The sequence below is a fragment of the Vibrio sp. D431a genome, from assembly GCF_030248655.1.
GTDB classification, from domain to species: Bacteria; Pseudomonadota; Gammaproteobacteria; order Enterobacterales; family Vibrionaceae; genus Vibrio; species Vibrio alginolyticus.
On the sequence record NZ_JAHGAP010000023.1, the window covers coordinates 1 to 57,671 of the forward strand.

The window sequence follows — 57,671 nt, forward strand, 5'->3', positions numbered from 1 at the left end:
GGGAAGCTTGATTGTATCTACTCATGTTATTTGTCCTCTTTGACTTCTGGAAAAATCAAAGACGCATTTAACATGAGTAGTTTTACAGGCAAAGCCGAAACGGATGATAACCACCTACTGAAGTAGGTGGTTTAGGGCTGAAAACAAAAAAGCAGGCTATTAAGCCTGCTTTCTAACATCAGAATTTAATGGTGCTCTTCATTCAACAGATCGTCTTTCGCAGCAGCCAAATATTGAATCATTGACCAATATGTCAAGAAAGTTGCCACATACAAGGCCGCAAAGCCTAGCCAAACCATCCATTCATCGTAACGCCATATCAACACCCATAAGGCGAACATTTGCGAAACAGTTTTTACTTTGCCAACCCAAGATACCGCAACACTTGCTCGCTTACCGATTTCAGCCATCCATTCTCGCAATGCTGAGATAATGATTTCTCGCGCAATCATCGTTACCGCAGGAATGGTCACCCAAATTGAATGATAATGTTCCGTGATTAGAATCAATGCCGTTGCCACTAGCACTTTATCAGCGACAGGATCAATAAACGCGCCAAAACGAGAAGTTTGGCCAAGTTTACGAGCCAACATGCCGTCAAGCCAGTCAGTAAAACCCGCTACCCAAAACACCATTGCTGCTGCAAACGGTGCCCATGAATAAGGTAGATAAAAGACAACCACAAAAACAGGGATTAGGAACAGTCTAAGAAGAGACAGAATGTTCGGGATATTCAAACGCATTTTATTATTCTCTTACACATTGCGGCTTAATGTTGCGCGATTTTCCTTATTGTTTCAATGCTTGGAAAACAATTTCTGCTAAAGAGTGACTTATTCCCGGTACTTTGGCGATTTCTTCGACACTTGCACGTTTAAGTTCTTGTAACCCACCCATGTACTTGAGTAACGCCTGACGTCGTTTAGGGCCGATTCCCTCAATCCCTTCGAGTGCACTCGTACGTCTGGTTTTACCTCGCTTAGCACGGTGCCCCGCTATAGCATGGTTATGGCTTTCATCACGAATATGTTGGATAAGGTGCAGCGCAGGAGCATCGCTTGGTAAATGAAACTCCTCCCCATCGACTGTAATCAGCGTTTCTAAACCTGGTTTGCGAGTAACGCCTTTTGCAATACCAATCATGATGGGACGCTTTGGCCAATCCCCCCAATATTGCGAAATGATGTCATGCGCACGATTTAACTGACCTTTGCCGCCATCGATAAAGATGATGTCGGGAATTTTCTCTACGTCCAATTGCTTCGAATAACGGCGCTCCAACGCTTGTCCCATTGCTGCGTAATCATCACCACCGGTAATCCCAGTAATGTTGTAGCGACGATACTCTTGCTTTACGGGGCCTTCGTTGTTGAACACCACACATGACGCAATCGTGCTTTCCCCCATCGTATGGGAGATATCAAAACATTCCATTCGAGCTATAGACTCCAACTTCAATGTTTCGCGAAGCGCATGAAAACGCTGATTAATTGTCATCTTGTGATTGATTTTGGTGGTAATCGCCGTTAGTGCATTCGTGTTCGAAAGCTTGAGATACCTTGCTCGAGAGCCAGTTGGCGACGTATGAAAATGAACCTTACGGCCTGCCACTTCACTTAACGCTTTCTGTATTGGCGCAATATCTTCTGCCAACTCTTGATTCAAAATAATACGAGAAGGAATTGTACGTGCTTCGTTATGGCTCAAATAGTATTGAGTCAGAAAACTATCGAACACTTCCTGCTGGCTTGTATTTTGTGGGATTTTCGGAAAATGGCTACGGCTACCAAGCACTTTGCCTTGGCGTATCATCAGGATATGGATACACGCGATACCATTCTCCTGAGCAAACCCGAGTACATCCATATCATCCATGCTGTCTTCTGAGACGTACTGCTGCTCTTGAACACGCCTAATCGCTTGGATTTGATCGCGAAATTTAGCGGCATCTTCAAAGCGCAATTGCTGACTGGCAACTTCCATTTTCTCAATCAACTGTTTGAGTACTTGCTGATCTTTGCCTTGCAAAAACATGCGCACAAAGCCAACCAACTCTGCATATTCTTCATCAGAAATGATGGTATTAACGCATGGTCCTGCACAACGACCAATTTGGTACATCAAACATGGGCGCGTTCGGTTGGAATAGACAGTGTCTTCACACTGGCGCACAGGAAATATCTTTTGCAGCAAATGCAATGTTTCTCTTACTGCACCAGAATCTGGGTAGGGGCCAAAATATTCACCTTTGCGCTTCTTGGCGCCACGGTGGATAGAAAGCCGTGGGTGCTTATGACCGCTAATAAAGATATAAGGGTAAGACTTATCATCTCGCAGCAACACATTGTATTTCGGCAAATACTGCTTGATGTAGTTATGCTCTAAGATCAGCGCTTCTGTCTCAGTGTGAGTCACCGTGACGTCTATTTTGGCGATATTACTGACAAGCGCGCGAGTTTTCTCACTGTCTACTTTTTTTCGAAAGTAGCTTGAAAGGCGCTTTTTAAGGTCTTTGGCTTTACCTACGTAGATTACAACAGCTTCGGCGTTGTACATTCTGTAAACGCCGGGCTGATGAGTTACTGTCTTGAGAAAGGAAGCCGAATCGAAAGGAGGATTCACGCTAAAGGGTCTCGGTGTCCAGCATTCCGTGGCGAATCGCTAAGTGAGTTAACTCAACGTCACCATTAATGTCCAATTTACTAAAGAGTCGGTAGCGATAGCTGTTGACTGTCTTTGGACTTAAATTAAGTTGCTCAGAAATATCCGTTACCTTTTGGCCTTTGGTGATCATAAGCATGATCTGCAATTCACGTTCGGATAAGTCTTTAAAAGGGTTCTCAGAGGCTGGAGAAAATTGACTCAATGCCATCTGCTGCGCAATCTCTGGCGAGATGTAACGCTGCCCACTATTAACTACACGAATCGCATTCACCATTTCGTCAGGGCCAGCACCTTTGGTTAAATAACCAGACGCACCTGCCTGCATCACCTTGGTTGGAAACGGGTTTTCTGTATGAACGGTAAGTACGATGATTTTCACATCAGGATTCACGCGAAGAATTTTTTTAGTGGCTTCCAAGCCGCCAATTCCTGGCATGTTCATGTCCATTAAAACGACGTCAGCATGATTACTGCGACACCATTTTACTGCATCTTCACCGCTGTCAGCTTCTCCTGCTACGTTCATTCCACGGACGTCTTCAATAATACGTCGTATCCCTGTGCGAACCAGCTCGTGATCATCTACAAGGAAAACATTTATCAAACTTGTATCTCCACACTTTGTATTGGTTCTGCACCCACATAACCATTATTTGTTAAATGTGGATATCAGTATGACTGCCTATATACTAACGTAATCGACAAAAAATTGCTTTCTATGAATATGTGCTGAAACGCAAACTTTAGCAAGAACTTATTCATAAACCACTCTATTATTTTAGAGCGTGATGAGCAGAACCGAAATCTAAGAAAAGACAATTAACAACATTAAGTACAATAAATCAAGTAACTAGGTTTCATATTGCCCAGAGAAACACGCTATAACTTAAAATGACACTGTCCCTCTTGCACCAAAGACTAACTTGTAATCACTAATTCCAGCAAAAATTTGAGACGCTTTCTTTACTGGTTATTTTTACAGTTCTTAGTGTTAAACTAACGTTCTTCAAGTTTTCTAAGGTTTCTCACATTTGAATATCCAACAAGGCTTTCTGCTTACTCGACAGGCACGAGACATCAAAGGTCAAACTCAAATCGAGTTGTGGCTTTCGACAGAAGCAGGTCCTACTCAGTTACTTATTAATGGTGAGAAGCCAGTATTTTTCATCGCTCAGAAACACTCAGAGCAAGCAAAGACACTCGCACGAGAAAAAAACATATTCGTCGACATCCGCCTTTTGGATCTCAAAACGTTTGAACATACGCCTCTTGCTGCCTGCTATACCAATGTAACCAGAGACGCTCTCGCACTCAAAGACACATTCGCTCAAAAAGATATCACTACGTATGAAAGTGATATTCGCCTCGCCGATCGCTACCTAATGGAGCGTTTTATCAAAGGCAGTATCGAGTTTACAGGCAATGTGACTCGCACCAATGGCTACCAACGCGTCCAGAGCGCAAAATGCCGTTCGGGGCAATATGAGCCGAAGTTAAACGTTGTCTCGCTAGATCTAGAATGCTCTGAGAAAGGCATTCTTTACTCAATCGGATTAGACAGCGTCATGGATTCCCGCGTTATCATGATCGGAGAACCAGAACCTTCGGAGACACCGATACAATGGGTTAAGGATGAAAAAGCGCTTCTAGAAGCACTCATCGTTTGGTTTAAACAATTCGACCCCGATGTCATTGTCGGTTGGAACGTCATTGATTTTGACTTTCGTCTACTACACAAACGAGCAGAATGGCACAACATGAAGCTAATGCTTGGTAGAGCAGACCAAGCCAGCTTTTTCAGAAGTTCATCTCAAAGCCAACAAGGGTTTATTTCCATTCCAGGGCGAGTTGTAATGGACGGTATCGATACGTTAAAAACGGCGACTTATCACTTTCGGTCTTGGTCATTAGAGTCTGTATCTCAAGAACTCTTAGGGGAAGGGAAAGAAATCCACAACGTTCATGACCGCATGGATGAGATCAATCGTATGTACCGCTCCGACAAACCATCGCTGGCTAAATATAATTTACAAGACTGCGTGTTAGTGAATAAGATTTTCAATCACACTCACCTGCTCGACTTTGCAATAGAGCGCTCTCGTCTCACTGGTGTCGAACTGGATCGTGTCGGCGGTTCGGTTGCAGCATTCACAAACCTATACATGCCTCAGATACACCGAGCAGGCTACGTTGCTCCGAACCTACACCCTGAAAATTGGATTGCCAGCCCCGGCGGTTACGTGATGGACTCCATCCCTAACCTATATGATTCTGTTTTAGTATTGGATTTTAAGAGTCTATATCCATCGATTATTCGCTCTTTCTTGATTGATCCTATGGGTTTAGTTGAGGGGTTATTGCTCGATATTGGAAAAGAAGAAAATCAGGCTGTACCTGGCTTTCGCGGTGGGCAGTTCCATCGTACGAAACACTTTTTACCAGAAATGATTGAAAAGCTTTGGGCAGCACGTGATGTGGCAAAGAAGAACAATGAAAAAGCTTTTTCTCAGGCAATCAAAATCATCATGAACTCCTTTTATGGCGTACTGGGCTCATCGGGATGTCGTTTCTTTGATACTCGGTTAGCTTCTAGTATTACCATGCGCGGACATGAAATCATGAAGCAAACTAAGGTGCTGATTGAGGAGCAAGGATATCAAGTGATTTACGGCGATACGGATTCCACATTCGTGTCGTTGAATCGACCATACAGTCAAGTAGAAGCTGACGCTGTTGGAAATCAATTAGTTGATTACATCAACTCTTGGTGGCAAGAACACCTGCGTTCTGAGTACAACCTAACATCTATGTTGGAAATCGAGTATGAAACCCATTATCGCAGATTCCTTATGCCAACGATTCGTGGCGCAGAAACTGGCTCGAAAAAGCGCTACGCGGGTTTAATCGGTGAAGGAGAGCAAGAACGGATTGTATTTAAAGGGTTAGAAAGTGCCCGTACTGACTGGACCTCGTTAGCACAGAAATTTCAAAATACACTCTATAGCATGATTTTCCATGGTGAAGATCCAAGCGACTATGTCCGAGAGATGGTTGAGAAAACTAACAACGGTGAATTTGATGAACAGTTGGTGTATCAAAAGCGACTGCGAAGAAAACTGCATGAGTATCAGAAGAACGTCCCGCCACAAGTGCGTGCAGCTCGTTTAGCCGATGAGATAAATGCCAAGCTTGGCCGCCCATTACAGTATCAAAACAAAGGGCGAATTGAATACATTATTACCGTGAACGGCCCTGAACCTTATGAGTACCTCAATAGCCCGATTGATTATCAACATTACATTGATAAACAACTCAAACCCGTTGCGGATGCGATTCTCCCTTTCATTGGGACGGACTTTGACAGGCTTTCAGCGCCACAAATGGGGTTGTTTTAGCCGATACGAAACTCTGTTTTCTGGTACTGTTTGACTAACCAATCACCAAACGCATCAATTAGCCCGATAACAGAACGCTTGGGAATACCCCGGCCAGAAAGTAAAATTTCTAGCCGCTCGATCTCAAGCTGCTTTTCAGGATGATAAGTTAAGAATACCTTGCCACATTGTATAGGGTCATCAAACCAACGTTTATCTCGATACATCACCAAAGAGTATGACGCTCTTAGTAACTTTTTTGCAATCACGCGCTGGGCGGCCACCTGCTCTTCTATCGTCTTCGCTTGTACGATTTTTTTGCGATACACCGTAATCCAATCTTCCACATCCATATTCCAGTGCTTAGCAATTTCCCAACTTGGGACGTAATCACCGAAGCATTCTGCTAGATCATCACCGTAAACACAGACACAGCAATGCTTAAGCATAAAGCCCCAAGTAAAAATACTATCTAAATTAGCCACTTCGCTCACTAAGGCTGTACGGACCGATACACCATTAACTTGAGAGTAACTCTGCTGCGCACGCCACTTAATTGTGTTGAGCAAAGTCGCGCGATTGTGCTCAAAGGATGATTGAGTAACGACAACCAGGTCTAAGTTCGACCTTCCTGCGATCGCTGTTTTACGAGCAACACTACCGTATACATAAACGCTGTGTAAGTTTTGCCCCAGTCCACCTTTGAGACAAGCGGTGACTTCCCTAATTAAAGGCGCAAACTCTGGTTGAAATGGTTGTTTAGGATCGATAACAGGCAGAGACATGACTTAAAACGTGTTCTCAGATGGTTCAAGAAGTTGGACTATATGTTCTCTTAGCCGACTCACTGAATCAAGTCCATTCAGGTGTTTAGTCATGGGAGTAACAACAAATTTCTGCAATGAATTTTAATGCTAGGCGGCTAACTTAGCGCTATAATCACCGAGTTTTGCTTAATAAGTATGAATAGGAATATACAATGCCAAAGGCAAGTGAAATCAAAAAAGGCTTCGCAATCGAGTCTAATGGTAAAACTCTTCTAGTTAAAGACATCGAAGTAACGACTCCTGGCGGTCGTGGCGGCGCTAAAATCTACAAAATGCGTTGTACAGATCTAAACACGGGCGCACGTGTAGATGAGCGTTACAAGTCTGATGACGTTGTTGAAACGGTAGAAATGAACAAACGTGCAGTTGTGTACTCATACGCTGACGGCGATGAGCACATCTTCATGGATAACGAAGACTACTCACAATACACATTCAAGCACAATGAAGTTGAAGACGACATGCTGTTCATCAACGAAGATACACAAGGTATCCACATTATCCTTGTTAACGGTGCTGCAGTGGGTATTGAACTACCATCTTCTGTTGAGCTAGTGATTGAAGAAACTGACCCTTCAATCAAAGGTGCTTCTGCATCTGCTCGTACTAAACCAGCACGCTTCGCTTCAGGTCTTGTCATCCAGGTTCCTGAGTACATTGCAACTGGTGACCGAGTTATCATTAACACAGCTGAACGTAAATACATGAGCCGAGCATAAGCATGTCTGATTTGATTTCTTACGACGACGTCATCGACGCAGCGTACGACATTTTCCTTGAGATGGCTCCAGATAACCTAGAGCCTGCTGACGTGATTCTGTTTACTGCGCAATTTGAAGATCGTGGTGCCGCAGAACTTGTTGAAACCGGTGATGACTGGGTTGAACATGTTGGCTTCGAGATCGACAAAGAAGTATATGCAGAGGTTCGTATCGGCCTAGTAAATGAGGAAAATGACGTTCTTGATGACGTATTTGCTCGTATGCTAATCAGCCGAGACCCTGAACATAAGTTCTGCCATATGCTTTGGAAACGCGATTAACGTTTCTTCATCATGAACAAAGATACCAGCCTAGTGCTGGTATTTTTTTATCTGTTGTTTTCGTCTAGCTGAGATATTTGTTTATACAAAGCACCCTGCTCTATATAGGCTTTAGATCCTTTTGTTATGTAACAGATAAGAAAAAGGCTTGCCGAATTGGCAAGCCTTTCTGATGTTTTGCTATCGATTAACGATGCTTGTTGCGTGCGCCTTGGTCACCAGCAGTCTTCTTCGGCTTACGACGAGAAGGGTTGTTGCTGCGACCTTTTGGCGTGTTAACACGCTCTTCATGGCGCTTAACTGCGCGACGAATTTTTTGGCTGCGTGCACGCTCACGTTTGCGTGACGTGTTGTCTTTGTTCAGATCAAGCATGGTTTCTTTCTCTGGACGAAGCTCTACAAGCTCCCGCAAGTAGTTTACTTCTTTCAGGTCAAGCTCCATCCAACCGCCACGAGGCAGTTTCTTGTCTAAGAAGATGTCGCCGTAACGAACACGTTTCAGACGACTAACGGTACACTCTTGCGATTCCCATAGTCGACGAACTTCGCGGTTACGACCTTCGTTGATAACAACGTAAAACGTGTGGTTCATGCCTTCACCACCCGCGTAAACAACATCTTCAAAGCGAGCTAAACCGTCTTCCAGTTCAACACCTTTTACTAGATTACGAACTTTCTGTTCAGTTACTTCACCGAACACACGTACTAGGTATTCACGTTCAACTTGGCGGCTTGGGTGCATTAAGCGGTTCGCCAGTTCACCATCCGTTGTGAAAAGTAGAAGACCAGAAGTGTTCGCATCCAGACGACCAACTGAAATCCAACGAGAGCCACGAATTTTTGGCAGACGATCAAAAACAGTACGACGACCTTCTGGATCGTGACGAGTACACAGTTCACCCTCAGGTTTGTAGTACGCAAGTACACGACAAATCACTTCTTCTTGAATCTTTGCAGAGACAATGTGACCATCGATACGAACTACGCTGCTCTCGTCTTCAAGTCTTTCACCAAGCTTAGCGACTACACCGTTCACGCTAACGCGACCAGATTTAATTAACGATTCAATCTCACGACGAGAACCGTGACCAGCACGTGCTAATACTTTTTGTAACTTTTCGCTCATTTATCTACCTATGTGTCGTCTTCACAGACGTCTAGACCAGGATTGGTCTGTATTTTGCTATTTACCCATTTCAGTGGGATTTTTCGGTCGGACATTATACGTAACTTTCTTAGTTAATGTAAGCTAAATCGGCGCCATTCTCCACACCAAAATTCACTTCAAAAATGACCGAAATATTTGTCCTATTCTGCAACTTTTTTACTACTTAAAGCAGGCATTGCTCAACGAGAATCCCACTAATATCGGTCTTCCTGAACCACTTTAACCACGCGGTACCTGATAAAATTGTCAGGGTTACAACAATAACCACTTGGGGTGTGTTTACTGTTCGTATTGCTAGAAAGCAACGAAGAATAAGCCGTCCCTGTTTGCTGCTAAGTAATACCAATCACCGCAGACAATGAGCGCTCATAGCAAAGCAAGGTCGTGGGTAACAAGACAAAAATTGTCTTTAAGTCATTAGTTCACATCAAAAATAACACTAATGCTATCGTGTACTCTGACTCACTCGGTTCGCTCTGCACTCTCGGCGATTGGCATAAATCAGACAAAAAGGAATAGAACAATGTCTATGCTAAATCTCGACCTAAATTGGATTTTTGGGACATCTCAAGATGACGATATGACAGGCACAAAAGGCTCTGAAACAACCGATATTTTCTTCGGCTTCTGTGGTGATGATAAGTTTGTAGGATACGGAGGTAATGATATTGTCTTCGGTGGCTGGGGAGATGATACCTTGCTTGGTGGCCGAGGTAACGACTTTGTTTCTGGCGGTTTTGGAAACGATTTCCTATCCGGCGGATTAGGAAACGACAAACTCTTTGGTGGCTGTGGCGACGACACAATTTTTGATTATTCAGGCAACAACTACTTGAGTGGTGGCTGGGGTAACGACACGCTCGTTGTTGGTGATGGTGAATCAGTACTGAGCGGTGGCTGTGGAGACGACACCTTCGTGCTTACAAACCGCCTGGCTATTGGTGTACCTGATCAGCCAGTGTCTTCCAACGATATTGATGTTAAAGCCGACATTGTCGATTTTAATATTTTCCATGACAAACTTGTCTTTGATATGGGCCGAGACACTGATAACGATGGCATTCGAGATACGTTCTTGGATTCAGCGGATGATCTGACTTTATCTTACAATGAATGTGGCTGGGCAGTATTCTCAAGTGATGAATACAATGTTGAAGTGACACTAAACGGTGTGAGCTCTGCATACATCAACTATGCAGAACAAAATGGTATCGACATTTTCGATTTCGCTTAACCTCAATCAGTTAAGTTCAATGAGATATTCGATATGACAACTAAAATAGGAGGCGCGATGCCTCCTATTTTGTTTGACGGTGGTGTGCGTCTACTATTCGAATGGTGCAGGGTCACCAGATCCCAAACGAACCACAACAGGTTCACCTTCGCTAAAGTCAATTACAGTCGTAGGTTGTTCACCTAAGTAACCGCCATTAAGAATCACATCAACCGCATGTTCTAGTTTATCGCGAATATCCTCTGGATCAGATTCTGTTACGTCACTGCCAGGTAGAATCAACGATGTAGACATCATCGGCTCACCTAATGCTTCCAACAAGTCCAAGGCAATTTGATTGTCTGGAACACGGATACCGATGGTCTTACGTTTTGCATTCATCAAACGACGCGGTACTTCTTTAGTACCTTTGAAGATGAAGGTGTAAGGACCTGGTGTGTTATTTTTCAGCAGTCGGAATGCAGAGTTATCCACTCGCGCATAGAGAGAAAGCTCCGACAAATCACGACACAGTAAAGTAAAGTTATGCTTATCATCCAGACGACGAATCTGACAGATTCGTTCCAGTGCCTGTTTGTTCTCCAACTGACAGCCAAGTGCGTACCCTGAATCAGTAGGGTAAACCACAACGCCGCCGTTACGAATGATTGCTACTGCTTGATTAATCAAGCGAGCCTGTGGGTTTTCTGGGTGAACGTAAAAAAACTGGCTCATTGTAATTCCTCATTATCGAGCCTCTCGGCTCTATATTTTTATGGGTTCTCGACTTCGTATTACTGAGTATTATTCAACGAAGGATCTATTCCCCAATCTTTCCAAACTGGTTCGACGCCAGCAGGCAACCATAGGTTCCTTCCTAGCTCCATCCACGGTGATGGGTAGTGAAAATCACTGCCTTGAGAGGCTAATAGTTTGTATTGTATAGCATAATCAGCCAAGTTGCGCCTTTCTTGTTGCGCTTGCTGTGGCTGTGCAACTTCCATCGCATCACCACCCGCTTCGACAAACGCTGCTAGAAGACGCTTAATCCACTTCGCTGTCAACTTATATCTACCAGGATGCGCTAATACCGCCATTCCACCAGCCGCATGGATAGCATCAACCGCATCCTTCATCGAACACCAATTCGGTGGTACATAACCTGGGTTATTACGCGTTAGGTATTTTTTAAACACCATTTGCATGGTTTTTGCGTAACCATTATCTACCAACCATTTCGCGAAATGCGCTCTTGTCACTGGAGCATCACCGGCGATTTGCCTTACCTCTTCAAGCACACCTACTCGAGTTGCTTTTTGTAGTCGCTCTGCAATTAACTCAGATCGTGTTATGCGATGCTGCTTCTGCTGTTCTATGAGGGCAGATAATTGTTCATTTTCCGGATCGATATTCAGGCCGACAATATGAATGTCTTTGTTTTGCCAGACGGTCGATATCTCAATGCCATTGATGATTTTTATCGGCAAATTATTATCTTGAACGTATTGCTTAGCTAACGCCAAACCGTCAACCGTATCGTGATCAGTGATCGCCAAAACCTCGATATCAAAACTCAGCGCCCTTTCCACTAAATCTTTAGGCTCTAACCGACCGTCCGATGCAGTGGTGTGACTATGTAAATCAATTCTCATATTTTTATCGTTTTAATGCCGTTTTGGGGTTGACTTTTTACTCTCGCACTAGTTAACTAGTACACAAATACAAAGTACGTAATTTAAGGTTCACCATGTTACAAGAATTTAACCAAAACCAAAAAGCGAAAGTTGCGGTTTGTCTTAATAAGGCAAACTCATCAGATCTTGCTTGGTGGCGCACTTGGACTAGTTCTTGGTGGGCAAACGTATACTTCTAGTTTATAGAACCAAACGTTGTAAAGCCCGCTACTTAAGCGGGCTTTTTTGTTTTGTTGCTCATTTCACATTCAACTGCCTAAACATTAATCGAATATAGCCAACTCTAGATTGGGAGAACGTTTGCTTTATGCGACTATGTACGGCAGGAAGATTTAAACAGCTACAAGGAGGTCTTGTGAACAAGGCCATTGAAATTAAGAAACTTGGACAGCTTGAAGTGCTAACGGCTTCCGTCCCTTATACTCAAGACCCGACTCGCTTGTTCCACACACTATGTGAGAACAAAACTGACAGCCTATTGCTGGAATCTGCTGAGATCGATTCAAAGCAAAATTTAAAATCCCTGCTGATCGTAGATTCAGCGGTTCGCATTGTTTGCTTCGGCCATACCGTTAGCATGCACGCCTTGACCAATAACGGTAAAAACCTACTGTCTCACCTAAACCAGAACATCCGTGGTGACGTTGAGAGCAAGTTCGATGGCGAAACGCTAACTTTGCGGTTTAACCAGCCATGCGACACGTTAGATGAAGACTCTCGCCTACGTGAAGCCTCTTCTTTCGATGCGCTGCGTTTGGTTCAGCATAGTTTTGATATTTCACAGCAAGACAAACACGCAATTTTCCTTGGTGGTCTGTTTGCCTACGACTTAGTCGCAAACTTTGAGCCGCTTGGTAATGCCGAAGCAACAAATCAGTGTCCAGATTACGTTTTCTACGTCGCGGAAACACTACTTGTTGTCGACCATCAAACGGAATCTTGCCAGCTTCAAGCGACGTTGTTTGTTGATGGTTCAGAGAAAACAGCGTTAGAGACTCGTATTGCAGAAATTAGCGCCCAATGTGCAGCGCCAAAACTGTTGCCGAGTGCAGAGCAAATAACAGATGTAACGGTAGAACCTAGCGTGTCTGATGCAGACTTCTGCCAAACCGTTCGCGACTTAAAAGAGTTCGTAGTGAAAGGCGATGTATTCCAAGTTGTACCGTCTCGTAGATTCACTCTACCTTGTCCTTCTCCACTGGCTGCTTATAAAGAACTGAAACAAAGTAACCCAAGCCCTTACATGTTCTACATGCAAGATGAGCTGTTCACTCTGTTTGGCGCATCACCAGAAAGCGCGCTTAAGTATGAAACCGATACCAACCAAATTGAAATCTACCCAATCGCAGGCACTCGTCGCCGCGGTAAGCGCCCTAACGGCGAGATTGATTTCGACCTAGACAGCCGCATCGAACTTGAACTGCGCACCGACATGAAAGAAAACGCAGAACACATGATGTTGGTTGACTTGGCACGTAACGACGTCGCTCGTATTGCTCAAGCTGGTACTCGCCACGTAGCAGACCTTCTAAAAGTCGACCGCTACAGCCACGTAATGCACTTGGTATCTCGTGTGGTTGGTCAACTGCGTGAAGACCTAGACGCGCTGCACGCATACCAAGCATGTATGAACATGGGCACGCTCACTGGTGCACCAAAGATTCGTGCAATGCAGTTGATTCGTGATGTGGAAGGCGCACGACGCGGTAGCTACGGCGGTGCTGTGGGTTACCTTACCGGTGAAGGCACACTCGACACATGTATCGTGATCCGCTCAGCTTACGTTGAGAACGGTATTGCTCAAGTTCAAGCTGGTGCAGGCGTGGTGTTCGACTCTGATCCACAAGCGGAAGCAGACGAAACGCGCGGCAAAGCACAAGCGGTAATCTCTGCTATCCAAGCAGCGCATAAGTCACAATAAGGAATAGGGTTCAGAGATGGCTAATATCATTTTTATCGACAACTTTGACTCGTTCACCTACAACCTTGTGGATCAATTCCGCTCGCTAGGTCACTCAGTCAAGATTTACCGAAACAACATCCCAGCAGAAACCATTGAACAAGCGGTAAATGAGCTTGAAAACCCAGTGGTTCTGCTATCACCAGGTCCTGGTGCACCTTCAGAGGCAGGCTCAATGCCAGAGCTTATCCAACGTATGAAAGGCAAAGTGCCGATGATCGGCATTTGTCTTGGTCACCAAGCGATTGTTGAAGCGTACGGCGGTACTGTTGCTGGCGCAGGCGAAATCATTCACGGTAAGGTCTCTATGATGGAGCACCAAAACCATGCGATTTACCAAAACCTACCATCACCACTTGCAATTGCACGTTACCACTCGCTGGTTGCGACCAAGGTTCCTGAGAGCCTAACCATCACAGCAGAAGTGGATGACTTGGTAATGTCTGTTGTACATGAAGAAGATAAAGTTTGCGGGTTCCAATTCCACCCGGAATCTATTATGACGACCTACGGAGCAACACTGTTGGCCAATGCCATTGAATGGGCACTTGAAGAACAAACTTCAGCGAACCCACTCACTGCTTAAAAAGCACTTGGCACATAAGAAATTTATGAGAGGAAATATGGAAGCAATCATCAACCCTATTATTACCAAACTGTACGAGCAAGAATCGCTTACTCAGGAAGAGAGCCAACAGCTATTCGACATCATTATCCGTGGTGAACTAGATCCAATTTTGATGGCGTCAGCGCTGACTGCACTAAAAATCAAAGGCGAAACGCCAGACGAAATTGCAGGCGCGGCAAAAGCACTGCTGGCAAACGCAAACCCATTCCCTCGTCCAGATTATGATTTCGCGGATATCGTAGGTACTGGCGGCGACGGTCACAACACCATCAACATTTCAACCACTGCGGCGTTTGTTGCTGCAGCATGTGGTCTAAAAGTAGCGAAACACGGTAACCGCAGCGTTTCAAGCAAATCGGGTTCTTCTGACCTTCTTGATTCATTTGGTATCAACCTAGCTATGAGCGCAGAAGATACGCGCAAAGCGGTAGACGATATCGGTGTTGCTTTCCTATTTGCACCTCAATACCACGGTGGTGTGCGCCATGCGATGCCAGTGCGTCAAACCATGAAAACACGCACCATCTTTAACATTCTTGGCCCACTGATTAACCCTGCTCGTCCTAACATCGAATTGATGGGCGTTTACAGTGAAGAACTGGTTCGTCCTATCGCAGAAACCATGCTACAAATGGGTATGAAGCGCGCCGCTGTAGTTCACGGCAGTGGCTTGGACGAAGTCGCGATTCATGGCGAAACAACGGTTGCAGAAATCAAAGACGGCAAGATCACTGAGTACACGCTAACACCAGCAGACTTCGGTCTAGAAGCGCACCCACTAGAAGCAATCAAAGGTGGCGATCCTGAAGAAAACAAAGCGATCATTACCAATATCCTGACGGGTAAAGGTACAGACGCACAATTGGGTGCAGTGGCAGTGAACGTTGCTCTGCTAATGCGTCTATTCGGCCACGAAGATTTAAAAGCCAACACGCAACAAGCGATTGAGGCAATGAATTCAGGCAAGGCGTACCAATTGGTACAACAACTTGCCGCACACGCTTAAGGAATTGAAGAACATGACTGACTTCAACACTCAGCAAGCTGACAACCTGTCTGAACACGTTTCTAAGAAAGAAGCAGAAATGGCAGAAGTACTGGCGAAAATTGTCCGCGACAAATATCAGTGGGTAGCAGACCGTAAGGTGTCTCAACCGCTAAGCACATTTCAGTCTGATTTGCTTCCATCGGACCGCAGCTTCTACGATGCTCTGAGTGGCGAAAAGACGACCTTCATCACCGAATGTAAGAAGGCATCTCCTTCTAAAGGTTTGATTCGTGATCACTTCGACTTGGATTACATTGCATCGGTTTACAACAACCATGCTGATGCGATTTCAGTCCTAACAGACGAGAAGTACTTCCAAGGTAACTTTGACTTTCTTCCTCAAGTGCGTGGTCAAGTCAAACAACCGGTTCTGTGCAAAGACTTCATGGTAGATACCTACCAAGTTTACCTAGCGCGTCATTACAGTGCTGATGCCGTGCTACTGATGCTTTCTGTCCTTAATGACGAAGAGTACAAAGCGCTAGAGGAAGCAGCGCACAGCCTGAACATGGGTATCTTGACCGAAGTCAGCAACGAAGAAGAGCTTCATCGTGCAGTTAAGCTAGGCGCACGCGTTATCGGCATTAATAACCGTAACCTTCGCGACCTAAGTACTGATTTGAATCGTACTAAAGAACTGGCACCGACAATTCGCGAACTGGCTCCTAACGCAACAGTAATCTCAGAATCTGGCATTTATACACATCAACAAGTTCGTGATTTAGCGGAATACGCAGACGGCTTCTTGATTGGTAGTTCACTGATGGCGGAAGACAACCTTGAACTTGCAGTACGTAAAGTGACGTTAGGCGAAAACAAAGTGTGTGGCTTAACGCATCCAGATGACGCAGCAAAAGCATATCAAGCTGGCGCGGTATTTGGTGGCCTGATTTTTGTCGAGAAGTCGAAGCGTGCGGTTGACCTTGAAGGTGCTCGCTTAACCATGAGCGGTGCTCCACTGAACTATGTAGGCGTTTTCCAAAATCACGATATCGATTTTGTTGCTTCTGTCGTCACCTCTTTGGGTTTAAAAGCGGTGCAACTGCACGGTCAAGAAGACCAAGCTTACGTAAACCAACTCAAAGCCGAACTGCCAGCAACGGTAGAAATTTGGAAAGCTTACGGCGTTGCTGATGCCAAGCCAGAACTGCTAGCAGACAACATTGATCGCCATTTATTAGATGCGCAAGTTGGCACTCAAACTGGCGGAACTGGTCAAGTGTTCGACTGGTCACTGATCGGCGACCCAAGTCAAATTATGCTAGCGGGCGGACTGTCGCCAGAAAATGCTCAACAAGCAGCGACACTAGGTTGCTTGGGATTAGATTTAAACTCTGGTGTAGAAAGCGCACCAGGCAAAAAAGATTCACAGAAGTTGCTCGCGGCATTCACTGCTATTCGCAACTACTAAAGCTGGATATCAGCTAAAAAATTTAAAGCTATTCGTAGCGAAAAATACGAGAAGGAATATAACGATGGCAAAACTGAATGCCTACTTTGGCGAATACGGCGGTCAGTACGTTCCGCAAATTCTAGTTCCAGCACTGGAGCAACTAGAGCAAGCGTTTATCGACGCGCAAGAAGATCCAGAATTCCGCAGCGAATTCATGACGCTTCTTCAAGAGTATGCGGGCCGTCCAACGGCTTTGACTCTAACTCGTAACCTAACCAAAGGTACGAAAACCAAACTGTACCTAAAACGTGAAGACCTACTTCACGGTGGCGCGCACAAGACCAACCAAGTGTTGGGTCAAGCGCTGCTTGCAAAACGCATGGGTAAAAACGAAATCATCGCAGAAACAGGCGCAGGCCAACACGGTGTAGCAACTGCACTAGCGTGTGCGCTACTTGGCCTTAAGTGTCGCGTTTACATGGGTGCAAAAGACGTTGAGCGTCAAAGCCCGAACGTATTCCGTATGAAACTAATGGGCGCAGAAGTTATCCCTGTCCACTCGGGCTCTGCGACACTTAAAGATGCATGTAACGAAGCGCTACGCGACTGGTCTGCAACTTATGAAGACGCGCACTACCTACTAGGTACAGCGGCAGGTCCTCACCCATTCCCAACCATCGTGCGTGACTTCCAACGCATGATTGGTGAAGAAACGAAGAATCAGATTTTGGCACGTGAAGGTCGTCTTCCTGATGCGGTTATCGCATGTGTGGGCGGTGGTTCAAACGCTATCGGCATGTTTGCTGACTTCATCGAAGAAGAAAGTGTTCGCCTAATTGGTGTTGAGCCAGCAGGTAAAGGTATCGATACTGACCAGCACGGTGCACCACTTAAGCATGGTAAAACAGGCATCTTCTTCGGTATGAAAGCGCCATTGATGCAAGATCCAAACGGTCAAGTAGAAGAGTCTTACTCGGTATCTGCTGGCCTTGATTTCCCTTCAGTTGGCCCACAACACGCACACCTAAACGCAATTGGCCGTGCTGAATACGACAACGTGACAGACGATGAAGCACTAGAAGCATTCCAAGAGATTGCACGCCATGAAGGCATCATCCCTGCTCTTGAATCTTCTCACGCCGTGGCACAAGCACTACGTATGGCACGTGAGAATCCAGAAAAAGAGCAATTACTGGTTGTTAACCTATCTGGTCGTGGTGATAAAGATATCTTCACTGTACATGCCATCCTAGAAGAAAAAGGAGCGATCTAATGAGCCGTTATGAAAAGATGTTTGAGCGCCTAAACGAAAAGAACCAAGGCGCGTTTGTACCGTTCGTAACGGTTTGCGATCCAAACGCCGAGCAGTCCTACCAAATCATGGAAACGCTCGTGGAGTCCGGTGCAGATGCTTTAGAGCTGGGTATCCCATTCTCTGATCCACTGGCAGATGGTCCGACAATTCAAGGCGCTAACATTCGCGCGCTAGATTCAGGTGCAACACCGGATATCTGCTTCGAACAAATTGGTAAGATCCGAGCTAAGTACCCAGAGCTACCTATTGGCCTTCTGATGTACGCGAACCTTGTTTACTCTCGTGGTATCGAAAACTTCTATGAGCGTTGTGCAAAAGCAGGCATCGATTCTGTTTTGATTGCAGACGTACCAACTAATGAAAGTACTGAGTTCGTTGCGGCTGCAGAGAAGTTTGGTATTCACCCAATCTTCATCGCACCACCAACGGCAAGTGACGAAACACTGAAGCAAGTATCAGAGTTAGGTGGCGGCTACACTTACCTACTCTCTCGTGCAGGTGTTACTGGCGCAGAAACCAAAGCAAACATGCCTGTAGGTCATATGCTGGATAGACTGAACCAATTTGATGCGCCACCAGCACTACTTGGTTTTGGCATCTCAGAGCCTGCACAGGTGAAACAAGCACTAGAATCTGGCGCCGCTGGTGCAATTTCTGGTTCAGCCGTGGTCAAAATCATTGAAGCGAACGTTGATCAGCCACAAATTATGCTCGACAAGCTAGGTGAATTCGTTTCTGCAATGAAAGCTGCCACTCAAAAATAATTTCAGTTTGATATGACACAACAACGCCCGCTTAACATTATGTTTAGTGGGCGTTTTCTTACTATCGCGTTTATACCACGTCATTTTTTGTTCAACGCCCGCACTTTCCAAATCTATCTCAAGCAGAGCACTCAAAGAGTGTTAAGCTTGGGTAACTTAACTCACTCAATAAAGCAATGTGCAGTAAGGTTGCTACATGGAAGAAGTCAAAACACTGCTAGCCAAATGTCCTGTACTATCAGGGCTGCCAGATAAAGGGCTTAGTGAAGCAGCGCAAATGACTAAGGTTCGCTGCTTCGACGAAAAAGCACTGATTTGCAATAAAGGTGCACTTCAATCTTCTCTTATGGTCATAGCTCAAGGTGCAGTGAGAGTGAACTCAATTAGTTCAAAAGGCAAAGAAGTCACACTGATGATTTTCGAAGCTGGTGGCTGGTTTGGAGACAATGTTTTTTCTCCCGGTATGCCTCGTATTTTTGGTGCGACCGCGCATTCGGACGTGACTGTAATGGAGCTTCCTGGAGATAAATTTCGCCAGTTACTCGCCAAATACCCTCAAAGTTACCCCACTATACTCGACTTACTTAGCCGCCGTTTATGGTCTGCTATTTCTGTTATCGAAGATGACGCGATTAGAGGAATTGAAGAACGAGTCGCCAAAAGGTTGCTGCTGCTTGCTGAATACCAACTTAATCAAGCGATCGATACTCGACCATGCGTTGTCAGGGTAACAAGAGAACATATCGCTAACATGATGGGGCTAACTCGTCAGAGCGTACACAAGATACTAAAACGATTAGAAAGTATTGGGATGCTAGAGCTAAACTATGGCTCAGTAACCATTACCAATCCGAAACGCTTAGAAGAATACTTTAAAGAACTCGAGCAATAGATCCATTCAACAAACGGTAAGTATTGTCTAACGATAGCTAAAAACCTTATGCATCTAATTGGTCAAGAGCACAACACCATTTGCACTTAGGCAAGTGGCGCTGTGACACAAAAACCATTGAATTGACTAAGCTATATTCAATTCAGATTTCAACTCACGTTTCAAAATCTTTCCTGTCGCACTCATCGGGAGGTGTTCACGAATTTCGACATAACGAGGATATTTAAACGAGGCTAATTGCTCTTTACCCCACTTTTGTAATGAATCGGCGTCAATGTATTCTTTTGGTTTAAGTACAACGTAGGCTTTTATCTCTTCGCCATACTCTTCATTTGGAATCCCTATCACCGCTACCATTGAAACTGCAGGATGAGTCATGAAAACTTCTTCAATTTCTCTGGGATAAACATTAAATCCACCTCGAATGATCAGATCTTTCATTCTATCGACAATAAATAAATTACCTGAACTGTCAAAGCGGCCCACATCACCAGTATGGAACCAACCATTTTGTAGCGCAGATTCAGTAACTTCTGGGCGGTCAAGATATCCCTTCATAACATTATGACCACGCACAACAATCTCACCTTCTTCGCCTATCGGTAGTGCATTACCTTCAATATCGATAACTTTTACTTCGACACCTTGAACCGGTTGACCTACCGAGCCTGGTATGCGCTCCTGATCCAAATGATTAAAACATGCAATAGGACTTGTCTCCGATAACCCGTATCCTTCTAAGATCGGCACATTAAATGTTTCTTCAAAGGTTCGAAAGATTTCGGTTGGCAACGGCGCACCACCGCTTACTGCAACACGCAATGACGAGGTATCAAATTGATGCTGCACGTGAAGCAGACCGATGTACATCGTTGGCACACCAGCAAATATCGTCACCCTATGTTTTTCCACCAGCTCAAGAACATGTTTAGGCTCAAACCTAGGCACTAACACCAATGTTGCCCCGCCCAAAACACTAGCATTTAAGTGGACGGTTTGACCAAATGTATGAAATAAAGGCAAAGTTACTAAGTGAATATCATCGGCCTGGCTGCCCATAATGTTTTGTGCCACCAGAGCGTTCATTATGATGTTCTGCTGAGTCAGCTCAGCGCCTTTTGGTAAGCCTGTCGTCCCTGATGTATACAAAATCACACAAGTATCATCCGCATTACGCGGTATATAATCCGGCAACGGTTGGACATCGGCTATAAACGCATTGAGAGTTATTACACCATTCCAATAGCTTTCATCTTGAGATTGAGTCAATACGACTATGCCTTCGCATGTATCGACTTGTTCAAAGGCTTTGACACCCTCTTTTGCCATTGGCAGTTCTTTCGTCCCTTCAAAGCAGAAATAAAACTTCGCTTTTGAATCTTCTAAGTGATACTTAATTTCTCGCGCTTTCAAAAGCACATTTAATGAGACTGCAACCGCGCCAGCTTTTTGTATTGCATAATAAACAAACGCGAAAAAAGGAATGTTTGGGCATGAAATCGCAACGCGGTCACCTGGCTTTACGCCTTTATTGATTAAAGACGCTGCGATCTTGCCGGCGATCGCATCAAACTGCGCATAATTTATCTTTTCAGTGCCACATATCAACGCCGTTTTATCTGGTTTACTCGCAGCATTTCTTTGTAACGCAGCAGCAAGATTCATCATAGTCTCTTCACCTCTTACTTGTCTTTCTCGTCTAATCAGCTCAGGAGCATTAACTAAGCAAGTTATCTCTAACACTGGATCGTCAGCATTTGAGTCTCACCAGTCATTACAATTTAACATTATGTTTACAACGCAATTAGAGCCAAGAATGTAAAGCAATTAACATTTCAGAAGGCAAATTAATAAAAGTGTGAGCTTGAAAGAGATGAATTGTTATAAATATCAACCCAAGTCACTAAAAACTCTGACTGCAATAGCAAATACAAAAGCGGTTAAAATTAACAAAAAGAAAACAAATAAAGAAAAATAAACTTGAACAATCCTAAGCGCGACCCTTATAAGAAAAATCAATAGCAAACGTTTGCTATTGAACAAAACTTTATCGTTCGTCAATAAAATATCGATTAATCCATCAATAATACCTTGCTGCATATTGCCAATTGTAAACGATAAGTGTAAAAAGCAAGGCGAGATAATTATCCGTAAATCCATTTATGGTTAGTGGGTAATTTTAGGATTTTACATTTTATTAGCACAGAGGTTATGGAAGTGTTAAAAGAAAAGAGTTTGCTAAACAACATTGGCGTACAAGTCGTAATCGCCATGATCGTGGGCACAGCCGTTGGTGCCATGATGGGTCATGATGCGACAGTGTTCGCTCCTTTAGGTGCTATCTTTATCAACTTAATCAAAATGTTGGTTATTCCTTTGGTCGCTGTAGCCTTGATTTCTGGCGCCGCTGGTCTTGGGAACAGCCAGTCAGCAGGTAAAGTTGGTATCGTCACTCTAGGTTATTTTGGTTTAACATCCGCCCTAGCCGTTGCGCTTGCACTATTTATGGGTGAAGTATTCCAACCAGGCATGGGTATCGACGTCTCTGGCGTTGAAGGCATGTTCTCAGCAGAATACGCTTCAAAAGGTGAACTACCTACTTTCTGGGCAACCATCACTGGTATGATCCCAACCAACGTTTTCCAATCACTAAATGAAGCAAACATCCTACAGATCCTCGTTTTCTGTATGTTCTTTGGTATTGCGATTTCTAAGCAAGCAAAAGAGCGTCGTGAACCAATCATCAATGGTGTTAACTGCATCGTTGACGCAATGGTTTGGATGATCAACAAAGTAATGATCATTGCACCTATCGGTGTATTTGGTCTGATGGCAGAAGCCGTCGGTACGTTTGGTTTTGGTGCGCTAATGGTGGTGTTTAAACTGTTCGTTGTTTACGTTGCCGCCATCCTAATCTTCGGTTTCGTTGTTTACCCAGCAATGGTGCATGTTTTCACGAAGACATCTGCGAAGAAATTCCTGTCTTCAATGAAGAAACCGCAAGCAGTTGCGCTTTCAACAGCGTCTTCTATGGCAACACTGCCTGTCACAATGGACACCTGTGAAAAAGAGCTTGGCGTAAAAAATTCAACTGCATCATTTGTTCTGCCTCTAGGCGCAACGATCAACATGTCAGGTAATGCGATTTACTATGGCTTGGTTGCTATCTTCTTTGCTCAACTGTTCAATATCGATCTAGGCATGGGCGCTTACATTGCAATTATCGTAACGTCTACATTGGGTGCTGTTGGTCAAGCGGGTGTTCCTGGCCCTTCTTTCCTAGTGGTTGCCGTGCTTCTTGCCGCTGGCATTCCAATTGAAGGTCTACCGCTGCTATTCGCTCTTGACCGTATTTTCGATATGATTCGTACAGCACTGAACATCACAGGTGATGCTGCATGTGCAGTTATCGTTGATGCGCTAATTGAAGAAGAAACGGCAGAAGCTGAGCTAAAAAAGCAAGAAGCCTAACCCTTTCTTGAATAGACCAAAAACCGCTCATAATGAGCGGTTTTTTTGTCTTTTCTTGCATTACGTAACTATACAAATAGAAACCGATGGCATAAATTTTTCAAAATGATATAAACCATTACAAAATATAACAAAACGTTAGAACTAGGTTATATCATGAGTCTTGAGCAATCTTTGGAATATCTCACCAAAACAAATTTGCCGATCGAATCAAAGCAGCAGGCACTGGTTGACTCAGTTATTCTTACCCTAACGAAACAAAAACGAGATGCTCTTTTTCAACAGGTTGCTCTGTATCGAATAAAACTGCTTAAATCTCTCTTTCCTAAACACGCATCAAAAAGTCTTTCTGCACTATTTGAGTTAATGGATTATCGAGATTTAGTGCAACAGTATCCGACAGGTTTCTCCAAAGAGATTCGTTTACTTGAACAACTTGCCGCAGATTGTTACCCGCATTGGATGGTTTTCTGGTGTCAATGCGAGATCGAAGCAATCAAGCAAAAATATCCTTCAAACGAAGCTGCGATTCCTACTCCGCTTCCGTTTGACGACCACAGCTATACTAGCGTGTTAATTGAAGATATCGCAGATTGCGATCTTGAGGTAATGCTGCCAAATCATGCAGCGTTAATGCCGATTTCCAAAGCGATCACACTGAGTAATCTTGAGCTTTTCGTCCAAACTGAACAATGGTTTGAAATCTTGCCTCTTTTATCACTCTCGCAAAAAGGGCAGCACTTTGCGCTCTTGCTCAAATCGTCATCTTCACCAATCATGGTCTCCTCCGCTTTAGTGCAAAGCTGGCATCAACGAAATAACTGGCTCAGTTACTCACCACAGTTTAGTAACGAACAATGGCAGTTTTGCTTTCCTAATCATGGGTATAGTGTTCTCAATCAACTGGGTATTTTGGAGTGTCGTGCTCTAACTCATGAGCACACTCTTATTGAGTTTGATGCTCAGTTTCAATCTCGTGTAAAGAACAGTGAAGCGGTTTGCGAAGTACTGCGTCTTACGGTGGGAGGCAACATTCAACAAAAGCTGTATTTTTTGTATCTGGCGCAAAAAACTATGATGAGCGAGCTCTATAAAGCAGGCTATAAGCTCGGCTTTACCATTATTGAGCAAGTGTTTATGTTAAATTTCTATCAATCTATTGATTTAAGTGCCTACTTTCACTCAGGATACCGCGACATTAACGGTGACGGTACCAAGACATACCGCGGTTTCTGGAATTTAGGTATGATGGTTGAAGCATTTCAAGACATACAATTTCGCGACTACAAACATTGCGTACGAACAAAAAGAATGGATAAAAAGGTGAATGAGCATGCTTGATGTTCATTTGCACGGTCTCTTTTACCCAAAAGCAATGGCATTGTACGCGACTGTACTAATAGTATTCGCTTGGCTACTGTATTACTGCTATCGCCTAAAACAGAAGAGTGAATCAATCTTAGGCTCGCATCACGCGCCTTACATCGCTTATTCCAGCTGTATCATTGTTTGGATAAGCAGCAACGCCTATTTCCATACCGATTTATTGCCAGAATTAGGCTCTGTTGGTGGCATTTTTATGGCTAAGTTAGCGAACTTAGCGTCTTTTTTCGCCTTTGCGTTTGCATTCTATTTTTCTTGCCAGTTAACCGCAGATGTTAAAAAAACAGCGGTCAAAGTCTGGCAAAAAGTCGTCTTTGTCACACTAGCAACGTATTCACTGTACATCAACTTAGTGCCGAATCTTACTGTCGAAAATGTCACCATTAGTGGTCCAAGCCAGTTCGTCATTGAATTTGGCCCACATACCTCATATTTTTTCATTAGTTTGCTAGCTTTCGTGGTACTAACGCTGCTTAACTTGATTGCCATGCGCGCGAACAGCAGCAAACTCACGCTAGCAAAAAGCAACTATATGATCGCTGGCATTTTGGTATTCATGTTATCTACGGCAGTGATACACCTTGGAATGACGTATTTCCTTGGCGACTTCTCCCTAACTTGGTTACCACCAGCACTTTCAATAAGCGAAATGTTGTTTGTGGGCTATGCCCTACTTACCTCTCGCTTCTACAGCGCTAAATATCTCACGTACTTAACGGTAAGCGCGCTCTTAGTCTGCGCCATTTTTGTTCTGCCGTTAGGGGCGATATTTATTCCTATCTCTGAAGATAACCAATGGCTTGTTGCGGTACCTTTATGTGCGCTTATCGGTATCACTTGGCACTTGCTTTTTAAGCGAGTCAGTCGTTACGCTTCGTATTTTATTTATGGGAAACGACACACTCCCGTTCAGCAAATCCTTGGGTTAGAGGAAGAGTTTAAACGCTCAATAGATGATGCTATGCATCAGTTGGCATCGTTACTTAACATACCAAACAACAAGCTGCAGCTAGTCACTAGCAATTACACAGAAACGTTTTACGAAGAGTACCTGCCGTCAAGCAAGTCAGTTCTCGTGCTTGATGAGTTGTCTGAAGAAATTGATTATGCCTCCTCTTCTAAAGGGTCGATGAGAAAGCTCTACGAGCGCATGCGCTCAAGCAATACTGCGCTCGTTATGCCTCTCTTCGGTCGTGGAAAGTCTGTTACTCACTTACTAATTTCTTCACATAAAATAGATAATAAGCTGTTTTCTAATGAAGAAATCTCAGCTCTGCAAACGTTATTAGTTCGCATCCAGAGCACCATTGAAGCCGATAGAAAGGTACGCCAAAGCCGTGCGCTGGCTAACTCCATTGCACATGAAATGCGTAACCCTCTCGCTCAAGTACAATTACAATTTGAAGCTTTAAAACAGCATATAGAGTCAAACGCCTCACTGGATACGCTAAAAAGAGAAATTGATAAAGGTGAAGCCGCTATACAACGCGGTCGACAACTTATCGATATTATTTTACGAGAAGTTAGCGACAGTTCACCAGAGCATGAGCCTTTAGCTCTCACTTCCATACATAAAGCCATCGACCAAGCAGTAAGCCGTTATGGTTTTGAAAACGATCAAATAATAGAGAGAATTAACCTGCCACAGGCACACGATTTTGTCGCGAAGTTAAATGAGACCCTGTTTAACTTTGTCATTTTCAATTTGATTCGTAACGCTATCTACTATTTTGATTCTTATCCCGACAGTCAAATTGAGATTCGTACCCAGACGGGGGCTTACGAAAACATTCTGATCTTCCGAGATAGTGGGCCAGGTATAGATAGCAGTATCTTACACAAGATATTTGATGACTTTTTCTCGTATCAAAAAAGCGGAGGCAGTGGCTTAGGTTTGGGCTATTGCCAACGTGTTATGCGCTCCTTCGGAGGACGAATAGAGTGCCAGTCTGAATTGAACGAGTTCACAGAATTCTACTTGTATTTCCCAGTCGTACCAAACGCACCAAAACCAGAGACATTAAGAGCACCGGACTTTGATAGCTGGAAAGCAACTCCATCACATTCTGAAAATCATTCAGCTCAACACGTACAAGTATGTAAAGATGCACCAACAGTGCTCATTGTTGATGACAAAGAGGTGCAACGCACCTTGGTACAGATGTATTTAAAAAGATTGGGAGTCAACAGCTTACAAGCAAATAATGGAGCCTCTGCGGTAGAACTATTCCACTCTCACAAGATTGATCTCGTTCTTATGGATGTCCAAATGCCGGTAATGAATGGATTTGACGCAAGCCAACGGATTAAGCAAATCACATCCTCCGTTCCAATCATTGCCTTATCTGGTGAGTCTGGAGCTAGAGAGTTGGAGCTAATTTCGAAACTCATGGATGACAGACTCGAAAAGCCCACCACGTTAAATGCACTTCAAGTCGTCATCCAAAGATGGTTACAGAACGAGAATTTTGCACCTTCCAACACTTTTTAATCTGCAAATATAGAATTGGCACTAGATGTGCATTATTGGAGTAAATCGAATTATCCAGAAGGTCAAGCAGGCTGCAAAAGAGTAGCGTATGAGCTTGATAAGGAGATCGCCATGTTACTTCATCGACATACATACTACGGCTTGATTCATCATGGAATCAAAACACTGTTACTTGATCGCTTAGGCCACTATACAGAAGAAGAGTATCATCAATATCTGAGCCTGATGACAGGTAAATCCACTTGCTTCACGATGTCTCTCGAAGAGCTAGAAGCAACGGTCGATAACTTACTACGGGAAGGCTATTTAGAAGATGTAAAAACGCTTATTTCCCAATATCAACGTGTGGCTTAAGGTTTAAAACTCTCAACTCTATTGCCGCTTCACGCGGCAATTTTTATTCCTTCCATATGCTGTTTCGACATGGAAGAATCTTGCGGTCTATACGATATACTAAGCGTTACTATTCTTACCTTAACTTCCTCAGTATTCACATCTTGTCAGATTCCGTTAGACTGTCTTCAATTCAATAATTAGGTAGATTTTGCCATCATGAAGCAGATCCTAGACTTTATACCACTCATCATTTTCTTCGCTTTATACAAGCTGTACGACATCTACGTGGCGACAGGTGCACTGATCGTAGCAACAGCCATTCAGCTTGTCGTCACCTACGCGCTGTATAAGAAAGTCGAAAAGATGCAACTAATAACATTTGTTATCGTCACTACCTTCGGCGGCATGACCCTTTTCTTCCACGACGACAATTTTATAAAGTGGAAAGTCACCATCATTTACGCGATTCTGGCGATTGGCTTAGCAGTGAGCCACGCATTGGGAAAATCAGCCATCAAAGGTATGCTAGGCAAGGAAATTACGTTACCTGACGCTGTTTGGGCAAAGATTAACTGGGCTTGGGTTGGCTTCTTCTCATTCTTCGCTGGCCTAAATATTTATATTGCTTACGAATTGCCGTTGGATGTTTGGGTTAACTTCAAAGTATTTGGAATGTTGATCGCGACATTTGCCTACATGATTGCGACTGGCTTTTACATTTATAAACACATGCCAAAAGAACAAAAAAATAACTCATCCGATGTGTCCACTGATGATTAAAAACTCAGTTTTGCTATAATCCGCGACTTCACAGCGACCTTAGGGTCGCTGTTTTGCTCCATGTATCAGTAAACCGCTCAAACAACGTACCGTTTTCAGACCATTCTTGCTGCTGTAAACCAACTTTCTCTGGTCCGGTATCTGCGGTTTTTTAAGGACCTTTGGTTCTAGGTATTTACTATGTTGGCGCTTAGTTTGAGCGCCTTTAAGATTTAGGATGTCACAATGAGTCAAGAAATTAGCTCTCCGAAAGGTCAAATGCTGCTTCGTACCCTTGCAATGCCTGCAGATACAAACGCCAATGGCGATATTTTTGGCGGTTGGATAATGTCTCAGCTCGACTTAGCGGGCGCGATTCTGGCAAAAGAGATCTCTTGTGGTCGCGTTGTCACCGTTTCGGTATCAAGCATTACGTTCAAAAAACCTGTTGGTGTGGGCGATGTCGTATGCTGCTACGGCGAATGCACTAAGATCGGCCGCACATCCATGAGTGTCGATTTGGAAGTATGGGTCAAACCCGTCAAAGCTCACGGTGTTGGCGAACGCTTCATGGTTTGTGATGCGACCTTCAACTACGTAGCCATTGACAGTGAAGGTAAACCACGTCCGGTTCAGAATTAGTCAACCTACAACGCTAACAGTTAGAAAGGATCTCACATTTTCTGTTGTTCACTTGTGAGAGACACAAAAAAGGCGTTAAATTAACACTTTACCCTACCAATTAAGGAACTATGCTATGTGGTATGTCATCTTTTCACAGGACGTTGAGAACTCGTTGGAAAAACGCATGAGCGTTCGCCCACAACACTTGGATCGCTTACAAAAGCTACAAGACGAAGGTCGCCTTCTTACAGCTGGTCCGATGCCTGCGATAGATTCTGACAATCCTGGAGAAGCTGGATTTACGGGCTCAACTGTCATCGCTGAATTCGCCTCTCTAGAGGATGCTAAAGCGTGGGCAGAAGCCGATCCTTATGTAGCGGCTGGTGTTTACGATCATGTAATCGTGAAACCGTTCAAAAAAGTGTTTTAATTTATGAAAAAATTACTGTGTCTTTTCTTGGTATTTGGTGCTCTGGCTGGCTGTTCATCAACCGATGATAATCAGCGCCAACTTGAGCTTATGGCATCAAACCGAGCAGGAGTCTTGTCTGCGGGCCTCCCTTTAGAGTATGGTCCACTGCAAATAATGCGTGTCTCATCCAACAAAAATGTTGTAGAGATGATGATGATTTATAACGATGGCGCACTCGGTGCAAAGCCGTTAAATCAAGTACTGAATACCAGTATCTATACCTACTGCAGCAACCCAGAAGTTCGCAAGCAAATTGATATGGGCTTGATGTATCGTATTAAGGTACGTAATTCTCGCGGTCAGTTGATGGCAGATGAGTTGGTTTCCGCACAGACTTGTACTCAGGTGAAGTAGCTACAGTAATTTTTGTTGCTTTCGGCATGAGACGATGATTCGCTATTATTGGATAATCTGAAAACGAAAGTTAACAATTAAGAATAGAAAAACGGAGACCACAGTCTCCGTTTTTATTTGCTGTAACGATGTGTTACGCCAGCTCAGCACGGAGCTTCTTCGCCGCTGAAACCAGATTTGCCAATGCGGCTTCTGTCTCCTTCCAGTTTCGTGTTTTCAGACCACAATCTGGGTTTACCCACAAACGTTGAGCCGGAATTTTTTCTGCCGCTTTCTTGATTAAACCTTCAATCCATTCTTCCGTAGGAATGTTTGGTGAGTGAATGTCATAAACACCAGGGCCAATTTCGTTCGGGTAATTGAACTCTTCAAATGCTTTCAGCAGCTCCATATTTGAGCGAGATGTTTCAATGGTAATGACGTCCGCATCGAGTGCCGCAACCGAATCAATGATTTCATTGAACTCGCTGTAACACATATGAGTGTGAATCTGAGTTTCTGGTTTTGCACTTGCCGCAGAGACCTTAAACGCATTTACGGCCCATTCTAAGTACGCTTTGTGATCGCGTTTTTTGAGTGGTAAACCTTCTCGAATGGCTGGCTCATCAATTTGAATGATATTGATGCCTGCATCTTGCAGGTCAGACACCTCATCACGCAGTGCCAAAGCAAGTTGCTGCGCAATTTCTTGACGTGTGATGTCTTCACGTGGGAACGTCCAACATAAAATCGTTACTGGTCCAGTCAACATGCCTTTCATCTGTTTGCTGGTTAGCGACTGGGCGTACGTCGACCATTCAACCGTGATCGGTTTTTCACGTTCAATGTCAGCAACTACAATGGCAGGTTTCACACAGCGAGAGCCATAACTCTGTACCCAACCAAATTTGGTCGTTTGAAAACCCGCCAAGTTCTCAGCGAAGTATTCCACCATGTCGTTACGCTCTGCTTCACCATGAACAAGCACATCTAGGTCGAGCGCCTCTTGACGTTTTACTGCGTCAGCAATATGTCCTTTAAGTGCTTGGATATATTCAGACTCAGATAATTGACCTGTACGATAAGCGCTGCGCTGCACCCGGATTTCACCCGTTTGAGGAAAAGAGCCGATTGTCGTTGTTGGCAACAAAGGCAAGCCCAATACTTCAGCTTGATGCGCAGCACGCTCTGCATAAGGTGCGCTGCGCTCGGCAAGTGACGCGGTAATGTTGTTTAAACGCGCTTGTACTTGAGGTTTATTCACATGTGTTGCTGTCTTGCGCGCTTTGATTGGCTGGCTATAGGTATCACAAGCGAGAATCGCATTTTGGTCACCATCGAGCGCTCGGCCAAGCAAGGCGACTTCTGCCACTTTTTGTTTTGCAAAGGCAAACCAACTTTTTACTTCTTCGCTCAGTTCTGTTTCCAGTGCTAAATCAACAGGGCTATGTAGCAGAGAACATGAACTGGCAACCCAAAGTTTGTCGCCCAGTTTCTCTTTGACTGGCTGTAGACGCTCGAGTTGGGCACTTAAATCTGAACGCCACACGTTACGACCATTCACAACGCCGGCAGAAAGCACCCACCCCTCCGGTAACTTGGCAACCACATCGTCAAGCTGCTGAGGGACGGCAGATAAATCGATATGCAAACCATCCACCGGTAGCTCTACAATTTTGTCTAGCGTATCGCTTACGGAGTCAAAGTACGTCGTTAGCAGCACTTTTACATCGCTTCGAATCACTTGGTAGGCTAGCTTAAACGAATCAGCCCATTTGCTTTCTAGCTCCAGTGACAAAATTGGTTCATCAATCTGAACCCACTCAACACCTTGACTTGCTAGCTTTGCCAAAATAGCTTGGTAAGCAGTAAGTAAGCGTGGTAGCAGGGTTAAGCGGTCAAACCCTTCTTCGACCTCTTTGCCCAAGTAAAGGTAACTGACTGGGCCAAGCAAAACAGGCTTCACTTGGTGGCCAGCTTGAAGCGCTTCGTTGACTTCTTCAAACAGTTGCGGCCAGCTCACTTCAAACGTATCGTCCTTGCTGAACTCAGGGACAATGTAATGGTAGTTTGTGTTGAACCATTTGGTCATATCCGATGCCGCAGCGCCCGCACAGCTGCAACCCGCCTGAGATTGACCGCGACCCACTTTAAACAACGTATCCAGGTTAGGGAAACCATCAGCGTGACGCTTTGGCACATGACCCAATAGCAACGTGGTCGTCAGTACATGATCGTACCAAGCGAAGTCGCCAGCGGTGGCAAAACTCAGACCAGCATCCGTTTGTGTTTGCCAGTTTTTGGCGCGTAGATCTGCCCCAACCTTTTTAAGCTCAGCTTGTTCAATTTCTCCTCGCCAGTATTTCTCCTGAGCGAATTTTAATTCTCTTTTTTCACCGATACGTGGATAACCTAGTACGTGCGTTGTTGTAGCCATGTCCCTATTCCTTTTTCAATCTTGTTTAATTTGTTTGGGTCAGAGTATCTTTCGTCATGAAAGATGTCTGGATGGCTAAACTATCGCTCTCATCTGCGGTTTGAACAACGTCCATTTATTCAACTTGTTTATTAAAAAAATTCATCATGAGGCGACATGATTCGCAAATAAACACAACAAATAGACGTCTAGACGTTTACATATCCATTTTTTGTCGTTAAGTTATTTACACGATTGCTATTCTGTTCATAGCGAGCAACAAAGGATGAAAGGAATTCATGATAGAGCTAAAACATTTGCGGACACTCACTTCGCTTCGAGACACTGGCTCTCTAACGGCAACAGCGACCGCTTTACATCTCACTCAGTCGGCACTGTCTCATCAGATCAAAGATTTGGAGGCGCGAATTGGAGGGCAACTGTTCCTGAGAAAGACTCGTCCGGTGAAGTTCACTTCAGAGGGAGAAATCCTATTGCGTCTTGCAGAAGATATCCTTCCGAAACTCGCAAGAGCAGAAAATGATTTAGCGAGCTTGAAAGAAGACGTCAATGGCCGATTACATATGGCCATTGAATGTCACTCTTGCTTCCAATGGCTAATGCCTGCACTTAGGGAGTACCAACTTGCTTGGCCTAGCGTAACATTGGACTTTTCCTCTGGTTTTGGCTTTGAACCACTCCCAGCTCTATTGGCAGGCGAACTCGATCTCGTTATTACTTCCGATATCCAACCTCGATCTGAAGTCCACTACGAGCCTCTATTCGACTTTGAAATGCGTTTAATTACCGCAACCAACCACCCATTGGCGGAAAAAGAAATTATTGAGCCGCAAGATCTCGCAGATCAAACCATGCTCTCTTATCCGGTTCAAAAACAAAGGCTAGACGTCGTAAAACACTTTCTTCAGCCAGCAGGAATAGAACCTGCGAAATGGAAGCAAGCCGACAACACTCTCATGTTAGTTCAGATGGTCTCTGCTGGATTAGGGGTGGCGGCACTACCCAATTGGGCGATTTCTGAATTTTCTCGCCAAGGTCTTATTACCAGTAAACCTTTCGGCCAAGGCTTATGGCGTCGCTTGTTTGCTGCAACGCGTCACTCAGAGAAAGAAAAGCGTTACTTACAAGCTTTTTTCGCAACCGCGAGGCTACAATGTAAAAGCCACCTTGACGGAATCAAGGTGGCTTAAAAGATTTGGGTTGTGAAAGGCTTAGCGTTGATATGCTTTAAATTGGTTAGTCAATGGATCGTACTGATAACCGAGCATATCAAGCTTGCCGACTACAGACTCTACATCCATCTCATACACTGATACTAACTCGTCAAAACTGTCGCACTCTAAACGTAGCTTTTCGTTGACGATACCTAGCAAAATAGTGCTGTCCAGATTACCTACATTGCTTAAATCCATCGCGACTCTCCTCTTCGACAAGGTATATAAACAAGCGTAGTAGTAATCACGCGAATTTAAAGTGAGTGAGATCTAAAACGTGATCACCTTATACCCAAGCATCAAGAAAGCACTTGGATATAAGCCGTCTAGCTTTGTCTTTAGAATAGAGGTCAAGCCGCGAGAGAGAATAAACCTTGCAGGCTCGTCATCGACGCGAGTGCTAGCAACAAAGCTACGCTCAGTTGCACCTTTTCTGGTTTCTTATGCGTAAAAATATGCCAACACCACACGATAATTGAAGAAATTAGCATAGCTAAAGACAGCAAGATCGGCTGTGTTGCAGCGTTTAGTGTGGCTTCATCTAACTGGTAAGAAGCAAACAACGTTGCGATGACTAATAGCATTCCAGACACAATGCCAGTAACTGGTAAAATGCGGTGAAATGCCTGTAATCTGCTGCGAGCTATCGTAAGTAGCAATTGAGAAAATGACGCCCCAAGGAAAAATATCATTAGCGCCATCGCTATCGATGCTGGCCAGCTTGATTGCTCAAATACCTGAATACTTACATACGCAAAGGCCAAACCATTCGCTAAATGCATCGCCCATAGTGGCCCTTTTTCACGCGTTTTCTTGGTTTGAACCTGAGAATAGAAGTAGAAAATAGCAAACACGATCATAAATGCTTCAATGCGAAGTGACGCAACAGCGAGCCACAATACAGCTACTGCAGGCAACATTTTATGAAGACGTCCTCGCTGACCAGGACAAATATCGCCCTTGATTAGAAGCAAAGTCAGTAGCGCTTGTGCGCCAAATAGCATCGGAGGGAAAGTAACCAGCAATTGTTGAATCATGTTGAATGCACGCTCAAAAGTCATTTTGGGGGGCGATAATATCAAATCAACTATCGCCAAACCACCGAAAGTCGGCCCCCAAATGAGCTAAAACGGTAAGACAATTTTATTCACAGAGAAGCAAGATACTTCAACGCGTCTTCCTGCGTTAAAACTCCATGGTACTCTTCTTTGGTATTACACAGTACCCAAGGGAAACGAATCCCGGTTTTAACCAACTCTCGAATAACAGAGACAGGTAAATCCTCATCAACCAACACAAATTCGGTGCTCATTATCTGATTAACAGGACGTTTCCAAATTCGGCTTTCTCGTTCAGTTTCTCGCTCTGTTCCCATCGAAGGCGTTAGGTGTAAATTCACCGTCTCTTTCGTAATTAACCCAACACAACGATTTTCATTGAGAACAACTAAAGGCGAGCTTGGATTCAAATTCATGTACTCCACTGCCAAGGAGAGCGGTTCTCCAGGGTCCATAGACCTGACTTGTTCATGGCTCAAAGATTGCAACACATCACTTTGCTTAGACTCAATCGCGATGTCAGAGAACAGATGCTCATAACTGTCCGCTTTATCCATCAAATCGACAGGCACGGCAGCAGAAAATAGAAAGCCCTGCATGTAATCGACACCGATTTCTGCCAATACTTGAAGTTCTTGCTTAGATTCCACGCCTTCAGCAACCACTTTTACATTCATTTGCTGTGCAAGCTCGGTGACCATTTTCACAATGTTATAGCTGGTGCTCCCTTTATGAATGTTCTTGATGAATTTTCGGTCTATTTTCAGTAAATCAAACTGCCCTTTTTCTAGATAAGAAAAAGAAGAATACCCAGTACCGAAGTCATCAATCGCGATCTCAACGCCCTCTTTCCGCACTTCCTCTAGAGCTCGAGTATGCTCCTCATCTTGTTCAAAATACGCGGTTTCTGTTAGCTCGATAGTTACTCGCTTAGGGTCTACACCACTGGCTTTAATCAAATCATGCGACCGCTGAAGGATCTGAAGAGAATCCAATTTCGTGTTGAGGGAGCGATTGATGGTCACGCCCACTTCCTCGCCATAAATTTCTTGTAAGCGCGGAAAGTGCTTCAACGCAGCTTGGCAGACCACGTCATCAAGTGCCGCTATGAGTTCTAGATCTTCAATAATAGCGATCATCTTTTGCGTACAATACGCATCATTTTCATCATAAAAGCGTGCGAGAGCCTCGAACTTAACCACTCTTCCGGTTTGAACGTCGATAATCGGTTGAAAGTAAACGTCCACTAGCCCACTCTCTATTTGCGCCTCCAAAAACGCCTCGAGATGTTGGCGCTTCACTAATTCAGAGTGAAGTTCACTGTCGTAAAAGTTGAAATAGCTGCCTTCACCGGAAATAGAGGACAACATCGCTTGCGCTGCATGTGCTAGCGCTTGTCTTGGTCGGTTCGTATCATAGCCAAGGATTGACACACCAGTTTGGCCTTTAACGATAGTGGCATGCATTTTTGTGCCCATTTCATTTCTAAGCTCATTAAAGAACCCTTTCATGGCAATTTGGATCAAACGAACCGGGCTCAACCATTGACAATGAGGGGTCTGCAAGCATACGACAAACACATCCCGAGATAACTGCCCCGCAATACTGGTGTAGCGACTTCGCATAATAAAATCTGCAAAACCTAATTGCTGTTCAAGCAAGTATCTCTCCGAAAACTTGGGTCTTAGTGTCATAACAATGTTGAGTTCTTTATTTCTGCTTTCATTCGCTAAGGTAGCTAATTGGAGTTCAAATTCTTTCCTCGTCGGTAAAAAGGCAGCCCAATCATGCTGTTGTTCACAACGATTTTTCATCCACAACAACGAAGCAGAAATATCCGTAGAAAATCCGAGATAAAGAACTCGTCCAGAGTGAAACGTAAGTCGGTAAATACAAAGATGATGAGCTTGGTTGCTACCGTTTGCTGTTTTGCTCAGCAAGTTACCACACCAACATCCTTCATCATTAATTTGCTGCCACAGCTGATCATAAAACGCTTGGCTATGGTGAGAGGTACTGAATATATGAGTTTTAAGCCCAACCAGATCTCGGTTTTGATAGCCCATTTGTAACTCAAAGGCACGGTTACAACCTAAGATGCGCGTATCTTCATCGGCAACTAAAACGCCTACATTTGGCAAATCAAAAATCGTTTCGAGGATTTTCGCTAACTCCTCGCAACCAGTGATTGTTAATTGTGGAATGATAGTGCCTTGGATAATGCGCTTATTGAGCCTTTCAAAACTAATAGTAACGTGCACTAAGTTAACGTTTTTTAGCATCATGCAACAAGAAAACCGCCCCCGTCCGCCAAAGAGTTCCACTTCTAGAATTCGTTGTTTTAGCGTTTCTTGTTGCCCCATCAGCATATGATCAAACAAGTTATTTAGGCTGGTTACTGGCGTACTTATCCCAAATGCCTTTGCCATTCCTTGCTGATCACATTCGAACTCGCGAGTATCAATATCGTAAGACCACTCTATAACAGGAGTTAGACTGGAAGTCGTTTGCATTTTTGGATGCACGGTTGTCGTAGATTCACTCATACCCTAGCCCCTTTTTTTGTAATTAGCCCAAGGCTCAAAATTCACAGTCAATTCGCGACATTCCAGTTGGGACCTGCCGATCCTCTTTATAGATGGATTGTGTCAACGATAAGCCTATCGACTTAGAACTATTTCCAGAGCAGCTCAGCCTTTTGCATTTAATATGCACTAATTTGATTATAGGCTTTACCCCATATAAGCACACCATTGCTTATACTTTGTATTAAGATTGCGACATTTTTCATGAACCGATCTATAACCATGAGGCTTTCAAGGTGAAATTAGACAGAAAATCGCCGATAGAGCATTGATATTTTTACAAACCAAATAAAACTCGATGAACTAAGCTGGAATAGATGAGTTTGTTATAGATACCTGATAATCAAATCGCTATAATTCGCGCTCCCTGGAACAGAGAGCAAAATATGACCAATAACATCACTCCTATTCATGAGTACAAAAAATACTGGGCAGAGTGTTTTGGTACGGCACCTTTCTTGCCGACCAGTCGCAAAGAAATGGATGCCCTAGGATGGGATAGCTGTGACATTATCATTGTAACCGGTGACGCTTATGTGGATCACCCAAGCTTTGGTATGGCTATCATTGGCCGCCTGCTAGAAGCACAAGGTTTCCGTGTCGGTATCATTGCTCAACCAGAATGGCAAAATAAAGATGCGTTCATGCAACTTGGTAAGCCAAATCTGTTCTTCGGGATCACTGCGGGTAACATGGACTCCATGATCAACCGTTACACCGCGGATAAAAAGCTTCGTCACGATGACGCGTACACACCAAATAACGAAGGTGGCAAACGCCCAGACCGCGCGACTTTGGTTTACTCTCAGCGTTGTCGTGAAGCTTACAAAGAAGTACCTATTGTTTTAGGTGGTATCGAAGCCAGCCTACGCCGTGTTGCGCACTACGATTACTGGTCAGATAAAGTTCGCCGTTCGGTACTATTTGATGCAAAAGCAGACATCCTACTTTTTGGTAACGCAGAACGCGCACTTGTCGAAGTAGCACATCGCATCGCAAACGGCGAAGACATCAGCACCATGACCAATATTCGTGGTACTGCTGTGAACTTGCCAGCGGCGCCAGAAGGCTACACGGTTATTGATTCTTCTCGCATTGAAAAACCTCGTAAAGAAGCGTTCGTACCAAAGAACCCATACGAAGTAGAAACTCAGTGTGAAACTAAAAAAGACGAGCCAGTTGCACAACCAATCACGATTCGCCCATCACGCCACGATGCTGCGACGACTGCGGTCCGTTTACCTTCGTTTGAAAAGCTAAGAAACGATCGCATTCTTTATGCACATGCAAGCCGTGTATTGCATTTAGAAACGAACCCGTACTCTGGTCGAGCGTTACTTCAAAGCCATGGTGATCGTGAACTTTGGGTAAACCAAGCTCCAATTCCATTGACGACCGAAGAGATGGACTTTGTGTTTGGCCTGCCTTACGCGCGTGTCCCTCACCCTATGTACGGCAAAGCAAAAATTCCTGCGTACGACATGATCAAGACGTCTGTAAACATCATGCGTGGTTGCTTTGGTGGCTGTTCTTTCTGTTCGATTACCGAGCATGAAGGTCGAATCATTCAAAACCGTTCGAAAGAGTCTATCATCAACGAGATTGAAGAAATTCGCGACAAAGTTCCAGGCTTTACTGGCACAATTTCCGATCTTGGTGGCCCGACTGCAAACATGTACCGCCTGGGCTGTAAAGATCCAAAAGCGGAAGCGAACTGTCGTCGTCCTTCTTGTGTATTCCCGGGCATCTGTAACAAGCTAAACACAGACCACAAACACACGATCGATTTATACCGTGAAGCGCGTAAAGTTGAAGGCGTGAAGAAAGTGATGGTTGCATCTGGCGTACGTTACGACCTTGCGATTGAATCACCAGAATACGTGAAAGAGCTCGTGACTCACCACGTAGGCGGTTACTTGAAGATTGCACCGGAACATACAGAGAAAGGTCCTCTTGATCTGATGATGAAGCCAGGCATGGGTACGTACGATCGCTTTAAAGAGATGTTCGAGAAATACAGTGCAGAAGCAGGCAAGAAGCAGTACTTAATCCCTTATTTTATCTCTGCGCACCCAGGCACAGAAGACGAAGACATGCTGAACCTTGCTCTGTGGCTGAAAAAGAACAACTTCGAATGTGACCAAGTACAAAACTTCTACCCTTCGCCAATGTGTAACGCAACGTCGATGTACTACTCAGAGACAAACCCTCTGAAACGCGTGAAGTACAAAAAACGTGAAGATGTACCTGTAGCAAAAGGTGAACGTCAACGTCGCCTGCATAAAGCGCTGTTGCGTTATCACGATCCAGCAAACTGGCCAATGATCCGTGAAGCCCTAGTCAGTATGGGTAAAAAACATTTGATTGGTGACAAACAAGGCTGTCTCGTTCCTGCAGAAGACATTGAAGCACAAACACCTGCGCAACGTCGTAAATCTGGTCGTCACGGGGCAAACCGCTTTGCAACCAAACATACCAAAAACCAACCAGGCTTCGGTGGTCATTTGAACAAACGCTCTGAAGGCGGTTCAAAAGATGGTAAACCATCTGGCAACCGTAACGGTTCGGGTAAAGCTACAGGTGGTCAACGCCCTGCAAGCAACGGCCAACGTCCTAGCGGCAACGGTGCAAACCGCCCGGCAGGTAGCAAGCCGCAAGGCCAAGGTCGCCCACAAGCACAAGGCAAACCAACTGGTCAACGTAAACCAAAGCGTCGCTAACTCTTTAGCACTTAGATACTAGAAAGGGCTCCAGAGGTAACTCTGGAGCCCTTTTGTTTTGTCGGCTCATTGAGGCATCACTCACAATTCAAACTTTGATTCAATCAATACAAAAAATGGTAAACACCAACCAACTTATTGGAAAAACAAACAATTATTTGATTGACGCAAAACCATAAAAATCTAACTCATTGATTTTTAATTGCTTTATTTTGGTGCGATATTTGCGTAACAGAGTAAAACTCTTAAACATGGGCTAACGATGAATAATCCACTTCCCCCAAAAACTTCTATGTTCTGGTATGACAACAGCTATACCTATGAGGAGGCCGTTCAGGCATTTGAAAGCGATGGTACACTGAAATCGCTGAATATCGTTCCAACCACGGAATCTGATGATCTTGCTGGCTCACCCCCAGAGCGCAGTATGTTTTGGGAGGGAGAAACAAAAAAAATCGATCCGCCACCGCCGTCTGAACCAGAGCCTCTCAATTTAAAAACTGAGAAAGAAGCAACGGAAGCATCACCTGCGCACTTTATCCCAGTCCGCTATGCCATCGATCAGCTAGAAACAGAAGAGACACAGCCTTTTGGTTTGCCTGAAGAATGGAAAGGCCAAGGCCCAGCCAAACTCAATACCGTTGGTTACACCCTGCGTCAACTGCGCGACGGTTGGCTGTATGTCTATGATGCAATCAACAAAAGCTTAGACGAATACGAAATCAAAGGAACGCAATTCACGCTCTATAAGTTGGGAGAATCAGAAAGCCCAAAATCAGAGCAGCGTGGGACACCACAAGATGCAAAGCCCTTCCTTACTTACGTCAACGGAAGCGTACTATCGATTTGCTTCTCTGAGCACCGGTGGACATGGCACACGTTCATGCGCGTACTTAACAATCCGAGTAATCATATCGATCGCATGCAAACCATTGTTCTGTCCTCAAACGAGAATCAGCACAACATTGCACCAATAGATAAGTTAACCCAAGTCGCTGATATTGAATCTTCTACCGTCGATGATGGTCGCTTTGCGGATTCTGGCATCGCCACCAAAGCAGATGAAGATGGTTCTGTCTTTAAACCTGTCGCAGTCGAAAGCGATTTAACCTCTGCGATTCCAGAAGAAGAATCAGGCTACTTCGTCGCGATAAAAGATTACGCCGCAGACATTCAAGATATGTCACTGCATTTTGTTGGTGCCGCAAGCCCTTACCGCCTTTTCACTGACCAGTTTTCAAACCAGTGGAACTTGATGCAGACCGCCATGCAACTGTGTATGTTTGGTGCAAGTGACGAGATAGACATGCCAGCTAGCGTTAAGCGTAACGGCGAAGAGCTGTCGTTTTATACCGACATGGCTGACTATTATGACTCCTCTCACCAACTTGATTTGGCAGAGCAGAACAAAAGCTCAGTTCAGTCCGGCTATCCTGCTAAATTTTCCGCTGGAGCGATTGAATCACACCAACATACCCAAAGTGACATTGCTAAAGCGATACAGGACAAATATCGAATTTCTGCGAGCCGTTTTGGTAAATACGAACAATGGATAGCGACTGAACGCTGGCGTCAGCAGCTCAACTGGAAGCAAATGCTGAGCGAGATGCAAGAGCTGTCAGAACAAAAAGAAACCATGCTAGCCCAAGTGGTTTCGGTCAAACGCGACTTTATCGCAGTAATGGAGTCCTTAACGCCGCATCATCTCGAAAGAACCTTCGACCTATACAGCGAAGACACGCAGTACAGCTTGTATCAACTACACAAGCAAGCGGTTGAGTCATTTACTTTGGTGATACAAGAAGAAGACCGCCAATGGGCTGAAAGCCAATGGGAGAAACCAACCAGTTTACTTGCTCTCTATGCCTCTGGGTTTAGTCGTAGTTTATTTAAAGTGATGGAGAAGAATATTACAGAGGCGCTTGATGAACAGTCGATCGTCTCAGGAAATCCTGAACCTGATAATCAGTTGATGGACCAGATATCTGATACAAGCAACCGCGTGAATATGTACTCTAAGATCATGGACTTTGTTTCCAACCCAAACACTGCGGAAACAGCCTTTCTCAAAGATATCGCCAAAGGTTTCCAAGAGCTGGATATTATTTTTAAATCTGCAATAGGTGCGCTTGCAAAAGGCGTTGTAGAGTTTGGTGTTAGCATGACCTCACAAGTATCAATTTCGCTGATGCCTGTTTTCGCTAAACCTCTGAACCGTCATAGCTATTATTTATTTGCCGTTATTGCAGAACATATGGCACACAATATGCCCGTAACAATAAAAGAAGGTTACGCTCACGATTTTAAAAAATGGAAAACACGCGTAAATGATTATCTGATTAAGCTCGAAAAAAACGATGCAATCATTGCTGACTTCCAGAAAAATAACCGCAAAGCTGACTCTAAATACACAACAGCTTTAAAAAATAAAAAGACTATTAAGAAGGCTCTCGCTGTAGCTACATTGGAGTACCCGCAGTACATTGAGTTACCTGATGATCTACCTCAAAGAACCATCGAGCTTAGAACGCGGATCGTGATGAATAAGCTCAATGATTTGAATAAACTGTTCGAGAATGCCGGTGGTCTAGGCTTTCTGGCATTAATATTTAACTGCATCGCGCTTGGTGATGCCATGAGCAGTATTCAAGACACGGGGTTAATGTCCTCAGATGAATTTTTGGATATCCAGCAAAAGTTATTTTACACAGTCAACGCTTGGACAGGTGTTCGTACAGGTAAGTTATGGGAGAAAGTGAAGGGTGAACCTAGGTTAAGGTCACATTCATATAATGTCTTAAAAAAGTTAGTGAATAGAAACGAAGATACCTTTAAAAACTTAAACCTTGATGACCTAAAGGTATTCAATAAATGGCTAGCAATCACAGGGGCTTTAGGTGCGTTAGCTTCGGGTATTGAGGCTTACCGTTCTTGGCAGAGTGCTGACAAAGTTTATGGTCAAGAAAAATATCTGCATGTAGCAAATTCCCTAGTATTAACAGCAATGTCAGCTGTCGGTATATTCCAAGTATACGGAGGGTTAACTGGACAATTTGCATTAAACTTATCCTTTGGCGGGCCTATAACGGCCGGCCTGGTTATTCTCACGATTGCATACGTAGCCATCAATTATAAGTTGAATAAACTGAAACAAGATGATTTCCAAAAATGGTTAGATAAACTGCCTTGGGGTTATCACCCGACTCGCACTCAGTGGAGCCAATCTTCGAGCTTACCCGAACGAGAGAAGCATAATTCAGCATTGGTTCAGCAAGCGCTGTTTGACTTACAATCTATTATTCAACAGCCTACGGTATACCATCAACCTATTGAAAAAGTACAAGCTTACCCAGGTTACACACATCGTGAGTTAATCGGTTTGGAAGTGCATATTCAACTGCCAAGGCGTGCTGCAACGAATGGTATTACGTTGAGAACTAACAGCAAGGCAACAGAAGATGATTTGATGTCAGGCTCGTGGCATCAAAACGCAGATTTAGTCACGCTACAAACTCAAGATCAAGCGAGCAAAGAATCACTGGTGTACAAAGTAACCTTGCCAATTGAAGAAGCAGATCATTACCTTGCAATGCAAGTAGCTTACGATGTGGAAGATGATGCCCCTGCTAAGCGTGAGTATTGGTTCCAAAACGGCATAAAACAGAGTGCAACTTATGGCATTATTTCAGACAATATCAAACAAGACATAATTAAAAAAACACTCACCCCCGCTGTTGGCACACTAGGTTTTCAGGAGTAACCCTTGGCATATTCACCGTTTTATATCACCCCAGAAGAATTGGCGGTTTATCAAGAAGCACAAGAGCAAGAGATTCTCAAAGGGGACAATTTAACAACATGGCATAAGTATGATGTAGAAGAGCCATTTCGCTACCATTACAAGTTAACGGCTTTGCCATTTATGAGCTTCTTATTTGGAATTGTATTTTTGACACACTCAAGTGATACGCTTGTCGTGACCTTTTTTGGCCTTATCTTGTCAGTAATGATGGCCGGGATCTTTTATCTTACGATTGGCCTCGACTATCGCTATGACTATATCTTTTCTGACAAAGGCTTTGTGATGAAGAAGCGTCGCAACATGCCTAAGTGGGCGAATACCGCCACACAAGCCGTTGGCTGGATCGGTGCGGTAGTTTGCGTTTTGATGGTAGCGGTAGTTGGCCCGATGGCGTTAGCTGGAGCGGGCGCTCTTATTTTATTCTCATTTGGTATGTTAAAACGCAAGCCCGATGAACCAACAGAAGTGAGAATTGGAGAGCGTGAAGATTGGTTGTTTGCCGACTACAACAAAAAGCGCAAAGTGATCCAGTTCTACTTTAAGCAGGATAAGTGTGAATATATCGATATGGAACACAACACTATTGTCCGTTCACATAGTAGATCTGATTGCTACGTATTTTTCAAAACTGAAACGGACTTAGAATCGATGGTAAATCAGTTAGCTACGGAATATAAGCTGGATTGTACAGAGGTAGATGACCACAAAAAGCTGTTTGAATCGAAGCCAGAAGCTAGACTGTTTAACATTCCTGTTTGTAATAGAGAATATAAAGCCGATGAGGTATTTGATTTAAGAGCATCAAATGCCCCGCTTCCTGAGCGTGAATACCTTTACAACGGTAAGTGGCAAACCGAGTCTGAAATCGAACAATCAAAATCTGAACTAACGGCAGCCAAGGTATAAACCTTGGCTTATTTACCTTTTTACATCCCCCATGAAAAGCTTTAGGTTTACTCTGATGTACAAAAAGAAAAATTGGTTCAAATAACGAATTTTTAACTCGAGGATAGGATAGTAAGCCCGAACCTTTCTATCCTCAACTAAACACCCATTTTGCACTGAGTAAATAGTTACTCACCATGCCTGCCAATATGCCTAAGATCAAAGCCAAATAGACCATCACCCCTTGCGTTCCTAGCGCGAGCGTTACGCCTTTGAACACAATAAAGTTCGGCAAAGCACTGATAAAGGCACTCGCCATAAATTTTTGCCATTGAGCGAAAGGGTTGGTTTTTTCTACTTGATAGAAAGTCAGCCAGCGATTGCCAAGCCACGTCGTGGTTGCCGCAAACAAAAATGCTATCCCACGAGCCAACATCAGCTCCAGACCAAACCAATGGAACAACACAGAAAAGATAAGGGTGTCGACCATAAAGCCGACACCTCCTACCAGAGCAAACCTTGTTAACGAAGCAAACCTTTCTGACGAAGCAAACTTTGGTAATTTGCGCATTCCGCTATCCAACCACACAGGTGTAGAGTGAGCGTTTCGATTTTGCTGTGAACTCGTTGGTACAGCTCAACGCATTTTCATGAATCATGCTATCCACTTGCTGCGATTTACCAATCAGGTGGAATTTCTTCAGATTGTTTAAGTCATTCTTATGTTTAAGCTTTTTCGCCTGACCATGACTATAGAACTGGCCTGAAAACGGGCGCTTACCAATGTAGAAGACCGGAGCATTATCATTAATTTGCGCGAAGATGATGCGGTCGCTGCGGCTATCTGCTTTGCCCATATTCAAAACCAACATCGCAATCATAAGCAGGGCTGGCAACACCGCTGCCGTTCCGGTCAGCCATTTGAAATCGTGTTTATCCACCAGCATTGCAATCAAGATACCCAACGCAGGCACACCCGGTAGCACGTAAGCAGGCAAAATATTCCCAGCCATGGTGAACAAGATCATTGGAGAAATCAGCCAACACATCAGGAAGCTAAACAAACCTTGATGATCGGTTTCAATGGCTTTGAGTACCTTACGACGTTTCCACGCCAAGATAGGCAATACAATTGACCAAGGCGCAGCCGACTGTAGCCAGAATACCCAGATCATCCCACGTGGTTGATCATGAGCAGAACCATACAGATCCCCTTCCCAACCGCTGACAACAAAACGCTTAAAGTGCTCGCCAACAATGAAGTAATCAATAAATCCAGGCGTCGCCATTTCAGCCATGATGTACCAAGGTAGAGCAATCGCCAGCATGAGCGCCAACCCCGACACAATTGGAAAACGCTGCCACAAGGCTTTGAAGGCACCAAAGAAACCATGCTGAATCACGAGCCAAGGAAATACTGCGATGCCCATGATCACGATCGCCACTGGACCTTTCGCTAACAGCCCGCAAGCCAAGCCAAAGAAACCGAGGTAACCCCACAATCGGCTGTGTTTGTCTTTGCCAAGCCAGCAGTAGTAAAAGCCGACCATCGCCATCGTCATTGCCAACGTCAGCGCCATGTCTGTCATCACCGCACCCGCAGCAATTGAAAAGATGCCACACGTCGCCAGTACCAACGCTGCGATGACTGCATTAAAGCCAGCGCGATGCGCCATGAAAGCAACAAAAACAATCGTCGCAACACCCGCTAACCAATGAGGCGCGCGCACTGCAAATTCATTCAATCCAAACAGCTCAATGCCGTAAGCACTCATCCAAGTGAACAGGGGTGGTTTCCCCCAAAAAGGCACGCCGTAATCAAACTGTGGGGTAAGCCAATTGCCTGTTTCCACCATTAAACGCGCCATTTCGCCGTAGCGGGCTTCTGTGGTGTCCATCAAAGGGTAGGCAGCAAGTGAAATAAGACGAAGTAAAAGAGCAAACGCCAACAACAACCACAGATGGGTTTTATTAATACTCATGATTACGCGGTTTCTCCCAATTTAAACTTCATGGTTTGGATGGATTGATGTTTTGCAGGCTGCTCGTAAACAGACTGAACAAGATAAAGAGGACGTTGCTTGGTCTCGACAAAAATGCGGCCAATGTATTCGCCCAAAAGGCCAATCGACAGCAGTTGCACACCGCCCAAGGCAAGTTGGACGACCATCATGGATGGGTAGCCAGTGACAGGCTCACCAAACACAACAGTTTTCATCACTATGAATGCGCCATAGATAAAGGCACTGAACGCCACCAATGCACCGGCAAGTGTCGCTAAGCGCAAAGGACGAATGGAAAACGAGGTAATGCCGTCCATTGCAAGGCCAATCAACTTGAGGTAGTTCCATTTGGTCTCACCACAGAAACGAGCGTCACGCTCAAACTGAACCGTCACTTGCTTGAAACCCGGCCAAGAAAAGATGCCTTTCATGTATCGGTTACGCTCTGGTAGCGCATTGATGTGTTTAACCACTTTTGCGCTCAGTAGACGGAAATCGCCCACATTCTCCGGCACATCCAATTTCGCCATGCTATTAAGCACTTTGTAAAAGCAAGCGGCCGAGAAGCGTTTGAACCAAGTTTCACCGTGGCGTTCGCTGCGCTGCATATTCACCACGTCATACCCTTCACGCCATTTTGATACCATTTGTGGGATCAACTCCGGCGGGTCTTGCAAGTCGGCATCAATCACGATCACCGCTTCACCTTGGCAGTGTTCCAGACCCGCACTCATGGCGGACTCTTTGCCGAAGTTACGGCTTAATGCAATACAACGAACGTCGCTAGAAGATTGAGAAAAGTTTTGCGCGATCATTAGGCTGTCGTCTTTGCTACCGTCGTCGACATAGACGATTTCACAGCGTTCTGGCATTTCATCCAAAACGGCGGCTAAACGACGATGAAATTCTGGCAAGACTTCTTGTTCGTTAAAGAATGGCACCACAACAGACAAAACTGTTTTAGGCTCAGTGTGTTGGCTCACCTTTGAAAAGGTTGCAGCGTGAATGTTGAAGGTTGACATGCTACTCTTCCACTAAATCCGATGAATGAATCCAGTCTACAAACATCAATGTGAAAGAGATGTTGTTGACATCTTTTTCACGTTCTTAGTGAATAATGTTCGGTTAAGACGAAGTCTTATTTTCGAAAACCCGCCCACTTGGAGAGAAATACATGAAACGCGTACTTTTAGTCGAAGATAATCGAGAAATCGCAGGCATGCTGTTCGATTATTTTGAGTGTGCAGGTATGGAACTCGATTATGCAGACAACGGTGAGCTCGGCTTGAAACTGGCGATGGAAAACACCTTCGACATCATCCTGCTCGACCTCATGCTACCACGCATGGATGGCCTGACCATGTGTAATAAACTTCGCGACGCGGGCAACAACACACCAGTGCTTATGCTGACGGCACTTGATAGCCGTGACGATATGCTCAAAGGCTTCCAACACGGTGCCGATGATTACCTGACTAAACCTTTCGATCTTGATATTCTAGAAGCGCGCATGATGGCACTGATCCGCCGTTACCGTGGCACTGTCGCATCGAGTAAGTTGGAATACGGTGAAGTCTCTATCGACCAAAAAACGCGTAAAGCTTACCGCCAAGATAAACTGCTAGCGCTAAACCCAACCACTTACACCATTCTGGAAATGCTTGTGAAAAGCGCACCAGATGTGGTGACACGCGAAGAAATCGCCTTCCAACTTTGGCAAGAGAACGAGCCGAACAACGACGTTCTGCGCAGCCACATTTACCAACTTCGCAACCAACTTGATAAGCCATTTGAACAACATGTGCTTATCACCGTGCCGAAAGTTGGCTTCCGATTGGAGACTGGTGCATGATCAATCGCTTACTTGCTAGCACGCAAAGCACACAAAGTATGACAGGGCGACTCGCTCTGTTTTTCTCTTTTGTGTCGGTCGTGATTGGCATCTTCTGCTTTTTGTTGATTACCGGCTCCCTGCTTTGGTCTGAAGACCGCGTGGGCGAGCGTCGTATTATGGTCGACAAAAAAGAAGCGATTGAACATTTCCAGTCCCACCCAGAGCAAGGTAGTATTCAGCTTGACCTGCTCACCACCGCATACAACGACATCTCATTGGTTGCCGAGCGCTACCAAAAATACCTGATTGGTCAAAAGCACTTTCTTGATGAGGTAGAAGACGGTGAATACTCGCGCATGGTTTACATGAGCACCTACACCTATAAAGGCGTTGAGCATCCGGTGATTCTGGTTTCCTTGATTGATGAAATCGAGATCACCTCAGAGGAATTCATTCTCGTCGTCGCAATGGTGCTGTCCATTGTCGCCGTGCTGGTGTTCCTGTTTGGTAGCCTGCTGCTGCGTTTATCACAGCGCCTGATTGAACCCGTCAATGCGCTTAAAATCCAACTCGATCATCACCAAGGCGATGCCACGCAGACCTTTAGTGTGCCTGAGGGCTCAGCCAAAGAGTTCCAAACCCTTGCGGATGAGTTGAATGAGTACCGCCACAAAATCAACCAAGTCATCAAGCGCGAGCAAGCCTTTGCACGATACGCGAGTCATGAACTGCGTACACCGTTAACCGTGATGAAAGGCTCAAGCAGCTTACTGGCGAGAAGTGCGAACACGGATTTCCAAACCCGCCAAGTGCACCGAATTCAGGATGCAACGCAGCAGATGTCGACCATGGTGGATGCCCTACTCGGCTTAGTACGTTACGAGCGTAATGCAGATGATTCACCAGTGCGCAGCATCACCGAAGAAGAACTCAACCAAATCATCTTCCAAAGCCAAGCTCAGGCGGATGAGAAAGCACTCAGCTTTGATGTACAGATCGACGGCAACCCTAGAACGCGCGCGACCAATGCCGTGTTGACCATTATTCTTGGCAACCTGATTCGCAACGGCATCGCTGCGACACCTTCGGGATCAATTCATATCAATATGGATGAAAACACCATCTCGGTGCGCGATGAAGGTGAAGGCTTTTCGACCATTCCACATTCTGATGGGCACGGATTAGGTTTGATGATTGTGGACGATTTGTGCCAACGCTATGGCTGGCAATTTAAGATTGGTACACATCCAGAAGGTGGTTGTGAGGCGGTGATTAATCTTGCGTCAGAGCATCAAGAGGCTTGATCAGAGTAACTTCCTCAGCGCCTAATTCAATTGAGAGGTATCTACTTTGCTAAGTATCAAACGAGCAATTCGATACCTCTTTTTAATTTCGATTGAATGAAATCTTATGCTGCAAGCGCTGCTAGTCGATTGAATGCTTGCGATGCCGATTCCGACGCCTCACACACAGAAAACATATCTTCGATAAAGTACTTCAACGCTCTAGATTCAATGGTTCGGATTGCCGCTTGCTGTTCGTCCGATAAGTAACCGTAAATGCTCGCCGCACCAAAATCGCCGAAGATCATCTCACCTTGCTCATTAACCAAAGTATTGTGCGCATACAAATCGCCATGGCACACCTTGTTGTCGTGCAGGTGATTAAACACGTCCACCATCTGCTCAACAATGGAATTGACTTGCTCGACCGTCAACGTAAAACCTTGTGGGAATGTATCTCGGGTGCAAGTTTCCAACGTTGGTGGCAAACCCAAGTTGTAGTAACAGTTTGGGATCAGCTCCATCACCAAAGCAAGCTCATTACCGTCATCCACTTGCGCGATGGATTTCACCAAGTTGTTGTGATGCCCGGCTTGCAAACATGCTTCAAGTTCATCATGTGGGTAGCCGTCGCTGGTCACTTCGCCCTTGAACACTTTCACCGCCACTTCATTCGGGAAGTCGTATTGAGCGTCAGTCCAGTTAGCATGAGAAATCACACCACTCGCACCTTGGCCAAGAACATGATTAAGCGAGTAACTGTTTGTCGTCACTTTCGGCACACTGTCTAACGAAGATGGGTGTTTGCAGAATGGGTTACCTGCGAAAGCAAACCATGCCAATTTAGGCAGCTTCATCAACACATCCGGGAAGTGCTCTAACTGGTTCGCAGATAAACGAATCAATTCTAAATTGACCAAGTTTTCCATGCTGTTTGGCAGTTGTTTGATGCGATTGCCCGCCAATGCAAGCTTTCTTAGGCGTGGTCTTTCACCCAGACTGTTTGGCAGAACTTCAATCTCGTTGTCGGTCAGAATCAACCAACGTAACTGAGTTGGTAGTGAGGCTTCACTCACCACTTTAATCTTGTTGGTTTTAAACCCAACCATCTCAAGGTTTGGCAATTTACCCAAGACCTCTGGCAGATGGGTGAACTGGTTGTTGGAAGCAAAGATGATTTTTAGCTTGGTCAACTGTTCCAACTCTGGTGGTAAATCTGACAGTGCGTTACCAGACAAATCTAACACTTCAAGCGTTTCTGCAAGCTCTAAAATTTCCATAGGAAACTCAGTTAGCCCTTCTGCCAACTTCAGTTGTTTCGTTCCTACTAATTGTCCTGTTTTTAATTGTTCTAGAGTTTGCAAAACCAAGCCTTCTGATTGAGTTGAAATAAGCGGCGTAGTTTACGTGGCTTGAAGCAGAAAGGCGAGCCATTGCATTACAGCCCCAGTAAAAGCGCGTCAAAACATCAGGAATAACCGAAATGGTTGTACTGAAACACAGACTTTTTATCTGGGTTTAATGGCGTTACACTACGCGCCCTTTTTAAATGGCAAAGGTGACACGGTTTATTCCGTCAGCATCGACATGAAACTCTCAGAAAGTCCTATCACCCAACATAGCTTTAATGGGCACAAATTTTTCCTTAAACGTGACGACATGCTCCACTCCCACTTTTCTGGGAACAAAGCACGTAAGTTTATGGCGTTGATGGAAACGCAAAACAGCGACATCAAAACCCTCATCAGTTACGGCTCTGCTCAATCCAACGCGATGTATTCGCTAGCAGCTCTCGCCCAGATTAAAGGTTGGGCATTTGAGTTTTATGTTCATCACATTCCATCTTGGCTAAAAAGCTCCCCCATCGGAAACTATCGCGGCGCTCTCGATTTGGGTATGAAAATCACCGCCATGCGAGACATCGGTAGCGAACTCCACCCTAGTGAATACATCCACCAGGTACGAAGATTAGATGAATCGACATTGCTTATTCCAGAAGGTGGACGTTCCCACCTCGCTGAAGCTGGCATCAAACAGTTAGCACGAGAAATTCTTGATTGGACGCGATTGAGAGGTAAAGAGCAGTTTGCGGTCGCCCTGCCATCAGGCACTGGCACGACGTCTTTATATCTTCATAAACATTTAAGTCCACACGGCATTGAAGTGCTAACTTGCCCTTGCGTAGGCGATGCAGATTACTTAACTGAGCAGTTCAACCAGCTCGGTGAAAATAGCCACCCAACCATTTTAACCATCCGCAACAAACACCATTTTGGTCGCTTGTACGAAGAAGATTACATCACATGGAAAGCACTCTTTGAGCAAACCGACCTCGAATTTGACCTGTTATACGACCCGTATATGTGGCAATGCCTAACACCTTGGTTCGAAGAGAACACAGATAAAACGGTGATTTACATTCACCAAGGCGGGTTACTTGGCAACGAGTCGATGTTGCCAAGATATCAACGAGAATTTGAATAGCGTGTTCAAATAAAGTTGTTGCTGATTACAGTGATTCCACTATTTGATGAGCGCCAGAATTTCTTTGAATTCAGGTGCTCGGCAATCTTCGACCATTTCATACAAACACATTTCTAACCCAGTGAGCACCACACCGTTTGCGGTTAACTTCGCAAGAGCAAGCGCTTTATTGGCAGCGGTTCGGGAAGATACACAATCCGTGACTAATTCAACGCGATAACCGGACTGACGCAGAGAAACCGCGGTTTGATAGACGCAAATGTGGGATTCAATACCGCAAACCAACCAGGTATCAACTTTCGCGTTCTCCACCGCGACCTTAAACGTCGCCTCTTTGCAACCATCAAACGTGTACTTGGTAATAGGTAAATGCGTGCTTTCAAGCACTTCACGAATCGGCTCCGCGGTTGGGCCCAATTTTTCTGGATTCTGTTCTAGCCACAGAATAGGCAAATCTAGTGCTTTGGCGCCCTTTACCAGTTTCGTGATATTTTCAATCAGAGCGTCGCTTTCATGCATTAATGTAGCGAGTTTGCCCTGAACATCCACCACAATCAGGCCCGTGTTTCCTTTCGATAACATTTCCATCTCCTATTTTGTGCGACCACAAACCATACTCAACAAGTTGAGCAACAGTTAATGTATCAGAATCCTTTCATGCTAGAGCACTAAAACCTAGAAAGATGACCTTCGCTCACACATTTGCTCTTTGTTAAGAGTGGTTTGAACTGACTATTTAAATTTCTCTCGAATTAGCTCAATCAAGGCTTTGACTTTATTGGGCAGAAATAAGGCCGAGGGATAAATCAGAGTAAGATGCTGCTTCGGATGCGCGAATTGAGGCAGCACCTCGACCAACAAACCATCTCGCAATGCAGGCTTGGAATGAATTTGTGGAATAAACGCGATGCCGTTTCCTGCTATCGCCATCGAGCGCAGCAAGTTGAGATCGTCCGATCGCAACGCGACATGCAGATCTGAATCGAGCAAATCGGCATTGTAACGATTAGTTAAAAGGCGATGCTGCTTAAGATCTTCCACCGTTTTTACTGGCGGATGCGATTCTAGATAGGCTTTTGACGCAACAAAGTGACTACGATAAGGCAAAAGACTGAACTGCACATAGCTGTCATCGGTGACTTTGACCACGCTCGGAAGAAGCTGTAAATCAAACGATTGACGCTTAAGATCGACACTCTCTTGATGGTTTTCAATCTCGACCGAAATCTCCGGATACCGCGTTGTGTACTCGGTGATGATCGCGTTAAACGCGGCAGAGCTCATCAATGCGGAAGGAATGGCTAAACGCACCTTGCCCGTCAGCTCTTGTTGATATTCGTGCATGGCATTTAAACCTTGCTGAATATGGTCAATAGGCTGCCCCACCAACTCAAACAAGCGTTTCCCGTGCTCCGTCAACTCAATGCTGCGTGTTGTGCGGATCAAAAGCTGTACCCCGAGCGATTTCTCTAATTCTTGCAGGCGACGACTCACTTTTGAGCGTTGTAGTTGATTCGCCTCTGCCGCTGCACTTATACCGCCGTGAACCACCGTCTGAGTGAATAGGTAAATATCATCAAAACTAACGTTCATTGTCCTATTTTTAGGTCATTTATGTTCGTATTATCATTCTACTGAATTGTGAGTGACTTCTCTATAATTCGCTATCCAATATGTTTAACGGAACTTGTAATGACGGCTGACCAAAAATTCAAACACTGGATGCGAACTTTGATTGTCCTGTTCATCGTACTATTTTTGTACATTATCATTGCTGACCGCCACGCCCCCTTAACGACCGAAGGACGAGTGCAAGGATACGTTGTCCAAGTCGCGCCCGAGGTATCTGGTAAAGTGACCGACGTTCTCATCGAGAATAACCAGTCCGTTCAAAAAGGCGATGTGTTGTTTACGATTGATGATCGTAAATACAAGATAGCGCTTGAACAGGCGGAGCTGTCTCTGCAATCCGCTTATGAAAAAGAAGCAACGCTGTATTCTCAACGCGAAGCCGCTCTTGCCAATATTGCCCGCGCCCAAGCGACATTTGATAATGCGCACCGCGAGTACACCCGCTTACTGACACTATCGAAGCAGAAAGTCATCTCTCAATCGACACTCGATAATGCCTTTGCCCAAAATCAGGTATCACGTGCAGCGCTTAAAGCGGAAAGACAAAACTTAAAAGTCATTGAGGCGCAATTAGGCGATCAAAAAGGTCAAAGCACCGCCGTTCGAATTGCCAAAAACGGCATCGAAAAGGCGCAACTTGATTTGGCAAATACCGCGGTACTCGCTCCCAGTGATGGTGTCGTGACCAACCTGCAACTAGAAGTTGGCACGATGGCAAACACCAACATGCCATTGCTGACATTTGTACCAACAGGATCACTCTGGGTAGCCGCTGATTTTCGTGAAAAATCCGTCGCGAACGTAGACAAGACTTTCCACGCCTTGGTCACATTTGATGCCAACCCAGGTTCGGTGTACGACTTTGATTTAGCTAGCCGCGATTACGGTGTAGCAGCCGCACAACAAACGCCTAATGGCGCACTGACCAAAGTGGAAGTGAACAACCGCTGGGTACGTGATGCGCAGCGTACACGAGTGAACCTAACCAGCAGCGAAGAGTTACCACCAGCACTGTTTGTCGGCTCTCGCGCTACCATTGTTTTGTACCCAGACAACAGCATTTTCTGGCAGTTGATGGCGCAAGCACAGATTCACCTCGCAAGCTGGTTCCACTTCATTTACTAGGCGGCGACAATGAAAACCTTACGAATTTGGTTCGGCTGCTCTTTAGGGCTCGCGCTAAGCATGATCTTCGGTTGGTCTTACGGATTTTTTGCCATCATGATGCCGCTGTTTATATTGGGCAGAATGGACAACTTTAATATTTCGGCTTTATTGATCGTGTTTTTCTCTGCGGTGTGGACAACCATACAAGCCACATTTTTGCTGGAATACTTGCAGTTTCATCCAACATTAATGACCGTTGCCGTCGGAATCATGATGCTGTTCAAGTGCATTGCAATGATGAACCAGAAAACCTATTTGTTTGGTTACATGGGGCTGTTGGTGGGTTCAATTGTGTTGAATTTTGCCAGCTATAACTTCATGGATATTGAAGAGTTCAACGTCAACATGTGGGTGATGGCGTTCAGCAATATTTTTGTTTGCGCATTCGCGTATTGGTTGTTCCCTGAGCCAAAGTCCCCCACCAAGCACATTGAGATGTCGACCCCAGTGAAAAGCGATATTGACTACATCAGCCAAGTAGCCATGGGTTGGGTAGTGGCGATGGCTGCGTTTATCGTATTCCAAGTAGCGGACTTATATGACTCGTTATCCGCACAAGCTTCCATTTTGATCATCCTAACCCCAATGACTTTAGCAGGCTCGCTCGCCATGGCAAAAATTCGCATCATCGGCACCGCACTAGGCTGCATCGCAGGGATGGCTGTTCAGCTGATATTGGGCAGTTGGTTTGGGCATGGGCTACTCTTTTGGCTCGCCTTTACCATTGCAATGGGGCCATTCTGCTTGTGGCTCACCAAGGGGCAAATTAAAGCGGCTATCGCGTTTTCTGCCATGTCTGCCCTATCGGTTCCGCTGACGACCTCGTTGGTGCCAGAACAAAAAGACGCGTTCTTTTCGATCTTGTACCGTTTCAGCTCGATTTTCGTTGCGGTTCTGCTCACCGCGATGGTGATGTGGGTGGTGCATCACTGGATTCGTGTGATGTTGCTAAAGCATCCTGAGATGAAGAACGTGGAGTTGAATTAAGCCTTGGCAGAGGCTGGAAACGGGAAATGTATGTCGCTCACTTTACTGTGAGCGGTATTTTTATTTAAAACGGTCACCCTGAACATCGAGGAACGAGCGTGGTTCAGGCTCGACTCACCGAGTGCTGTGAAGTTCTAAGGTTATCGCCATTTTCCAGTGAGTTGTTAGTAGATTCCTAGTCTCACTTAAACTCGCTGGAATGACGCTATCTTGAAACTGCTCTAATACCTAGGATTGTGGCGAGCAATATATCTTCCAACATCCGTCATCCTGAACAGCGAGGGACGAGGTGATTCAGGATCTACCCACCGAGTGCTTTGAAGTGCGAAAGTTATCGCCATTTCCTAGCGAGCTGTAATCAGATTCCTAGTCTCGTCTAGACTCGCTGGAATGACCCTCTCTTGGAGCAGATCCAATACCTAGGGTTGTGGCGAGCAATGTATCTTCCAACATCCGTCATCCTGAACATCGAGGAACGAGCGTGATTCAGGTTCTACTAACCACGTACTTTGAAGTGCGAAAGTTATCGCTATTTCCTAGCGTGCTGTAATCAGATTCCTAGTCTCGTCTAGACTCGCTGGAATGACCCTACCTTAGAGCTGCTCTAATACCTGAGGGATGGCGAGCAATGTATCTTCCAACATCCGTCATCCTGAACAGCGAGGGACGAGCGTGATTCAGAATCTACCCACCGAGAGCTTTGAAGTGCGAAAGTTATCGCCATTTCCTAGCGAGCAGTAAACCGATTCCTATTCTCATTTAAACTCGCTAGATTGACCCTAATTTTAGTTCATGGCGCGGAGCCTAAGTATTAATATCAACCCACCAACTCTTTACGAATGATCTCCGCACCCGCACTTAACGCATTGAGCTTAGCGGTCGATACTTCACGAGACAAAGGTGCCATACCGCAGTTGGTACATGGGTAAAGCTTGTCGGCATCAACGTACTTCAACGCCTCTCGCAATGTGTTAGCTACTTCTTCTGGCGTTTCAATTTCGTTAGTAGCGACGTCAATCGCACCAACCATCACCTTCTTACCGCGAATCAACTCAAGCAACTCAATAGGCACTCGCGAGTTATGACACTCAAGCGAGATAATATCGATATTTGACTGCTGCAATTTAGGGAATACTTCTTCGTATTGTCGCCATTCAGTGCCTAGCGTTTGCTTCCAATCTGTGTTCGCTTTGATGCCGTAGCCATAGCAGATATGCACCGCAGTTTCACATTTCAGCCCTTCAATCGCACGCTCTAAACATGCAATGCCCCACTCGTTCACATCATCGAAGAACACATTGAACGCAGGTTCATCGAATTGAATAATGTCGACACCCGCCGCTTCAAGCTCTTTCGCTTCTTGGTTGAGGATCTTCGCAAATTCCCAAGCCAGCTTTTCACGGCTACCGTAATGATCATCATAAAGCGTATCGATCATCGTCATAGGGCCTGGCAGTGCCCACTTGATAGGTTGCTTAGTTTGCTGACGCAAGAACTTTGCATCTTCAACAAACACGGGCTTTGTGCGGCTTACTGGGCCAACCACCGTCGGAACACTTGCTTCATAGCGGTTGCGAATGGTCACCGTTTTACGGTTTTCAAAATCTACGCCGCTTAAATGCTCAATAAAGGTCGTCACAAAATGTTGCCGAGTTTGCTCTCCATCACTGACGATATCAACGCCTGCCAGCTCTTGTTCTTGCAAAGCGACACGTAGCGCATCGCGTTT

Annotated in this window: 48 protein-coding genes and 1 other annotated feature (1 of these 49 running past the window's edge); of the genes, 29 read left to right on the forward strand and 19 right to left on the reverse strand. The window is 44.9% G+C overall.

The genetic code is table 11. The annotated features are described in order from the left end of the window. Positions 1–185: 185 nt before the first annotated feature. From pgsA to uvrY, 3 genes are read right to left on the reverse strand one after another with little or no spacing between them, the layout of a single operon-like run. Positions 186–743, reverse strand: coding sequence for a CDP-diacylglycerol--glycerol-3-phosphate 3-phosphatidyltransferase (pgsA, locus tag KJB35_RS18480; RefSeq protein ID WP_005394805.1), 558 nt, complete (start codon positions 741–743; stop codon positions 186–188). 46 nt (positions 744–789) lie between these two features. Continuing rightward, a complete protein-coding gene (gene uvrC / locus KJB35_RS18485; protein WP_213908136.1) occupies positions 790–2,622 on the reverse strand; it encodes an excinuclease ABC subunit UvrC in 1,833 nt (610 codons plus the stop codon). Position 2,623: 1 nt separating this feature from the next. Next, on the reverse strand, positions 2,624–3,268 hold the full coding sequence (gene uvrY, locus KJB35_RS18490) for a UvrY/SirA/GacA family response regulator transcription factor (protein ID WP_005386783.1): 645 nt from the start codon (positions 3,266–3,268) through the stop codon (positions 2,624–2,626). A 427-nt stretch (positions 3,269–3,695) separates the two neighbouring features. Between uvrY and KJB35_RS18495 the strand changes: the two genes are divergently transcribed. Beyond that, the gene (locus tag KJB35_RS18495) at positions 3,696–6,059 is read left to right on the forward strand and encodes a DNA polymerase II (protein ID WP_042522809.1); all 2,364 of its coding nucleotides are present in this window, start codon (positions 3,696–3,698) and stop codon (positions 6,057–6,059) included. On the opposite strand, the gene KJB35_RS18500 is transcribed toward KJB35_RS18495, so the two are convergent. Beyond that, positions 6,056–6,823 carry a nucleotidyltransferase domain-containing protein gene (locus KJB35_RS18500; protein WP_170890390.1) on the reverse strand — a complete coding sequence of 256 codons (768 nt, stop codon included), beginning with the start codon at positions 6,821–6,823 and terminating at the stop codon, positions 6,056–6,058. The genes KJB35_RS18495 and KJB35_RS18500 overlap by 4 nt on opposite strands. Before the next feature lie 194 nt (positions 6,824–7,017). On the opposite strand from KJB35_RS18500, the gene yeiP reads away from it, so the two are divergent. Together yeiP and KJB35_RS18510 are read left to right on the forward strand one after the other, a co-directional pair. Next, on the forward strand, positions 7,018–7,584 hold the full coding sequence (gene yeiP / locus KJB35_RS18505; protein ID WP_005376801.1) for an elongation factor P-like protein YeiP: 567 nt from the start codon (positions 7,018–7,020) through the stop codon (positions 7,582–7,584). Between the two features lie 2 nt (positions 7,585–7,586). Next, entirely contained in the window at positions 7,587–7,907 is a 321-nt protein-coding gene (locus KJB35_RS18510; RefSeq protein WP_005376800.1) for an HI1450 family dsDNA-mimic protein, read from the forward strand. Between the two features lie 187 nt (positions 7,908–8,094). Here the strand turns inward: KJB35_RS18510 and rluB are convergent, their stop codons facing one another. Beyond that, complete coding sequence (gene rluB, locus KJB35_RS18515; protein ID WP_005376798.1) at positions 8,095–9,033, reverse strand: 23S rRNA pseudouridine(2605) synthase RluB; 939 nt, start codon at positions 9,031–9,033, stop codon at positions 8,095–8,097. A gap of 565 nt (positions 9,034–9,598) precedes the next feature. Here rluB and KJB35_RS18520 point away from each other — a divergent pair. Then, the gene (locus tag KJB35_RS18520) at positions 9,599–10,309 is read left to right on the forward strand and encodes a calcium-binding protein (protein ID WP_005376796.1); all 711 of its coding nucleotides are present in this window, start codon (positions 9,599–9,601) and stop codon (positions 10,307–10,309) included. Positions 10,310–10,402: 93 nt separating this feature from the next. On the opposite strand, the gene KJB35_RS18525 is transcribed toward KJB35_RS18520, so the two are convergent. Both KJB35_RS18525 and KJB35_RS18530 read right to left on the reverse strand, forming a co-directional pair. After that, positions 10,403–11,023 (reverse strand): L-threonylcarbamoyladenylate synthase, encoded by a 621-nt coding sequence (locus KJB35_RS18525; RefSeq protein WP_005376791.1) that lies wholly within the window; start codon positions 11,021–11,023, stop codon positions 10,403–10,405. Between the two features lie 59 nt (positions 11,024–11,082). Continuing rightward, complete coding sequence (locus tag KJB35_RS18530; RefSeq protein ID WP_005386777.1) at positions 11,083–11,940, reverse strand: PHP domain-containing protein; 858 nt, start codon at positions 11,938–11,940, stop codon at positions 11,083–11,085. Positions 11,941–12,035: 95 nt separating this feature from the next. Between KJB35_RS18530 and KJB35_RS18535 the strand changes: the two genes are divergently transcribed. The 8 genes from KJB35_RS18535 (at position 12,036) to KJB35_RS18570 (ending at position 19,982) form a co-directional block, all read left to right on the forward strand. Next, the gene (locus KJB35_RS18535) at positions 12,036–12,161 is read left to right on the forward strand and encodes a trp operon leader peptide (RefSeq protein WP_005376787.1); all 126 of its coding nucleotides are present in this window, start codon (positions 12,036–12,038) and stop codon (positions 12,159–12,161) included. After that, positions 12,108–12,211 (forward strand) — a sequence feature (Trp leader region). (Overlaps the previous gene by 54 nt.) A gap of 126 nt (positions 12,212–12,337) precedes the next feature. Beyond that, positions 12,338–13,903, forward strand: coding sequence for an anthranilate synthase component 1 (locus KJB35_RS18540; RefSeq protein ID WP_054866145.1), 1,566 nt, complete (start codon positions 12,338–12,340; stop codon positions 13,901–13,903). A 16-nt stretch (positions 13,904–13,919) separates the two neighbouring features. Then, positions 13,920–14,528 (forward strand): aminodeoxychorismate/anthranilate synthase component II, encoded by a 609-nt coding sequence (locus KJB35_RS18545; RefSeq protein WP_005434961.1) that lies wholly within the window; start codon positions 13,920–13,922, stop codon positions 14,526–14,528. A gap of 37 nt (positions 14,529–14,565) precedes the next feature. Then, positions 14,566–15,576: an anthranilate phosphoribosyltransferase gene (gene trpD, locus KJB35_RS18550; RefSeq protein ID WP_009700797.1), complete on the forward strand. Its 1,011-nt coding sequence runs from the start codon at positions 14,566–14,568 to the stop codon at positions 15,574–15,576. 13 nt (positions 15,577–15,589) lie between these two features. After that, positions 15,590–17,029 carry a bifunctional indole-3-glycerol-phosphate synthase TrpC/phosphoribosylanthranilate isomerase TrpF gene (gene trpCF, locus KJB35_RS18555; protein WP_213908137.1) on the forward strand — a complete coding sequence of 480 codons (1,440 nt, stop codon included), beginning with the start codon at positions 15,590–15,592 and terminating at the stop codon, positions 17,027–17,029. A gap of 64 nt (positions 17,030–17,093) precedes the next feature. Further along, positions 17,094–18,284: a tryptophan synthase subunit beta gene (gene trpB / locus KJB35_RS18560; RefSeq protein WP_213908138.1), complete on the forward strand. Its 1,191-nt coding sequence runs from the start codon at positions 17,094–17,096 to the stop codon at positions 18,282–18,284. Then, a complete protein-coding gene (trpA, locus tag KJB35_RS18565; RefSeq protein ID WP_213908139.1) occupies positions 18,284–19,090 on the forward strand; it encodes a tryptophan synthase subunit alpha in 807 nt (268 codons plus the stop codon). Before trpB ends, trpA begins: the two co-directional genes overlap by 1 nt. A 196-nt stretch (positions 19,091–19,286) precedes the next feature. Beyond that, on the forward strand, positions 19,287–19,982 hold the full coding sequence (locus KJB35_RS18570) for a Crp/Fnr family transcriptional regulator (protein WP_005376777.1): 696 nt from the start codon (positions 19,287–19,289) through the stop codon (positions 19,980–19,982). Positions 19,983–20,108: 126 nt separating this feature from the next. Here KJB35_RS18570 and KJB35_RS18575 read toward each other — a convergent pair whose 3' ends face one another. Continuing rightward, positions 20,109–21,650 (reverse strand): long-chain fatty acid--CoA ligase, encoded by a 1,542-nt coding sequence (locus KJB35_RS18575; RefSeq protein WP_268207227.1) that lies wholly within the window; start codon positions 21,648–21,650, stop codon positions 20,109–20,111. Positions 21,651–22,193: 543 nt separating this feature from the next. Between KJB35_RS18575 and KJB35_RS18580 the strand changes: the two genes are divergently transcribed. The 8 genes from KJB35_RS18580 (at position 22,194) to KJB35_RS18615 (ending at position 29,872) form a co-directional block, all read left to right on the forward strand. Further along, positions 22,194–23,453, forward strand: a complete 1,260-nt coding sequence (locus tag KJB35_RS18580) for a dicarboxylate/amino acid:cation symporter (protein WP_005376774.1) — start codon at positions 22,194–22,196, stop codon at positions 23,451–23,453. A gap of 156 nt (positions 23,454–23,609) precedes the next feature. Then, positions 23,610–24,794, forward strand: coding sequence for an acyl-homoserine-lactone synthase (locus KJB35_RS18585; RefSeq protein WP_213908141.1), 1,185 nt, complete (start codon positions 23,610–23,612; stop codon positions 24,792–24,794). After that, on the forward strand, positions 24,787–27,327 hold the full coding sequence (locus tag KJB35_RS18590) for a hybrid sensor histidine kinase/response regulator (RefSeq protein ID WP_005376772.1): 2,541 nt from the start codon (positions 24,787–24,789) through the stop codon (positions 27,325–27,327). The genes KJB35_RS18585 and KJB35_RS18590 overlap by 8 nt, the downstream gene beginning before the upstream one ends. Positions 27,328–27,438: 111 nt before the next feature. Further along, positions 27,439–27,681: a hypothetical protein gene (locus KJB35_RS18595; protein ID WP_005376770.1), complete on the forward strand. Its 243-nt coding sequence runs from the start codon at positions 27,439–27,441 to the stop codon at positions 27,679–27,681. A 198-nt stretch (positions 27,682–27,879) separates the two neighbouring features. Then, complete coding sequence (locus tag KJB35_RS18600; protein WP_171344312.1) at positions 27,880–28,443, forward strand: septation protein A; 564 nt, start codon at positions 27,880–27,882, stop codon at positions 28,441–28,443. Between the two features lie 225 nt (positions 28,444–28,668). Next, positions 28,669–29,064 carry an acyl-CoA thioester hydrolase YciA gene (gene yciA, locus KJB35_RS18605; RefSeq protein WP_005376768.1) on the forward strand — a complete coding sequence of 132 codons (396 nt, stop codon included), beginning with the start codon at positions 28,669–28,671 and terminating at the stop codon, positions 29,062–29,064. 115 nt (positions 29,065–29,179) lie between these two features. Next, on the forward strand, positions 29,180–29,476 hold the full coding sequence (locus KJB35_RS18610; RefSeq protein WP_005386727.1) for a YciI family protein: 297 nt from the start codon (positions 29,180–29,182) through the stop codon (positions 29,474–29,476). Between the two features lie 3 nt (positions 29,477–29,479). Further along, on the forward strand, positions 29,480–29,872 hold the full coding sequence (locus KJB35_RS18615; protein WP_005386726.1) for a GspS/AspS pilotin family protein: 393 nt from the start codon (positions 29,480–29,482) through the stop codon (positions 29,870–29,872). 133 nt (positions 29,873–30,005) lie between these two features. Here the strand turns inward: KJB35_RS18615 and metE are convergent, their stop codons facing one another. Further along, positions 30,006–32,288, reverse strand: a complete 2,283-nt coding sequence (gene metE, locus KJB35_RS18620) for a 5-methyltetrahydropteroyltriglutamate--homocysteine S-methyltransferase (RefSeq protein ID WP_213908142.1) — start codon at positions 32,286–32,288, stop codon at positions 30,006–30,008. Positions 32,289–32,566: 278 nt separating this feature from the next. Here metE and metR point away from each other — a divergent pair, with 278 nt between their 5' ends. Then, positions 32,567–33,478, forward strand: a complete 912-nt coding sequence (metR, locus tag KJB35_RS18625; RefSeq protein WP_005386724.1) for an HTH-type transcriptional regulator MetR — start codon at positions 32,567–32,569, stop codon at positions 33,476–33,478. Positions 33,479–33,499: 21 nt separating this feature from the next. On the opposite strand, the gene KJB35_RS18630 is transcribed toward metR, so the two are convergent. The 3 genes from KJB35_RS18630 to KJB35_RS18640 form a co-directional block, all read right to left on the reverse strand. Further along, on the reverse strand, positions 33,500–33,700 hold the full coding sequence (locus KJB35_RS18630; protein ID WP_005376762.1) for a DUF4250 domain-containing protein: 201 nt from the start codon (positions 33,698–33,700) through the stop codon (positions 33,500–33,502). Positions 33,701–33,852: 152 nt separating this feature from the next. Next, positions 33,853–34,563 carry a hypothetical protein gene (locus tag KJB35_RS18635; RefSeq protein ID WP_169628528.1) on the reverse strand — a complete coding sequence of 237 codons (711 nt, stop codon included), beginning with the start codon at positions 34,561–34,563 and terminating at the stop codon, positions 33,853–33,855. Positions 34,564–34,649: 86 nt separating this feature from the next. Then, entirely contained in the window at positions 34,650–37,106 is a 2,457-nt protein-coding gene (locus tag KJB35_RS18640; protein ID WP_213908143.1) for an EAL domain-containing protein, read from the reverse strand. A 425-nt stretch (positions 37,107–37,531) separates the two neighbouring features. Here KJB35_RS18640 and KJB35_RS18645 point away from each other — a divergent pair, with 425 nt between their 5' ends. From KJB35_RS18645 to KJB35_RS18655, 3 genes are all read left to right on the forward strand, one after another. Continuing rightward, positions 37,532–39,865: a YgiQ family radical SAM protein gene (locus KJB35_RS18645; RefSeq protein ID WP_054574765.1), complete on the forward strand. Its 2,334-nt coding sequence runs from the start codon at positions 37,532–37,534 to the stop codon at positions 39,863–39,865. A gap of 262 nt (positions 39,866–40,127) precedes the next feature. Continuing rightward, positions 40,128–43,625, forward strand: coding sequence for a T6SS effector BTH_I2691 family protein (locus tag KJB35_RS18650; RefSeq protein WP_285356058.1), 3,498 nt, complete (start codon positions 40,128–40,130; stop codon positions 43,623–43,625). Between the two features lie 3 nt (positions 43,626–43,628). Next, positions 43,629–44,573 carry a hypothetical protein gene (locus tag KJB35_RS18655; RefSeq protein ID WP_167415325.1) on the forward strand — a complete coding sequence of 315 codons (945 nt, stop codon included), beginning with the start codon at positions 43,629–43,631 and terminating at the stop codon, positions 44,571–44,573. A 133-nt stretch (positions 44,574–44,706) separates the two neighbouring features. Here the strand turns inward: KJB35_RS18655 and KJB35_RS18660 are convergent, their stop codons facing one another. Genes KJB35_RS18660 through KJB35_RS18670 form a run of 3 tightly spaced genes read right to left on the reverse strand, consistent with a single transcriptional unit; the run spans position 44,707 to position 47,577 of the window. Then, positions 44,707–45,123 carry a GtrA family protein gene (locus tag KJB35_RS18660; protein ID WP_167415326.1) on the reverse strand — a complete coding sequence of 139 codons (417 nt, stop codon included), beginning with the start codon at positions 45,121–45,123 and terminating at the stop codon, positions 44,707–44,709. Positions 45,124–45,127: 4 nt separating this feature from the next. Further along, positions 45,128–46,534: a glycosyltransferase family 39 protein gene (locus KJB35_RS18665; protein ID WP_213908144.1), complete on the reverse strand. Its 1,407-nt coding sequence runs from the start codon at positions 46,532–46,534 to the stop codon at positions 45,128–45,130. Between the two features lie 2 nt (positions 46,535–46,536). Further along, positions 46,537–47,577 (reverse strand): glycosyltransferase family 2 protein, encoded by a 1,041-nt coding sequence (locus KJB35_RS18670; protein WP_020197904.1) that lies wholly within the window; start codon positions 47,575–47,577, stop codon positions 46,537–46,539. Positions 47,578–47,729: 152 nt separating this feature from the next. Between KJB35_RS18670 and KJB35_RS18675 the strand changes: the two genes are divergently transcribed. Together KJB35_RS18675 and KJB35_RS18680 are read left to right on the forward strand one after the other, a co-directional pair. Then, the gene (locus KJB35_RS18675) at positions 47,730–48,407 is read left to right on the forward strand and encodes a response regulator transcription factor (RefSeq protein WP_005389368.1); all 678 of its coding nucleotides are present in this window, start codon (positions 47,730–47,732) and stop codon (positions 48,405–48,407) included. Then, on the forward strand, positions 48,404–49,693 hold the full coding sequence (locus KJB35_RS18680; RefSeq protein WP_205390937.1) for a HAMP domain-containing sensor histidine kinase: 1,290 nt from the start codon (positions 48,404–48,406) through the stop codon (positions 49,691–49,693). The genes KJB35_RS18675 and KJB35_RS18680 overlap by 4 nt, the downstream gene beginning before the upstream one ends. 104 nt (positions 49,694–49,797) lie before the next feature. Here KJB35_RS18680 and KJB35_RS18685 read toward each other — a convergent pair whose 3' ends face one another. Beyond that, complete coding sequence (locus KJB35_RS18685; protein WP_064354152.1) at positions 49,798–51,036, reverse strand: leucine-rich repeat-containing protein kinase family protein; 1,239 nt, start codon at positions 51,034–51,036, stop codon at positions 49,798–49,800. 223 nt (positions 51,037–51,259) lie between these two features. Between KJB35_RS18685 and KJB35_RS18690 the strand changes: the two genes are divergently transcribed. After that, positions 51,260–52,156, forward strand: a complete 897-nt coding sequence (locus KJB35_RS18690; protein WP_171344361.1) for a 1-aminocyclopropane-1-carboxylate deaminase/D-cysteine desulfhydrase — start codon at positions 51,260–51,262, stop codon at positions 52,154–52,156. 39 nt (positions 52,157–52,195) lie between these two features. Here KJB35_RS18690 and KJB35_RS18695 read toward each other — a convergent pair whose 3' ends face one another. Together KJB35_RS18695 and KJB35_RS18700 are read right to left on the reverse strand one after the other, a co-directional pair. Next, positions 52,196–52,738, reverse strand: coding sequence for a hydrolase (locus tag KJB35_RS18695; RefSeq protein ID WP_054701260.1), 543 nt, complete (start codon positions 52,736–52,738; stop codon positions 52,196–52,198). A gap of 150 nt (positions 52,739–52,888) precedes the next feature. Continuing rightward, entirely contained in the window at positions 52,889–53,749 is an 861-nt protein-coding gene (locus KJB35_RS18700; protein WP_005376746.1) for a LysR family transcriptional regulator, read from the reverse strand. Positions 53,750–53,848: 99 nt separating this feature from the next. Here KJB35_RS18700 and KJB35_RS18705 point away from each other — a divergent pair, with 99 nt between their 5' ends. Next, on the forward strand, positions 53,849–54,913 hold the full coding sequence (locus KJB35_RS18705) for an HlyD family secretion protein (RefSeq protein WP_005457950.1): 1,065 nt from the start codon (positions 53,849–53,851) through the stop codon (positions 54,911–54,913). 9 nt (positions 54,914–54,922) lie between these two features. After that, on the forward strand, positions 54,923–55,942 hold the full coding sequence (locus KJB35_RS18710) for a DUF2955 domain-containing protein (RefSeq protein ID WP_213908145.1): 1,020 nt from the start codon (positions 54,923–54,925) through the stop codon (positions 55,940–55,942). Positions 55,943–56,759: 817 nt separating this feature from the next. Here the strand turns inward: KJB35_RS18710 and KJB35_RS18715 are convergent. Beyond that, positions 56,760–57,671 carry the 3' portion of a methionine synthase gene (locus tag KJB35_RS18715; RefSeq protein WP_031780992.1) on the reverse strand. 117 nt of this gene lie beyond the right edge of the window, so the window shows 912 of its 1,029 coding nt (coding positions 118–1,029); its start codon lies beyond the right edge, outside the window; it ends in the stop codon at positions 56,760–56,762.

Coding starts and splice junctions, on each gene's coding strand:
- KJB35_RS18575 (WP_268207227.1), bottom strand. CDS start 21,650: ATGATGAATCTTGCTGCTGCGTTACAAAGAAATGCTGCGAGTAAACCA.
- trpB (WP_213908138.1), top strand. CDS start 17,094: ATGGCAAAACTGAATGCCTACTTTGGCGAATACGGCGGTCAGTACGTT.
- rluB (WP_005376798.1), bottom strand. CDS start 9,033: ATGAGCGAAAAGTTACAAAAAGTATTAGCACGTGCTGGTCACGGTTCT.
- metE (WP_213908142.1), bottom strand. CDS start 32,288: ATGGCTACAACAACGCACGTACTAGGTTATCCACGTATCGGTGAAAAA.
- pgsA (WP_005394805.1), bottom strand. CDS start 743: ATGCGTTTGAATATCCCGAACATTCTGTCTCTTCTTAGACTGTTCCTA.
- KJB35_RS18520 (WP_005376796.1), top strand. CDS start 9,599: ATGTCTATGCTAAATCTCGACCTAAATTGGATTTTTGGGACATCTCAA.
- KJB35_RS18530 (WP_005386777.1), bottom strand. CDS start 11,940: ATGAGAATTGATTTACATAGTCACACCACTGCATCGGACGGTCGGTTA.
- KJB35_RS18500 (WP_170890390.1), bottom strand. CDS start 6,823: ATGTCTCTGCCTGTTATCGATCCTAAACAACCATTTCAACCAGAGTTT.
- KJB35_RS18690 (WP_171344361.1), top strand. CDS start 51,260: ATGAAACTCTCAGAAAGTCCTATCACCCAACATAGCTTTAATGGGCAC.
- KJB35_RS18535 (WP_005376787.1), top strand. CDS start 12,036: ATGTTACAAGAATTTAACCAAAACCAAAAAGCGAAAGTTGCGGTTTGT.
- KJB35_RS18580 (WP_005376774.1), top strand. CDS start 22,194: ATGGAAGTGTTAAAAGAAAAGAGTTTGCTAAACAACATTGGCGTACAA.
- trpA (WP_213908139.1), top strand. CDS start 18,284: ATGAGCCGTTATGAAAAGATGTTTGAGCGCCTAAACGAAAAGAACCAA.
- yeiP (WP_005376801.1), top strand. CDS start 7,018: ATGCCAAAGGCAAGTGAAATCAAAAAAGGCTTCGCAATCGAGTCTAAT.
- KJB35_RS18665 (WP_213908144.1), bottom strand. CDS start 46,534: ATGAGTATTAATAAAACCCATCTGTGGTTGTTGTTGGCGTTTGCTCTT.
- KJB35_RS18610 (WP_005386727.1), top strand. CDS start 29,180: ATGTGGTATGTCATCTTTTCACAGGACGTTGAGAACTCGTTGGAAAAA.
- yciA (WP_005376768.1), top strand. CDS start 28,669: ATGAGTCAAGAAATTAGCTCTCCGAAAGGTCAAATGCTGCTTCGTACC.
- KJB35_RS18695 (WP_054701260.1), bottom strand. CDS start 52,738: ATGTTATCGAAAGGAAACACGGGCCTGATTGTGGTGGATGTTCAGGGC.
- KJB35_RS18670 (WP_020197904.1), bottom strand. CDS start 47,577: ATGTCAACCTTCAACATTCACGCTGCAACCTTTTCAAAGGTGAGCCAA.
- KJB35_RS18615 (WP_005386726.1), top strand. CDS start 29,480: ATGAAAAAATTACTGTGTCTTTTCTTGGTATTTGGTGCTCTGGCTGGC.
- KJB35_RS18645 (WP_054574765.1), top strand. CDS start 37,532: ATGACCAATAACATCACTCCTATTCATGAGTACAAAAAATACTGGGCA.
- trpD (WP_009700797.1), top strand. CDS start 14,566: ATGGAAGCAATCATCAACCCTATTATTACCAAACTGTACGAGCAAGAA.
- KJB35_RS18570 (WP_005376777.1), top strand. CDS start 19,287: ATGGAAGAAGTCAAAACACTGCTAGCCAAATGTCCTGTACTATCAGGG.
- KJB35_RS18675 (WP_005389368.1), top strand. CDS start 47,730: ATGAAACGCGTACTTTTAGTCGAAGATAATCGAGAAATCGCAGGCATG.
- trpCF (WP_213908137.1), top strand. CDS start 15,590: ATGACTGACTTCAACACTCAGCAAGCTGACAACCTGTCTGAACACGTT.
- KJB35_RS18600 (WP_171344312.1), top strand. CDS start 27,880: ATGAAGCAGATCCTAGACTTTATACCACTCATCATTTTCTTCGCTTTA.
- KJB35_RS18590 (WP_005376772.1), top strand. CDS start 24,787: ATGCTTGATGTTCATTTGCACGGTCTCTTTTACCCAAAAGCAATGGCA.
- KJB35_RS18510 (WP_005376800.1), top strand. CDS start 7,587: ATGTCTGATTTGATTTCTTACGACGACGTCATCGACGCAGCGTACGAC.
- KJB35_RS18595 (WP_005376770.1), top strand. CDS start 27,439: ATGTTACTTCATCGACATACATACTACGGCTTGATTCATCATGGAATC.
- KJB35_RS18635 (WP_169628528.1), bottom strand. CDS start 34,563: ATGACTTTTGAGCGTGCATTCAACATGATTCAACAATTGCTGGTTACT.
- KJB35_RS18650 (WP_285356058.1), top strand. CDS start 40,128: ATGAATAATCCACTTCCCCCAAAAACTTCTATGTTCTGGTATGACAAC.
- KJB35_RS18700 (WP_005376746.1), bottom strand. CDS start 53,749: ATGAACGTTAGTTTTGATGATATTTACCTATTCACTCAGACGGTGGTT.
- KJB35_RS18630 (WP_005376762.1), bottom strand. CDS start 33,700: ATGGATTTAAGCAATGTAGGTAATCTGGACAGCACTATTTTGCTAGGT.
- KJB35_RS18705 (WP_005457950.1), top strand. CDS start 53,849: ATGACGGCTGACCAAAAATTCAAACACTGGATGCGAACTTTGATTGTC.
- metR (WP_005386724.1), top strand. CDS start 32,567: ATGATAGAGCTAAAACATTTGCGGACACTCACTTCGCTTCGAGACACT.
- KJB35_RS18710 (WP_213908145.1), top strand. CDS start 54,923: ATGAAAACCTTACGAATTTGGTTCGGCTGCTCTTTAGGGCTCGCGCTA.
- KJB35_RS18585 (WP_213908141.1), top strand. CDS start 23,610: ATGAGTCTTGAGCAATCTTTGGAATATCTCACCAAAACAAATTTGCCG.
- KJB35_RS18545 (WP_005434961.1), top strand. CDS start 13,920: ATGGCTAATATCATTTTTATCGACAACTTTGACTCGTTCACCTACAAC.
- KJB35_RS18660 (WP_167415326.1), bottom strand. CDS start 45,123: ATGCGCAAATTACCAAAGTTTGCTTCGTCAGAAAGGTTTGCTTCGTTA.
- KJB35_RS18640 (WP_213908143.1), bottom strand. CDS start 37,106: ATGAGTGAATCTACGACAACCGTGCATCCAAAAATGCAAACGACTTCC.
- KJB35_RS18525 (WP_005376791.1), bottom strand. CDS start 11,023: ATGAGCCAGTTTTTTTACGTTCACCCAGAAAACCCACAGGCTCGCTTG.
- KJB35_RS18680 (WP_205390937.1), top strand. CDS start 48,404: ATGATCAATCGCTTACTTGCTAGCACGCAAAGCACACAAAGTATGACA.